Source organism: Cellulomonas sp. P2_B4 (assembly GCF_056404795.1).
In genome coordinates this window covers 167000-223927 of record NZ_JBFUDI010000002.1, presented here as the reverse complement: position 1 = coordinate 223927, position 56928 = coordinate 167000, and the positions used below count along the sequence as shown (strand labels likewise).

The 56928-nt window shown below is 71.2% G+C and carries 52 protein-coding genes and 1 pseudogene (2 of these 53 only partly in view); 36 read left to right on the top strand and 17 right to left on the bottom strand.

Annotated elements, in window-relative coordinates; all coding sequences use genetic code 11:
• A protein-coding gene (locus AC1DZC_RS03640) for an endonuclease/exonuclease/phosphatase family protein (protein ID WP_477042276.1) crosses the window boundary here: on the bottom strand, positions 1–426 show its 5' portion. The gene continues 339 nt to the left of window position 1, outside the view; 426 of the gene's 765 nt are visible here — the first part of the coding sequence; the start codon lies at positions 424–426; the stop codon falls past the left edge of the window.
• 59 nt (positions 427–485) lie between these two features.
• Between AC1DZC_RS03640 and AC1DZC_RS03635 the strand changes: the two genes are divergently transcribed.
• Positions 486–1100, top strand: coding sequence for a nucleotidyltransferase family protein (locus AC1DZC_RS03635; protein ID WP_477039031.1), 615 nt, complete (start codon positions 486–488; stop codon positions 1098–1100).
• On the opposite strand, the gene AC1DZC_RS03630 is transcribed toward AC1DZC_RS03635, so the two are convergent.
• The 4 genes from AC1DZC_RS03630 to AC1DZC_RS03615 are packed head-to-tail and all read right to left on the bottom strand — an operon-like array spanning position 1097 to position 5296.
• Positions 1097–1840, bottom strand: coding sequence for an ABC transporter ATP-binding protein (locus tag AC1DZC_RS03630; protein ID WP_477039273.1), 744 nt, complete (start codon positions 1838–1840; stop codon positions 1097–1099). The two genes, AC1DZC_RS03635 and AC1DZC_RS03630, sit on opposite strands and share 4 nt — an antisense overlap.
• 56 nt (positions 1841–1896) lie before the next feature.
• On the bottom strand, positions 1897–2874 hold the full coding sequence (locus AC1DZC_RS03625; RefSeq protein WP_477042275.1) for an ABC transporter ATP-binding protein: 978 nt from the start codon (positions 2872–2874) through the stop codon (positions 1897–1899).
• Positions 2864–3850, bottom strand: coding sequence for a branched-chain amino acid ABC transporter permease (locus AC1DZC_RS03620; RefSeq protein ID WP_477039029.1), 987 nt, complete (start codon positions 3848–3850; stop codon positions 2864–2866). The genes AC1DZC_RS03625 and AC1DZC_RS03620 overlap by 11 nt, the downstream gene beginning before the upstream one ends.
• Before the next feature lie 9 nt (positions 3851–3859).
• Positions 3860–5296, bottom strand: a complete 1437-nt coding sequence (locus AC1DZC_RS03615; protein WP_477042274.1) for a branched-chain amino acid ABC transporter permease — start codon at positions 5294–5296, stop codon at positions 3860–3862.
• A 439-nt stretch (positions 5297–5735) separates the two neighbouring features.
• Here AC1DZC_RS03615 and AC1DZC_RS03610 point away from each other — a divergent pair, with 439 nt between their 5' ends.
• Positions 5736–6335 (top strand): N-acetyltransferase family protein, encoded by a 600-nt coding sequence (locus AC1DZC_RS03610; RefSeq protein WP_477042273.1) that lies wholly within the window; start codon positions 5736–5738, stop codon positions 6333–6335.
• On the opposite strand, the gene AC1DZC_RS03605 is transcribed toward AC1DZC_RS03610, so the two are convergent.
• Positions 6251–6661, bottom strand: coding sequence for a PaaI family thioesterase (locus AC1DZC_RS03605; protein ID WP_477039026.1), 411 nt, complete (start codon positions 6659–6661; stop codon positions 6251–6253). The genes AC1DZC_RS03610 and AC1DZC_RS03605 overlap by 85 nt on opposite strands.
• Here AC1DZC_RS03605 and polA point away from each other — a divergent pair.
• From polA to AC1DZC_RS03590, 3 genes are all read left to right on the top strand, one after another.
• Positions 6660–9410, top strand: a complete 2751-nt coding sequence (gene polA / locus AC1DZC_RS03600) for a DNA polymerase I (protein ID WP_477042272.1) — start codon at positions 6660–6662, stop codon at positions 9408–9410. The two genes, AC1DZC_RS03605 and polA, sit on opposite strands and share 2 nt — an antisense overlap.
• Positions 9411–9567: 157 nt before the next feature.
• Positions 9568–9918, top strand: coding sequence for a DUF485 domain-containing protein (locus AC1DZC_RS03595; protein WP_477039024.1), 351 nt, complete (start codon positions 9568–9570; stop codon positions 9916–9918).
• Positions 9915–11573: a solute symporter family protein gene (locus tag AC1DZC_RS03590; protein WP_477039023.1), complete on the top strand. Its 1659-nt coding sequence runs from the start codon at positions 9915–9917 to the stop codon at positions 11571–11573. Before AC1DZC_RS03595 ends, AC1DZC_RS03590 begins: the two co-directional genes overlap by 4 nt.
• Positions 11574–11598: 25 nt before the next feature.
• Here the strand turns inward: AC1DZC_RS03590 and AC1DZC_RS03585 are convergent, their stop codons facing one another.
• Positions 11599–12408 (bottom strand): class I SAM-dependent methyltransferase, encoded by an 810-nt coding sequence (locus AC1DZC_RS03585; protein WP_477042271.1) that lies wholly within the window; start codon positions 12406–12408, stop codon positions 11599–11601.
• Between the two features lie 130 nt (positions 12409–12538).
• On the opposite strand from AC1DZC_RS03585, the gene AC1DZC_RS03580 reads away from it, so the two are divergent.
• The 8 genes from AC1DZC_RS03580 (at position 12539) to AC1DZC_RS03545 (ending at position 21585) form a co-directional block, all read left to right on the top strand.
• Positions 12539–13564, top strand: coding sequence for a 6-phosphofructokinase (locus AC1DZC_RS03580; protein ID WP_477039021.1), 1026 nt, complete (start codon positions 12539–12541; stop codon positions 13562–13564).
• A 240-nt stretch (positions 13565–13804) separates the two neighbouring features.
• Positions 13805–15313, top strand: a complete 1509-nt coding sequence (gene rpsA, locus AC1DZC_RS03575; RefSeq protein ID WP_477039020.1) for a 30S ribosomal protein S1 — start codon at positions 13805–13807, stop codon at positions 15311–15313.
• 100 nt (positions 15314–15413) lie between these two features.
• Positions 15414–16043, top strand: coding sequence for a dephospho-CoA kinase (coaE, locus tag AC1DZC_RS03570; RefSeq protein WP_477042270.1), 630 nt, complete (start codon positions 15414–15416; stop codon positions 16041–16043).
• A complete protein-coding gene (locus AC1DZC_RS03565) occupies positions 16040–16642 on the top strand; it encodes a pyroglutamyl-peptidase I (RefSeq protein WP_477042269.1) in 603 nt (200 codons plus the stop codon). Before coaE ends, AC1DZC_RS03565 begins: the two co-directional genes overlap by 4 nt.
• A 45-nt stretch (positions 16643–16687) precedes the next feature.
• Entirely contained in the window at positions 16688–18793 is a 2106-nt protein-coding gene (gene uvrB, locus AC1DZC_RS03560) for an excinuclease ABC subunit UvrB (protein ID WP_477039017.1), read from the top strand.
• A 12-nt stretch (positions 18794–18805) separates the two neighbouring features.
• Entirely contained in the window at positions 18806–19234 is a 429-nt protein-coding gene (locus AC1DZC_RS03555) for a VOC family protein (protein WP_477042268.1), read from the top strand.
• A gap of 187 nt (positions 19235–19421) precedes the next feature.
• Positions 19422–20426 carry a TerC family protein gene (locus AC1DZC_RS03550; RefSeq protein WP_477042267.1) on the top strand — a complete coding sequence of 335 codons (1005 nt, stop codon included), beginning with the start codon at positions 19422–19424 and terminating at the stop codon, positions 20424–20426.
• 10 nt (positions 20427–20436) lie between these two features.
• On the top strand, positions 20437–21585 hold the full coding sequence (locus tag AC1DZC_RS03545; RefSeq protein WP_477042266.1) for a TerC family protein: 1149 nt from the start codon (positions 20437–20439) through the stop codon (positions 21583–21585).
• Here the strand turns inward: AC1DZC_RS03545 and AC1DZC_RS03540 are convergent.
• Positions 21508–21696, bottom strand: a pseudogene (locus AC1DZC_RS03540) (YciI family protein); the annotation flags it as partial. The gene AC1DZC_RS03545 and the pseudogene AC1DZC_RS03540 sit on opposite strands and share 78 nt — an antisense overlap.
• 40 nt (positions 21697–21736) lie before the next feature.
• Between AC1DZC_RS03540 and AC1DZC_RS03535 the strand changes: the two are divergent.
• From AC1DZC_RS03535 to AC1DZC_RS03525, 3 genes are read left to right on the top strand one after another with little or no spacing between them, the layout of a single operon-like run.
• On the top strand, positions 21737–22900 hold the full coding sequence (locus AC1DZC_RS03535) for an acyl-CoA dehydrogenase family protein (RefSeq protein ID WP_477042265.1): 1164 nt from the start codon (positions 21737–21739) through the stop codon (positions 22898–22900).
• A 1-nt stretch (position 22901) separates the two neighbouring features.
• Complete coding sequence (locus tag AC1DZC_RS03530; RefSeq protein WP_477042264.1) at positions 22902–23399, top strand: GNAT family N-acetyltransferase; 498 nt, start codon at positions 22902–22904, stop codon at positions 23397–23399.
• A gap of 29 nt (positions 23400–23428) precedes the next feature.
• Entirely contained in the window at positions 23429–25081 is a 1653-nt protein-coding gene (locus AC1DZC_RS03525; protein WP_477042263.1) for an AMP-binding protein, read from the top strand.
• Position 25082: 1 nt separating this feature from the next.
• Here the strand turns inward: AC1DZC_RS03525 and AC1DZC_RS03520 are convergent, their stop codons facing one another.
• Entirely contained in the window at positions 25083–25721 is a 639-nt protein-coding gene (locus tag AC1DZC_RS03520; RefSeq protein WP_477042262.1) for an MBL fold metallo-hydrolase, read from the bottom strand.
• Entirely contained in the window at positions 25718–27532 is a 1815-nt protein-coding gene (locus AC1DZC_RS03515) for a glycoside hydrolase family 15 protein (protein ID WP_477042261.1), read from the bottom strand. The genes AC1DZC_RS03520 and AC1DZC_RS03515 overlap by 4 nt, the downstream gene beginning before the upstream one ends.
• Before the next feature lie 108 nt (positions 27533–27640).
• Here AC1DZC_RS03515 and uvrA point away from each other — a divergent pair, with 108 nt between their 5' ends.
• On the top strand, positions 27641–30502 hold the full coding sequence (gene uvrA, locus AC1DZC_RS03510) for an excinuclease ABC subunit UvrA (protein ID WP_477042260.1): 2862 nt from the start codon (positions 27641–27643) through the stop codon (positions 30500–30502).
• Positions 30503–30508: 6 nt separating this feature from the next.
• On the opposite strand, the gene AC1DZC_RS03505 is transcribed toward uvrA, so the two are convergent.
• Positions 30509–31021 (bottom strand): OsmC family protein, encoded by a 513-nt coding sequence (locus tag AC1DZC_RS03505; RefSeq protein WP_477039007.1) that lies wholly within the window; start codon positions 31019–31021, stop codon positions 30509–30511.
• Between the two features lie 73 nt (positions 31022–31094).
• Here AC1DZC_RS03505 and uvrC point away from each other — a divergent pair, with 73 nt between their 5' ends.
• The 9 genes from uvrC to AC1DZC_RS03460 all read left to right on the top strand — a co-directional run bounded on the left by uvrC (position 31095) and on the right by AC1DZC_RS03460 (position 40218).
• Positions 31095–33125, top strand: coding sequence for an excinuclease ABC subunit UvrC (gene uvrC / locus AC1DZC_RS03500; protein WP_477042259.1), 2031 nt, complete (start codon positions 31095–31097; stop codon positions 33123–33125).
• Positions 33122–34066, top strand: a complete 945-nt coding sequence (gene rapZ, locus AC1DZC_RS03495; protein ID WP_477039005.1) for an RNase adapter RapZ — start codon at positions 33122–33124, stop codon at positions 34064–34066. The genes uvrC and rapZ overlap by 4 nt, the downstream gene beginning before the upstream one ends.
• A complete protein-coding gene (locus tag AC1DZC_RS03490) occupies positions 34063–35043 on the top strand; it encodes a gluconeogenesis factor YvcK family protein (protein WP_477042258.1) in 981 nt (326 codons plus the stop codon). Before rapZ ends, AC1DZC_RS03490 begins: the two co-directional genes overlap by 4 nt.
• A 48-nt stretch (positions 35044–35091) precedes the next feature.
• The gene (gene whiA / locus AC1DZC_RS03485) at positions 35092–36072 is read left to right on the top strand and encodes a DNA-binding protein WhiA (RefSeq protein WP_477039003.1); all 981 of its coding nucleotides are present in this window, start codon (positions 35092–35094) and stop codon (positions 36070–36072) included.
• Between the two features lie 227 nt (positions 36073–36299).
• Positions 36300–37304 (top strand): type I glyceraldehyde-3-phosphate dehydrogenase, encoded by a 1005-nt coding sequence (gene gap, locus AC1DZC_RS03480; RefSeq protein WP_477039002.1) that lies wholly within the window; start codon positions 36300–36302, stop codon positions 37302–37304.
• A gap of 129 nt (positions 37305–37433) precedes the next feature.
• Positions 37434–38633: a phosphoglycerate kinase gene (locus AC1DZC_RS03475; protein WP_477042257.1), complete on the top strand. Its 1200-nt coding sequence runs from the start codon at positions 37434–37436 to the stop codon at positions 38631–38633.
• 2 nt (positions 38634–38635) lie between these two features.
• The gene (tpiA, locus tag AC1DZC_RS03470) at positions 38636–39430 is read left to right on the top strand and encodes a triose-phosphate isomerase (RefSeq protein ID WP_477039000.1); all 795 of its coding nucleotides are present in this window, start codon (positions 38636–38638) and stop codon (positions 39428–39430) included.
• Positions 39431–39616: 186 nt separating this feature from the next.
• Positions 39617–39859 carry a preprotein translocase subunit SecG gene (gene secG / locus AC1DZC_RS03465; protein WP_477038999.1) on the top strand — a complete coding sequence of 81 codons (243 nt, stop codon included), beginning with the start codon at positions 39617–39619 and terminating at the stop codon, positions 39857–39859.
• 11 nt (positions 39860–39870) lie between these two features.
• Positions 39871–40218 (top strand): RNA polymerase-binding protein RbpA, encoded by a 348-nt coding sequence (locus tag AC1DZC_RS03460; protein WP_034608687.1) that lies wholly within the window; start codon positions 39871–39873, stop codon positions 40216–40218.
• 58 nt (positions 40219–40276) lie between these two features.
• On the opposite strand, the gene AC1DZC_RS03455 is transcribed toward AC1DZC_RS03460, so the two are convergent.
• The 6 genes from AC1DZC_RS03455 to tkt form a co-directional block, all read right to left on the bottom strand.
• Positions 40277–41047, bottom strand: a complete 771-nt coding sequence (locus AC1DZC_RS03455; protein WP_477042256.1) for a DUF899 family protein — start codon at positions 41045–41047, stop codon at positions 40277–40279.
• Positions 41048–41146: 99 nt separating this feature from the next.
• Positions 41147–42592, bottom strand: coding sequence for a 6-phosphogluconolactonase (gene pgl / locus AC1DZC_RS03450; protein WP_477042255.1), 1446 nt, complete (start codon positions 42590–42592; stop codon positions 41147–41149).
• Positions 42589–43506 (bottom strand): glucose-6-phosphate dehydrogenase assembly protein OpcA, encoded by a 918-nt coding sequence (locus tag AC1DZC_RS03445; protein ID WP_477038996.1) that lies wholly within the window; start codon positions 43504–43506, stop codon positions 42589–42591. The genes pgl and AC1DZC_RS03445 overlap by 4 nt, the downstream gene beginning before the upstream one ends.
• A complete protein-coding gene (gene zwf, locus AC1DZC_RS03440; protein WP_477042254.1) occupies positions 43503–45044 on the bottom strand; it encodes a glucose-6-phosphate dehydrogenase in 1542 nt (513 codons plus the stop codon). Before zwf ends, AC1DZC_RS03445 begins: the two co-directional genes overlap by 4 nt.
• The gene (gene tal / locus AC1DZC_RS03435; RefSeq protein WP_477042253.1) at positions 45041–46186 is read right to left on the bottom strand and encodes a transaldolase; all 1146 of its coding nucleotides are present in this window, start codon (positions 46184–46186) and stop codon (positions 45041–45043) included. The genes zwf and tal overlap by 4 nt, the downstream gene beginning before the upstream one ends.
• A gap of 63 nt (positions 46187–46249) precedes the next feature.
• Positions 46250–48415, bottom strand: a complete 2166-nt coding sequence (tkt, locus tag AC1DZC_RS03430) for a transketolase (protein WP_477042252.1) — start codon at positions 48413–48415, stop codon at positions 46250–46252.
• 394 nt (positions 48416–48809) lie between these two features.
• Between tkt and AC1DZC_RS03425 the strand changes: the two genes are divergently transcribed.
• The 10 genes from AC1DZC_RS03425 to AC1DZC_RS03380 form a co-directional block, all read left to right on the top strand.
• Positions 48810–49736, top strand: coding sequence for a heme o synthase (locus tag AC1DZC_RS03425; RefSeq protein WP_477039271.1), 927 nt, complete (start codon positions 48810–48812; stop codon positions 49734–49736).
• A 4-nt stretch (positions 49737–49740) separates the two neighbouring features.
• Positions 49741–50676 carry a site-specific tyrosine recombinase XerD gene (locus tag AC1DZC_RS03420; RefSeq protein ID WP_477042251.1) on the top strand — a complete coding sequence of 312 codons (936 nt, stop codon included), beginning with the start codon at positions 49741–49743 and terminating at the stop codon, positions 50674–50676.
• Between the two features lie 115 nt (positions 50677–50791).
• Entirely contained in the window at positions 50792–51607 is an 816-nt protein-coding gene (locus AC1DZC_RS03415) for a ParA family protein (RefSeq protein WP_477042452.1), read from the top strand.
• Entirely contained in the window at positions 51591–52490 is a 900-nt protein-coding gene (locus tag AC1DZC_RS03410) for a segregation and condensation protein A (RefSeq protein ID WP_477042250.1), read from the top strand. The genes AC1DZC_RS03415 and AC1DZC_RS03410 overlap by 17 nt, the downstream gene beginning before the upstream one ends.
• A complete protein-coding gene (scpB, locus tag AC1DZC_RS03405) occupies positions 52487–53152 on the top strand; it encodes an SMC-Scp complex subunit ScpB (protein WP_477038991.1) in 666 nt (221 codons plus the stop codon). Before AC1DZC_RS03410 ends, scpB begins: the two co-directional genes overlap by 4 nt.
• Entirely contained in the window at positions 53149–54405 is a 1257-nt protein-coding gene (locus AC1DZC_RS03400; protein ID WP_477042249.1) for a pseudouridine synthase, read from the top strand. Before scpB ends, AC1DZC_RS03400 begins: the two co-directional genes overlap by 4 nt.
• Positions 54402–55511: a prephenate dehydrogenase gene (locus AC1DZC_RS03395; RefSeq protein ID WP_477042248.1), complete on the top strand. Its 1110-nt coding sequence runs from the start codon at positions 54402–54404 to the stop codon at positions 55509–55511. The genes AC1DZC_RS03400 and AC1DZC_RS03395 overlap by 4 nt, the downstream gene beginning before the upstream one ends.
• The gene (gene cmk / locus AC1DZC_RS03390; protein WP_477042247.1) at positions 55508–56218 is read left to right on the top strand and encodes a (d)CMP kinase; all 711 of its coding nucleotides are present in this window, start codon (positions 55508–55510) and stop codon (positions 56216–56218) included. The genes AC1DZC_RS03395 and cmk overlap by 4 nt, the downstream gene beginning before the upstream one ends.
• Positions 56215–56901, top strand: coding sequence for a lysophospholipid acyltransferase family protein (locus AC1DZC_RS03385; protein ID WP_477042246.1), 687 nt, complete (start codon positions 56215–56217; stop codon positions 56899–56901). Before cmk ends, AC1DZC_RS03385 begins: the two co-directional genes overlap by 4 nt.
• Before the next feature lie 10 nt (positions 56902–56911).
• Positions 56912–56928, top strand: partial view of a class I SAM-dependent methyltransferase gene (locus tag AC1DZC_RS03380; RefSeq protein WP_477042245.1) — the beginning only. The gene runs 787 nt beyond the window's last position; the window shows 17 of its 804 coding nt (coding positions 1–17); it begins with the start codon at positions 56912–56914; the stop codon falls past the right edge of the window.

Below are 56928 nucleotides of genomic sequence, written 5' to 3'. Positions count from 1 at the left end.
GCGGGCCGCGAGCGCCGCACGGGGCTCGTCGCGCACCAGCGTCGGCCACCGGCTGCCCGGCCACCGCACGGGCGCACGGCGGCGCAGGAGCGGCAGGTCGATCACCTGCCACGTCTCCACGGGGAACCGGCTGAGCAGCGCGATGCCGTAGCTCGCGGCCGCGGGCTGCCGGTCACCCGTGGGAGCGGTCCAGACGCCCGGCTCGCCGTGCAGGACGGCCGCGAACCGGTGCTCCGTCGCTCCCATCGCCTCGGCGGCCACGACGGTCAGGTCGGCGCCGTGGGAGCGGGGCTGGTCCCGGTCGACCTCCTGGAGCGCCAGCACGTCCGCGTCGAGGGCGTGGACCGCCTTCGCGAAGCGGTCCAGGTCCACCTCGCCGTCGTCGAGGGACCTGCCGTGCAGGATGTTGAACGTCGCGATGCGCACCCCGACGATTCAACCCGTCGGCCTGCGGGAGCGCGCGTCGGGGTGTAGACCTGCGTGCCATGACGCAGACGGACGCCATCGACGACCGCTCCGCGCTCCAGGACGGCCTGCGGCTCACCGCGGTCGCCCTCATGGACGCCGAGATCCCGTTCGCCCTCGTCGGCGGCTACGCGGCGTGGGCCCGCGGCGCTCCCGAGCCCAGCCACGACGCCGACTTCGCGATCACCGAGCGTGACATCGACCGGGCCAAGGAGGCGATCGCGGCCAAGGGCCTCGAGGTGTCGGAGCCCGCCGAGAACTGGCTGTTCAAGGCGTTCCACCACGGGCAGCTGGTCGACGTGCTGTTCCGGATGGTCGGGGAGCCCGTCACGGACGAGCTGCTGGCCCGCAGCGACGTCCTGGAGGTCCTGGCGGTGCGGATGCCGGTCCTGGGCGCCACGGACATCGTCTCGGCGAAGCTGCGCGTGCTGGGCGAGCACGCCTGCGACTTCGGGCGCCTACTGGCCATCGTGCGCGCGCTGCGCGAGCAGATCGACTGGGACCAGGTGCGCACGGACGTGGGGGAACACCCCTACGGACGCGCGTTCCTGTTCCTGGCCGACGAGCTGGGCATCACCGACGTCGGCCTCGTCCCGGGTACCGACGTGGAGCCGGGACGGACCACCGGGGACTAGGCCTCCGGCGGCTTGTGCGCGGCCTCGACGTCGGTGGCCAGGGTGCCCAGGTAGAGCTCGATGACCTTCGGGTCGTTCATGAGCTGGCGACCAGGCCCGGAGTACGCGTTGCGCCCCTGGTCGAGCACGTACGCGCGGTCGCAGATCTGCAGCGCCCGGCGCGCGTTCTGCTCGACGATGACGATCGAGACGCCGGCCTTGTTGATCTTGCGCGTCCGGATGAACGTCTCGTCCTGGCGGACGGGGGACAGGCCGGCCGACGGCTCGTCGAGGAGCAGGACCGACGGGTCCATCATGAGCGCCCGCGCCATCGCCACCATCTGCCGCTCGCCGCCCGACAGGGACCCCGCACGCTGCTTGCGGCGGTCGCCGAGGGTCGGGAAGAGGCTGACGATGAACTCGAACCGCTCGGCGTACTTCTTGGGCGCCTGGAACAGGCCCATCTGCAGGTTCTCCTCGATGCTCAGCGAGGGGAACACGTTGTTGGACTGCGGCACGAAGCCGACGCCGCGACGGACGAGAGAGTCCGCGCGCAGGTGCGTGATGTCCTCGCCCTTGAGCGTGACCGAGCCGGTGCGGACCGTCACGAGCCCGAACAGGGCCTTGAGGAGCGTCGACTTGCCGGCGCCGTTGGGCCCGATGATGCCGACGAGCTCGCCGGGGTGCACCACGAGGTTGCAGCCGTTGAGGATGTCGACACCCGGGATGTAGCCCGCGTACACGTCGCGCGCGTCGAGCAGGGGCTCACCGGTGGGAGCGCCGCGGTGGACGGAGGCGGCGTCGGTGGTCTCGGTGGTCACGGGGTCTCCTCGTGCTGGGTGCGAGCCTCTTCCTCGGCCTGGACCTCGGCCTCGAGCTGCTCGGTCGTCTCGTCGTCCAGCAGGCTGTCGTCGCCCAGGTCCGTGTCGTGGTGCTTGCCCAGGTAGGCGTCGACGACGGCCTGGTCCTGCATGACGGTCTCGGGCGGGCCCTCGGCGACGATCCGGCCCTCGGCCATGACGATGACCCAGTCCGAGATGTGCCGGACCATGTGCATGTCGTGCTCGACGAACAGCACCGTGGTGCCCTCGTCGCGCAGGGCCTCGACGTGGCCGAGCAGCGACTGCGTCAGAGCCGGGTTCACCCCGGCCATCGGCTCGTCGAGCATGACCATGGTCGGCTTGCTCATCAGCGCACGGGCCATCTCGAGCAGCTTGCGCTGTCCGCCGGACAGGCTGCCCGCGAAGTCGTCGCGCTTGGTGTCGAGCTTGAACCGCGCGAGCAGCTCCTCGGCCTGCAGGGTGATCTCGGCCTCGCGCTTGCGCCAGAGGGCCGGCACGAGCGCCGTGGCCAGGTTCTCGCCGGGCTGCTTGGTGGCGCCGAGCCGCATGTTCTCGATGACCGTCATGCGGCTGAGCGCCTTGGTCAGCTGGAACGTGCGGACCATGCCGGACTGCGCGACCCGGGCCGCCGAGACGCCCGCCAGGGAGCGCCCCTCGAACGACCACGTCCCTGTGCTCGGCTTGTCGAAGCCGGTCAGGAGGTTGAACAGCGTGGTCTTGCCGGCACCGTTCGGGCCGATCAGCGCGGTGATCGCACCGCGCTGGACCTCGATGTGGTCGACGTCGACGGCCGTCATGCCACCGAAGTGACGGGTGACGTGGTCGGCCACGACGATCGAGTCGGGCTTGGCCGCGCCGGGGACCCGCTCCACGTTCGCCAGCTCGGCAGCGACGGCGGCGCGACGGCTCTCGGCGGCCACCTTGACGTCGCCAGGGGGGAGGTCAGCGGACATTGATCGCCAGCTCCTTCTTGTCGCCCAGGATGCCTTGTGGCCTGAAGATCACCAGCAGCATGAGCGTGATCCCGACGATGATCCAGCCGAACGCCTCGATCTGCTCGCCGCGCATCACGGTCTCCGGCACGCCGTCACGCATCACCGTCTTGATGAACATGAGACCGACCCAGAAGATGATCGAGCCGAGCACCGGTCCGAACACGGTGGCCGCACCGCCGAGCAGCAGGATCGTCCACATGAGGAACGTCATGGTGCGGCCCATGGAGTCGGGCTGCACGGCTCGGGGGAGCACGTAGATGATGCCGGCGATCGCGCCGATGACGCCGCCGAGGATCAGCGACTGCATCTTGTACGAGTAGACGTTCTTGCCCAGCGAGCGGACGGCGTCCTCGTCCTCGCGGATGCCCTTGAGCACGCGGCCCCACGGGGACCGGATGAGCAGCCACACGAGCCAGCAGGCCAGGCCGACGACGACCCAGGCGACGATCCTGATCCACCAGCCGTTGGAGGCGTTCGTCTGGTAGCTGAAGGGTCCGAGGTCCCAGGTCCCGTCCGGCAGCGGAGAGGCTCCCTGGAACGTCTCCTTGTAGTCCTTGCCGCGAAGGCCGGACGACGCGCCCGTCAGCTCGGTGAGCGCCGTCGAACGGCCGACGAGCCGGACGATCTCCGCCGCGGCGATGGTGACGATGGCCAGGTAGTCGCCGCGCAGCTTCAGGGTGGGGATGCCGAGAACGAGCGCGAAGACGGCGGCCGCGGCCATCGCGACGAGCACGGCGGCCCACAGGGGCCAGCCGGCGATCGTCGCGATGGCGAAACCGTAGGCCCCGAGGAGGACGAAGCCCGCCTGGCCCATGTTGAGCAGCCCGGTGAGGCCGAAGTGGATGTTGAGTCCGATGGCGCCGAGAGCGTAGGCGGCGGTGGTGGGTGCGAACGCCTCTGCGACGACGTTGGTGAAGATCCGGGACCAGTCCATGGCTACTCCTTAACCGATCCGCTCGGCGCGGCCCAGAAGTCCCTGGGGGCGTAGCAGAAGCACGAGGATGAGGATGAGGAGCGCCCCGGCGTACCGCATGTCGCTGGGAAGCACGAGGTTGGAGAGCTCGACGACGAGACCGATGACGATCGAGCCGACGAGTGCGCCGAACGGGGCACCGAGCCCGCCGAGCGTGACGGCAGAGAACATGAGGAGCAGCAGTGCGCCGCCCATGTTCCAGCTCGTCGCGTTCAGGTAGAGGCCCATGAGCACGCCGCCGAGCGCGGCGAGCGCGCCACCGATCACCCAGACGAGTCGGATGATCCGCTCGACGGTGATGCCCGAGGCCGCCGCGAGAGCGGGGTTGTCGGACACGGCGCGCGTGGCCCGACCGACGCGGGTCGCGAGCAGGAAGTAGGCGACCGCACCCAGCGCGGCGCACGCGATGATCACCGACCAGATCGACGCGACCGAGATCCGGACGGTGCCGAGGTGGACGATGTTCGGGTTCGCCGTGACGATGCGCAGCGCGCTCGCGCCGAAGAAGAACTGGTACGTGTACTGCAGCGCCATGGCCAGCCCGATCGTGACGATCATCTGCTGGGTCGTGCCGACGCGGCGCTTGCGCAGGGGGTGCCAGATCCCGGCGTCCTGGACGTATCCGGAGAGCGCACCGACCAGCACCGCGATGATGCCGGAGACGAGCAGTGGCAGACCGAAGGTCTGCACGCCGATGTAGGCGATGATCGCGCCGAGCGTGACCTGCTCGCCGTGCGCGAAGTTGCTCAGCCCCGTCGTGCCGTAGATCAGCGAGAGGCCGACGGACGCGAGCGCGAGCAGGACGCCGAAGACGAGGCCGCTGGTGACCTGCTGCGCGAGGCGCTGCCAGCTGAACCCACCCTCTGTCGACGATCCCGTCGGCGCACCGGTCTCACCGTTGTCGCCCGTGCCGCCCGGTGCGCTGGTCGAGCTCGGGTTCGAGCCGCTGCCGCCCCCGGCCGACGGCTCGCCGAGCGGGAACAGCGCGCCGCTCGACGATCCGAGCGTGACGGTGACCGTCCGCGGGTTCGCCTCCGGGTTGCGCAGGCTCTCGCCGGCGGGGAGCGTCGCGGTGTCGAGGGTGACCGTGTAGTCGCCGGCCGTGGTCACGGCGACGGTCCACTTGCCCTCGGCGTCCGTGGTCGCGGTCGTGGTGGTGCCCGGTCCGGCGATGGTGAGCGTGATGCCCGTCGCGGGTTCGCCTGCCGAGGTGCGGATCGTGCCGTTGATGCAGCCGGTCGCGACGTCGGCCACGCACGGTGCCGTGGTGGCGGCGTGCGCAGGAGACGGTGCGAAGAGCAGGACCAATGACGCGAACAGGAGCACGAGAAGCGCTCCGGCGCCTCGTCGTGCGGCGGCCGAACCGTCGGGAGTGCGGGCACGGTCCAGGTTGGCGAGTTCTCGCACCTGGGACCTCCGTCCGTCTGTGTCGTGTGAAGCGATTGTCACGAGGGCCGGGCGTCGTTGCCCGACCCCCGGGTGACGTCCGCCGGGTGGGAGGACGATAGGCAGGGATTGTGTCGCTTTCGTTTCGTGAACGCGAGGTATCGGGCTCCCGAACCTCCGGCGTGTCCCGATCGACACCAAGTATCTGGTCAAATGTCCAAGAATTGCACCCGTACGGGGGACGCCAGGGACCACCTGGGACTAGGCACCGCGGTCCACGGTGGTCCATGATCGACGACGACGCCATCGCGGGCAGGGATGTCGTCACCCCGACCGGATCCCCCTCGTCCCGTCCGGAGGTCTGACTGCCGTGCGAATCGGTGTGCAAGTCCGCGGAGCCCAACCGGGTGACCTCGACAGCCTTGTCGCGCTCGTCCTCACCGCCCGCCAGGAGGCGGGTGTGGGCTCGCAGCTCTGCACGGACGACGCGGCGCGGCTGCACGACCAGCTCGGCACGCTCCTCGGCGTACCCGGCGGACGCATCCTCCTGGCGCAGCTCGACGGCGAGCCCGCCGGTCTGATGCTCGCGCGGATCGTCGGCCCCGGTCCGTTCACCGACGTGGTGGCGATGGACATCGAGGCCGTCTACGTGCAGCCCGACGCGCGTCGGCGCGGTCTGGGCCGCGCCATGCTGATCGCGGCGGTGACGATGGCGGAGGAGGCCGGCGTGACCGAGCTCTACTCGTCGCCGCTCCCGGGCGCCCGTGGCATGCAGCGCTTCCTCGCGCGGATCGGGTTCGCGCCCGCCGCCTCGCACCGCGCCGTCTCGACCGCCGTCCTGCAGCGCCGGCTCGCGCAGGACCACGCGCCGGGCACGACGCGCCGGCTCGAGGACCTCATCGCGCGTCGCCGGCAGGTGCGCGAGGCCCGTCAGACTCCCGACGAGGCACCGACCGCCGCGGCCAAGGCCGCCGATCAGTCGCGCGCGTCGATCACCATGCAGGTCAACCGCGCCGTGCAGAGCAAGCGACCGCCCTCGTCCTCGACGACGACCTGGTAGGTCGCCAGCCGGCCACCGAGGTGGATCGCGGTCGCGGTCCCGGTGACCAGTCCCGAGCGCGCCGACCGGTGGTGCGTCGCGTTGATCTCGATGCCGACCGCCGCCCGTCCGGGACCGGCGTGCACCTGCGCCGCGTAGGAGCCGAGCGTCTCGGCCAGCGCCGCGGACGCGCCTCCGTGCAGGAGCCCGTAGGGCTGCGTGTTGCCCTCCACGGGCATGGTCCCCACGGCGCGACCGGCCGAGAGCTCGATCATCTCGATGCCCAGCCTCTCGATGAGGGTTCCTGCGACGGAGGGGACGGTGGCGAGGGCGTCGGTGTCGGACATGGCAGATAGGTTGGCACCCGTGAACGACGTCCTGCCAGCGGCCACCCCGACCACCCCCGCGAGACTTCTCCTCATCGACGGTCACTCGATGGCCTACCGGGCGTTCTTCGCGCTCCCCGTGGACAAGTTCGCCACGTCGGCCGGAGAGCCGACCAACGCGGTGTTCGGGTTCTTCTCGATGATCGCCAACCTCCTGCGCGACGAGGAGCCGACGCACGTCGCGGTGGCGTTCGACGCGGGCCGGACGACGTTCCGGACCGAGGTCTACGAGGAGTACAAGGGCAACCGCGACGCCACGCCGGCGCCGTTCCGTGGCCAGGTCGAGGTGATCCAGCGCGTGCTGGACACCATGCACATCCCGTACCTGTCCAAGCCCCAGTTCGAGGCCGACGACATCCTGGCCACCCTGTCGGTGCAGGCGCGCGCGCAGGGCATGCAGGTGCTCATCTGCACCGGCGACCGCGACGCGCTCCAGCTGGTCAACGAGGACGTCACGGTGCTGTACCCCGTGAAGGGGGTCTCGGAGCTAGCGCGGATGACGCCCGCCGCGGTCGAGACGAAGTACGGCGTGCCGCCTGAGCGGTACCCCGACCTCGCGGCGCTGGTGGGGGAGTCGAGCGACAACCTGCCGGGCATCCCCGGGGTCGGTCCGAAGACCGCGGCCAAGTGGATCGGCCAGTACGACGGCTTGCCAGGGATCCTCGCGAACGCCGCCGAGGTGCCCGGCAAGGCGGGCGAGTCGCTGCGCGACAACCTCGAGCAGGTCGCCCTGAACCGCCAGCTCAACCGGCTCCTGACGGACGTCGAGCTGCCGCTCGGTCCCGAGGACCTGGCCGCCCGTCCGTGGGACCGTCACGCGCTGCACGCGATCCTCGAGGAGCTCGAGTTCCGCGCCATCCGCGACCGGCTCTTCGCCATGCTCCCCGACGAGGGCGAGAACTCCGCGACCGCCGTCGCGGCCGCCGAGCTGAACATGACGGTGCTCGGTGCCGGGCACCTCGGCGGCTGGCTCGGCGAGCGGGCCGGGCAGCCGCTCGGTCTCGACATCCGCGGGTCCGGTGCGCCCGCCCGCGGGGACGCCTGGGGGATCGCCCTGGCGGACCAGGACGGCGACGCGGCCGCGTTCGACCTGCAGCAGATCGACCCGGTCGACGAGACGGCCCTCGCCGCCTGGCTCGCGGACCCGGACGCGCCGAAGGTCGTGCACGCGTCCAAGGAGGCGTGGCACGCGCTGGCCGGTCGCGGCCTGCCGCTCGCGGGCGTCGTGTTCGACACCGAGCTGGCGGCATACCTGTGCCAGCCGGACCGTCGCGCGTACGACCTTGCCGACCTCGCCATCGGGTACCTGCGGCGTGAGCTCGGTGCCACCGAGGCCGGCGACGGCGGGCAGGGACTCCTTGACCTCGAGATCGACGGGACCGACGAGGGCCGGCGCGCCGCCGTGCGCGCCGCGGCGGTCCGCGACCTGTCGGACGTGCTCGGCGGCGAGATCGCCGACCGCGGCGCCACCGGGCTGCTCAGGGACCTCGAGCTGCCGCTCGTGGACGTGCTCGCGCGCATGGAGAGCACCGGCATCGCGATCGACCAGCCGTACCTGAGCAGCCTCGAGAAGTCGTTCGACGCCCAGGTGCAGGAGGCGGCCGCCGACGCGTACGCGGTGATCGGGCGCGAGGTGAACCTCGGCTCGCCCAAGCAGCTGCAGGAGGTCCTGTTCGACCAGCTCGGCATGCCCAAGACCAAGAAGAACAAGACGGGCTACACCACCGACGCGAACGCGCTGACCGACCTCTTCGCGCGGACGCAGCACCCGTTCCTCGAGCACCTCCTCGCGCACCGCGACGCCATCCGGCTGCGGCAGACCGTCGAGGGCCTGCTCCGGTCGATCGCGCCCGGCGGGCGGATCCACACCACGTTCCAGCAGACGATCGCGGCGACCGGCCGGCTGTCGTCGGCGGACCCGAACCTGCAGAACATCCCGATCCGCACCGAGGCGGGCCGGCAGATCCGCCGCGCGTTCGTCGTCGGCGAGGGGTACGAGACGCTCCTGACCGCGGACTACTCGCAGATCGAGATGCGGATCATGGCGCACCTGTCGGGCGACGAGGGCCTGATCGAGGCGTTCAACTCCGGCGAGGACCTGCACAGCTACGTGGGCTCGCACGTGTTCGACGTCCCCACCGACCAGGTCACGCCCGCCATGCGGTCCAAGATCAAGGCGATGAGCTACGGCCTCGCGTACGGGCTGTCGGCGTACGGGCTGTCGCAGCAGCTGGCCATCGAGGTGTCCGAGGCGTCGTCGCTGATGCGGGACTACTTCGAGCGGTTCGGCGGCGTGCGCGACTACCTCGAGGGCGTCGTGAAGGTCGCCCGGACGACGGGGTACACGGCCACGATCCTCGGCCGACGCCGCTACCTGCCCGACCTGACCAGCGACAACCGGCAGCGCCGCGACATGGCCGAGCGCATGGCCCTCAACGCGCCGATCCAGGGCAGCGCGGCGGACCTCATCAAGGTCGCGATGCTCGGTGTCGACCGGGAGATCACGCGCCGCGGGCTGTCGTCGCGCATGCTGCTCCAGGTGCACGACGAGCTCGTGCTCGAGGTCGCACCGGGCGAGCGCGACGAGGTCGAGGCACTCGTCCGCGAGCAGATGGGGGCGGCGGGCGACGGAGCGACCGACGGGCCGCTGGACGTGCCGCTCGACGTCACGGTCGGCGTCGGCGGGTCCTGGCACGACGCGGGTCACTGAGCCGCAGAACGCGGCAGCGGGCGGGTCAGCGACCGTCCGTTCCTGGTGTTTCGAGCGGGTTTCTGTTTGCGGCTCGCCGTGCGGGGTCGGGTGAACTGCGCCACAGTGTCGGCCACACAGCGGCAAAGGAGCCGCGACTTCCTTCGAGGAGGCGCTCGTGACCGACACGCTCGGACAACCAGAGACCGACTACGAACGAGTACAGAGAAGCGCCGAGTTCCAGGCGCTCAAGCGGCGGTTCCGCCGCTTCGTGTTCCCGATGACGGCCTTCTTCCTGGCCTGGTACTTCCTGTACGTGCTCCTGGCGGACTACGCCCACGACTTCATGTCCCAGAAGGTGTGGGGCAACGTCACGGTCGGCCTGCTGTTCGGGCTCGGGCAGTTCGTGAGCACGTTCGCCATCACGATGATCTACGCCCGCTGGGCGAACAACCGTCAGGACCCGGTGGCCGAACGACTGCGTCGGCACATCGAGGAGGGCGCGTCGCTGGACGGTGAGGGCGCATGATCGACTCGTTGCGTTCGCTCCTGCACTCGGCAACGTCCGAGGACGTCGGCAGCCCCGCGGTCAACATCGCGATCTTCGCCGGCTTCGTGGCCATCACGCTCGTCATCGTGTTCCGGGCGTCGCGCAACAACAAGACCGCGGCCGACTACTACGCCGCGGGCCGATCGTTCACCGGTCCTCAGAACGGCACGGCCATCGCGGGCGACTACCTCTCCGCGGCGTCGTTCCTCGGCATCTGCGGTGCGATCGCGATCAACGGCTACGACGGCTTCCTCTACTCGATCGGCTTCCTGGTCGCCTGGCTCGTGGCACTGCTCCTGGTCGCCGAGCTGCTGCGCAACACCGGCCGGTTCACGATGGCTGACGTCCTGTCGTTCCGCCTCAAGCAGCGTCCGGTCCGCATGGCGGCGGCGCTGGCCACGCTGACGGTCGTCTTCTTCTACCTGCTCGCGCAGATGGCGGGTGCCGGTGGCCTGGTCGCCCTCCTGCTCGGCGTCGAGGGAACGGCCGCGCAGGGCGTCGTGATCGCCGTCGTCGGTGCGCTGATGATCCTGTACGTGCTCATCGGCGGCATGAAGGGCACCACGTGGGTCCAGATCATCAAGGCGGTGCTGCTGATCATCGGCGCGGCCGTGATGACCGTCTGGGTGCTCTCGGAGTACGGCTTCAACTTCTCCGACCTGCTGCAGGGTGCTGTCGACGCGGCCGGCGAGGGCGGGGAGTCGATGCTCGGGCCGGGCAAGCAGTACGGCGCGACGTCGATGAGCCAGCTGAACTTCCTCTCGCTGGCCCTCGCGCTCGTTCTGGGCACCGCCGGCCTGCCGCACGTCCTGATGCGCTTCTACACGGTGCCGACGGCGAAGGAGGCCCGGCGTTCGGTGGTCTGGGCCATCTGGCTCATCGGCATCTTCTACCTGCTGACGCTGGTGCTCGGCTACGGCGCGGCGGCCCTCGTCGGACCCGAGGCCATCAAGGCGGCACCGGGCGGCGTCAACTCCGCCGCACCGCTGCTGGCGTACGAGCTGGGCGGGACGATCCTGCTCGGGCTCATCTCCGCCATCGCGTTCGCGACGATCCTCGCGGTCGTGGCCGGCCTGACGATCACGGCGGCGGCGTCGTTCGCGCACGACATCTACGCGTCGGTGATCAAGCACGGCGAGGTCAAGCCGGACGGTGAGGTGCGGGTCGCGCGGATCACCGTGGTGGTCATCGGGATCCTGGCGATCATCGGCGGCATCTTCGCCAACGGTCAGAACGTCGCGTTCCTCGTGGCGCTGGCGTTCGCGGTCGCGGCGAGCGCCAACCTGCCGACGATCCTGTACTCGCTGTTCTGGAAGCGGTTCAACACCTCCGGCGCCTTGTGGAGCATCTACGGCGGGCTGATCTCCTGCCTCGTGCTCATCACGTTCTCGCCCGTGGTGTCCGGCAAGGTCGACCCCGTGACCGGCGCGAGCCTGTCGATGATCAAGAACACCGACATCGACTTCCACCTGATCCCGCTGGAGAACCCCGGCCTGATCTCGATCCCGCTCGGGTTCCTGCTCGGCATCTTCGGGACCTACGTGAGCAGGGTGAAGGGCGACCCGGCCAAGTACGCCGAGATGGAGGTCCGGTCGCTGACCGGCGCCGGCTCGGAGAAGGCGGTCGTGCACTGAGGCACCGGGGCGGTGACGCCGGTCGTCACCGCCCCAGGTGCGTCACGAAGATCGCGGTGCCCGGCAGCCGCGCGCCGCGGACCGGTCCCCAGCCGCCCCAGGTCCGCTCGTGCCCGGCGGGCCACTCCGGCTCGACGAGCCGGTCGAGCACGAAGCCCGCGGCCGTCAGCTCGGTCACGTGGTCGCCCAGCGTCCGGTGGTACTCGGCGTAGAGGACGGACCCGGACTCGCTGATCTCCGCGTAGGGGGTGCGGTCGAAGTACGAGCGCGTGGCGGTCAGGCCGGCCTCGCCGGGGTCGTCGGGGAACGCCCACCGGACCGGGTGCGTCACGGCGAACACCCAGCGGCCGCCCGGTCGCAGCACCCGCGCGACGGACTCGTGGACACGGCCGGCGTCGGGGACGAACGGCAGCGCACCGAAGGCGGTGAAGGCGACGTCGAAGGACGCGTCGGCGAAGGGCAGCTCCCGCGCGTCCGCCTGTACGAGCGGCGTCGTCCGACCGACGGACTCGTCGTACCCGGCACCGGCCGCCAGCATCCCGGCGGACAGGTCCGTCGCGACCACCGAGACCCCCTGCGCCACGAGCCACCGCGAGCACTGAGCGGCCCCTGCACCCACCTCGAGCACCCGCGCGCCCGACAGGTCGCCGAGGAGCCGGGCGTCCGCCTCGCGCAGGCCCTCAGGGCACCAGCAGAAGTCGGCCGGCCCGAGGAACGAGCCGTGCTCGTCGAGGTACTCGGTCGCGTTGGCGTCCCACCAGCCGCGTCCCGCGGCGCCGCCCGCGGACGGCGGGATGTCGAGATAGCCGGCCTCGGCGAGCGGGTCGTCGGTCATGCAACCAGTGTCGCGCGCTTGATCAGCACGTCTGTCATCTGCGTGACGCACGGGATGGCTATGGTGTGAGCGACGGCAGCCCGACGATGCGCTCCGGCCACCAGTTTCCTGAGGTCGAAGGAGTGCCAACGTGCGTGTCGGACTGCTCACCGGTGGGGGCGACGTCCCCGGGCTGAACGCCGCGATCCGTGCCGTCGTGAAGCGTGGCGAGGGCGAGTACGGCCACTCGATCATCGGGTTCCGCAACGGCTGGCGCGGCGTCGTCGACGGCTTCAGCCTCCCGCTCACCCGGCAGCACATCCGCAACCAGCTGGCCGTCGGCGGCACGCTGCTCGGGACCGCGCGGTACCACCCGCACTCCTCGGACGGCGGACTGGACGCGGTCCTGTCCACCCTCGAGTCGGAGCGCATCGAGGTCCTCATCTGCATCGGCGGCGACGGGACGCTGCACGCGGCCAGCAAGGTGGCCGAGGCGGGCGTGCGCATCGTCGCGATCCCGAAGACGATCGACAACGACGTCTGGGGTACCGACCAGTCGATCGGCTTCGACACCGCCGTCGGCATCGCGACCGAGGCCATCGACCGCATCCACACCACCGCGGAGAGCCACAACCGCGTCATGATCGTCGAGGTCATGGGCCGGCACGCGGGCTGGATCGCCGCGACGTCGGGCATCGCCGGGGGAGCCGAGCTCGTGCTCGCCCCCGAGCAGCCCTTCGACATCGACAAGATCGAGCGCTTCCTCAAGCACCGGCACCGCGCGCACGCGAGCTTCTCGATCATCGTCGTCGCCGAGGGCGCGGTCCCCGCGGAGGGCACCTCGATGCACTACGAGACGCAGCTGGGGAAGTTCGGCGACATCGTCGCGGGAGCCATCGGGGAGCGCCTCAAGATCGAGATCGAGAAGCGCACCGGCTTCGACACCCGGACGGTCGTGCTCGGGCACATCCAGCGCGGCGGCATCCCGTCCCACGTGGACCGGATCCTCGGCTCGCGGTTCGGCGTCGCGGCGATCGACGCGGCCAGCCAGGGCATGTCGAACGTCATGACGGCGCTGCGTGGGGAGACCGTGCAGATGATCTCTCTCGACGAGGTCGCCGGGAAGGTCAAGTACGTGCCGGACGAGCTGCTGGCGGTCGCGCGCGCGCTCGGCTGAGCAGCATGACCGCGCTTTGACCCACCCTCGGTCGCCCAGATAGGGTAGACGGCGGTGCCGCGCGCCTTGTTGCGGCGGCTCATCCCGAACGTGCTGCTCGTACGTGGTCTCACATCGCACTGCTGGATGCGGACCGGGGACGCCCCATCATCACGTGGTCACCAGCGCTTTTCACCGTGCCGTCCGGCACACCATTCGTGTCCGTACAACTTCCCTGTCCGCATCGGAGCCCATCCCTACATGAGCATCACCACCCCCGCGAAGCCCGCCTCCCCGCAGGTCGCGATCAACGACATCGGCTCGGCCGAGGACTTCCTCGCCGCGATCGACGCCACCATCAAGTACTTCAACGATGGCGACATCGTCGAGGGCACCATCGTCAAGGTCGACCGCGACGAGGTCCTTCTCGACATCGGTTACAAGACCGAGGGCGTCATCCCGTCCCGTGAGCTGTCCATCAAGCACGACGTGGACCCCGGAGACGTTGTCAAGGTCGGCGACGCAGTCGAGGCCCTCGTCCTCCAGAAGGAGGACAAGGAAGGCCGGCTGATCCTGTCCAAGAAGCGCGCACAGTACGAGCGCGCCTGGGGCACGATCGAGAAGATCAAGGAAGAGGACGGCGTCGTCACCGGCACCGTCATCGAGGTCGTCAAGGGCGGCCTCATCCTCGACATCGGTCTGCGCGGCTTCCTGCCCGCGTCGCTGGTGGAGATGCGTCGCGTCCGCGACCTCCAGCCGTACGTCGGCAAGGAGATCGAGGCCAAGATCATCGAGCTCGACAAGAACCGCAACAACGTGGTCCTGTCGCGCCGCGCCTGGCTCGAGCAGACGCAGTCCGAGGTGCGCTCCACCTTCCTGCAGACGCTGCAGAAGGGTCAGGTCCGCCCCGGCGTCGTGTCCTCGATCGTCAACTTCGGTGCGTTCGTGGACCTGGGTGGCGTGGACGGGCTCGTGCACGTCTCCGAGCTGTCCTGGAAGCACATCGACCACCCGTCCGAGGTCGTCGAGGTCGGCCAGGAGGTCACCGTCGAGGTTCTCGACGTCGACTTCGACCGCGAGCGTGTCTCCCTGTCGCTGAAGGCGACGCAGGAGGACCCGTGGCAGGCATTCGCCCGCACGCACGCCATCGGCCAGGTCGTCCCGGGCAAGGTCACCAAGCTGGTTCCGTTCGGTGCGTTCGTGCGCGTCGAGGACGGCATCGAGGGCCTCGTGCACATCTCGGAGCTGGCCGTGCGCCACGTCGAGATCCCGGAGCAGGTCGTCCAGGTGGGCGACGACGTCTTCGTCAAGGTCATCGACATCGACCTCGAGCGTCGCCGCATCTCGCTCTCGCTGAAGCAGGCGAACGAGGGCTTCGACCCGACGAGCGACGACTTCGACCCCGCGCTGTACGGCATGGCGGCGGAGTACGACGAGGCCGGCAACTACAAGTACCCGGAGGGCTTCGACCCGGCCACGAACGAGTGGCTCGAGGGCTTCGAGGCACAGCGCGAGGTGTGGGAGGCGCAGTACGCGCAGGCCCACGAGCGCTGGGAGGCGCACCGCAAGCAGGTCGCCGACGCCGCGAAGGCCGACGCCGAGGCTGCTCTCACGGCTGCCGAGGGTGGGGCGACGGCGACGTCCTCCTCGTCCTCGTCCTCCGCGGGTCCGGTTCCCTCCTCGTACTCGTCGAGCACCGAGGAGGCCGCGGGCACGCTGGCTTCCGACGAGGCGCTCGCCGCTCTGCGCGAGAAGCTCACGGGCAACTGATCACAGCAGTCCACGGCGGGCCGGTCACCTTCGGGTGGCCGGCCCGCTGGCTTTTCCCCTGCCCGTGCGCGCGGCTCGACGGGCACGGCAGTATGGACGGATGCAACGCATCGGACTCACAGGCGGGATCGCGGCCGGCAAGTCCGTCGCGGCACGGCGACTGGCGGAGCTCGGAGCGGTGGTGATCGACTCCGACCTCCTGGCGCGGGAGGCCGTCGCGCCGGGCTCGGCCGGCCTGGACGCGGTCGTCGAGGAGTTCGGTACCGGCGTGCAGGCCGCGGACGGCTCCCTGAACCGCAGCGCCCTGGCATCGATCGTCTTCGCCGATCCCGCGGCCCGCGCGCGGCTCGACGCGATCGTGCACCCGATCGTGCGCCGGCTCTCGGCCGAGCGCTCCGCGGCGGCGGCCGCCGTCGACCACGGGGCGGTCGTCGTGCACGACATCCCGCTGCTCGTCGAGACCGGGCAGGCCGACGACTTCCATGTGGTGGTCGTCGTCGACGCACCCGCCCTCCTGCGCGTCGAGCGGCTGGTCCGACTGCGCGGCATGGACCGCGGCGCGGCCGAGGCGCGGGTCGGCGCCCAGGCGACGGACGCCGAGCGGCTCGCGGTCGCGGACGTTGTGCTGGACGGGACCGGCAGCGACGACGACCTGCGCGTCCAGGTGGACGCGCTCTGGGAGCGGCTCGCGGTCGAGCGGGCTGACGAGCTCTCGGCGGAGACCCCGTGATCCTGCTGACCGGGTTCGCGCCGTTCGAGGCGCAGCCGGTCAACGCGTCGTGGCTGGCGGTCCAGGAGGTCGCGGCCCGGTGGACCGGCGACGACCTCGCGGTGCGGGAGCTGCCGGTCTCGTTCCGCGGCGCCCGGCAGGTGCTGCGGACGGCGATCGCCGAGCTGTCCCCGACGCTCGTGGTCGCCGTGGGCGAGGCCGGGCGACGGGAGGCCGTGGGGATCGAGCGGGTCGCGGTGAACCTCATCGACGCGCGGATCCCCGACAACGACGGCTCCGCACCTGTCGACGTCCCCGTGATCGCGGGTGCGCCGGCGGCGTTCTTCACGACGCTGCCGGTCAAGGCGTGCCTCGCTGCGGCGCAGGCGACCGGGACGCCCACCGAGGTCTCGTACTCGGCGGGCACCTACGTCTGCAACGCGACCTTCTACGCGCTCCAGCACCTGCTCGCGTCCCGGCCCGAGGTGCGCAGCGGGTTCGTGCACGTGCCGCGCGCGGGGCTGTCGACGGAGGCCGCGGCGACGGCGCTGCTCGCGATCGTCGAGACCGCGGCCAGCGTCGAGAGCGACCTGCGCGTCACGGCCGGCACGCTCGACTGAGCTCCCGGGCCCGCGGGTGTCGGTGGGGGACCGTACGGTTGTCGTATGCGTCCCGTCACCGATCTGCAGCGGACCGTCGCCCCGTTCGAGGTCATCTCCGAGTACACGCCGTCGGGCGACCAGCCCAAGGCGATCAAGGAGCTCGCGGCGCGCATCACCGCGGGCGAGAAGGACGTCGTGCTGCTGGGCGCCACCGGCACCGGCAAGTCGGCGACGACGGCCTGGCTGATCGAGAAGCTGCAACGGCCCACGCTGGTCATGGCGCCCAACAAGACGCTCGCGGCCCAGCTGGCCACGGAGTTCCGGGAGCTGCTGCCCAACAACGCGGTCGAGTACTTCGTCTCGTACTACGACTACTACCAGCCCGAGGCGTACATCGCGCAGACGGACACCTACATCGAGAAGGACTCGTCGATCAACGACGAGGTGGAGCGCCTGCGGCACTCGGCGACGAGCTCGCTCCTGACCCGCCGGGACGTGATCGTGGTCGCCTCGGTGAGCTGCATCTACGGCCTCGGTACGCCGCAGGAGTACGTGGACCGCATGGTCGCCCTGTCCGTGGGCGACCGGGTGGACCGCGACCAGCTGCTGCGCAAGTTCGTGACCATGCAGTACACCCGCAACGACATGGCGTTCACGCGCGGCACCTTCCGCGTCCGCGGCGACACCGTCGAGATCATCCCGGTGTACGAGGAGCTCGCCATCCGGATCGAGTTCTTCGGCGACGAGATCGAGGCGATCGCCACGCTGCACCCGCTGACCGGCGACGTGGTGCGCGCGGAGCAGCAGATCCACATCTTCCCGGCCACGCACTACGTGGCCGGCCCCGAGCGCATGGAGCGCGCGATCGCGGGCATCGAGGTGGAGCTGGAGGACCGGCTGAGCGAGCTGGAGCGGCAGAACAAGCTGCTCGAGGCCCAGCGGCTGCGCATGCGCACCACGTACGACATCGAGATGATGCGCCAGATCGGCTCGTGCTCCGGCATCGAGAACTACTCGCGGCACATCGACGGCCGGTCGGCGGGGACGGCGCCCAACACGCTGCTCGACTACTTCCCCGAGGACTTCCTGCTGGTCATCGACGAGTCGCACGTGACGGTGCCCCAGATCGGCGCGATGTTCGAGGGCGACATGTCGCGCAAGCGCGCGCTGGTGGACCACGGCTTCCGGCTGCCCAGCGCCACCGACAACCGTCCGCTGCGCTGGGAGGAGTTCGTCGAGCGGATCGGGCAGACGGTCTACCTCTCGGCCACGCCGGGCAACTACGAGCTGTCCATCTCCGACGGCTTCGTCGAGCAGATCATCCGGCCCACCGGACTGGTCGACCCGCAGGTGATCGTCAAGCCGACCACCGGTCAGATCGACGACCTGCTCGGCGAGATCCACGACCGCGTCGAGAAGGACGAGCGCGTGCTCGTCACCACGCTCACCAAGAAGATGGCCGAGGACCTCACGGACTACTTCCTGGAGAAGGGCGTCCGCGTCCGGTACCTGCACTCCGAGGTGGACACGCTGCGGCGCGTCGAGCTGCTGCGCGAGCTGCGGCTCGGCGAGTACGACGTGCTGGTCGGGATCAACCTCCTGCGCGAGGGTCTCGACCTGCCCGAGGTGTCGCTCGTGGCCATCCTCGACGCCGACAAGGAGGGCTTCCTGCGCTCGGGGCGCTCGCTCATCCAGACGATCGGCCGCGCGGCACGCAACGTGTCGGGCGAGGTGCACATGTACGCCGACCGGATCACTGACGGCATGGCGCAGGCGCTCGACGAGACCACCCGACGCCGCGACCGGCAGATCGCCTACAACCTCGAGAACGGCATCGACCCGACGCCCCTGCGCAAGAAGATCGGCGACATCACAGACCTGCTGGCCCGCGAGGACGCCGACACGGCCGAGCTGCTCGGCGGCGGCGGACGGCAGACCAGCCGCGGCAAGGCGCCGGTCCCGGGGTTCGGCTCGAGGGGTGCCCCGCGCGACGAGCGAACGCGCCTGACCGGTGCGGCGGCCGGCGAGCTCGCGGACCTGATCCAGCAGCTGTCCGACCAGATGCACGCGGCGGCCGCGGAGCTGCAGTTCGAGCTCGCGGCGCGGCTGCGCGACGAGATCTCGGGCATGAAGAAGGAGCTGCGCCAGATGCAGGCCGCCACGGCCTAGGAGGAGGACGCGATGGCTGTCGAGGTGCAGGTGACGTTCGACGCCGGTGACGCTGAGGCGCTCGGCCGGTTCTGGATCGAGGTGCTCGGCTACGTCCAGCAGCCACCACCGGACGGGCACGCGACGTGGAGCGACTTCCTGGAGTCCGTCGGCGCGCCCGAGGAGAACATCTTCGCGGCGGTCGACCCCGACGGCGTCGGACCGCGTCTGCTGTTCCAGGGGGTGCCGGAGGGCAAGACCGCCAAGAACCGCGTGCACCTCGACGTGAACGTGGCCGCGAAGATCGCCCCGCCGGAGCGGGCGGCCTTCGTCCGTGCGCGGGCGGCGGAGCTCGAGGCGCTCGGAGCGATCCAGCTCCAGGTGTTCGACGGCCAGGAGGGACCGGACAGCTTCTGGATCGTCATGGCGGACCCGGAGGGCAACGAGTTCTGCCTGCAGTGAGCGTCACATGGGACGCACGGGCGGCGTGGCCTATGCTTGCCGACGTTGAAGGGGAGTACCCCAGTCACGATCACGTCGTCATCACGGACCTGTCCGCACGGGGCCCGGCGCGATCGGTCCGCGACACGCAGCACGCGCGGGCGGGGGAGACCTTCGGTCACGATGTTCTCGTACCGGAGGTGTATCCATGGATGTGTCCGGCTGGGTCTGGGCAGGGACGGCGGTCTTCGTCGTCGGGCTGATCATCTTCGACTTCTACGCCCACGTGCGCACGCCGCACGAGCCGACGTTCTCCGAGTCGGTGAAGTGGTCGATCTTCTACATCGCCATCGCCCTGGTCTTCGGGGTCGCGCTCGGCATGGTCTGGGGCTGGGACTTCGGCACCCAGTACTTCGCCGGGTACATCACCGAGAAGAGCCTGTCGGTCGACAACCTCTTCGTCTTCCTCATCATCATGACGAAGTTCGCGGTGCCCCGGATCTACCAGCAGAAGGTGCTGCTCGTCGGCGTGGTCATCGCGCTGGTGCTCCGCACGATCTTCATCCTGGCCGGCGCCGCCGCGATCGAGCAGTTCTCCTGGGTGTTCTACATCTTCGGCGCGTTCCTCGTGTACACGGCCGTCAAGCTGGCCCGCGAGCACCACGACAAGGAGCACGCGCCGAAGGACCAGCCCGACGGTATCGCGGTGCGGATGCTCAAGATGGTCCTGCCGACCACGGAGGAGTACCACGGCGACAGGCTGAGCGTCCGGATCGATGGCAAGCGGCTGTTCACGCCGATGCTCGTCGTCATGGTCGCGATCGGCTCGACCGACGTGCTCTTCGCGCTCGACTCGATCCCGGCGATCTACGGCCTGACCAACGAGGCGTTCATCGTCTTCACCGCGAACGCGTTCGCCCTGCTCGGCCTGCGCCAGCTGTACTTCCTGATCGGCGGGCTGCTGGACCGCCTGGTGTACCTGTCGCAGGGGCTCGCCGTGATCCTCGGCTTCATCGGCGTCAAGCTCGTCCTGCACGCGCTGCACGTGAACGAGCTGCCCTTCATCAACGGCGGGGAACCCGTGGACTGGGCCCCCGAGATCCCCATCTGGGTGTCGCTGACCTTCATCCTCGGCACGCTCGCCGTCGCGACGGTCGCGAGCCTGATCAAGACCCGGAACGACGTGCGCGTCGTTCCCTCGAACGAGAGCTGACGGCTAGCACGTGGATGTCACACCCCTGATCTGGGCGGTCTCGCTCGGCCTCGTCGGCGCTCTGCTCGTCGTCGACGTCGCGGTGGTCGCCCGTCGGCCCCACATCCCGACGACCGCCGAGTGCGTGCGCTACCTGGCGTTCTACATCGGGCTCGCGGTGCTCTTCGGCATCGGCGTGTGGCTCACCGCCGGCGCCGACTACGCGGGGCAGTTCTACGCCGGCTGGCTCACCGAGTACTCGCTCTCGGTGGACAACCTCTTCGTGTTCCTGCTGATCATGGGCAAGTTCGCGGTTCCACGGCAGTACCAGCAGACCGCGCTCCTGGTCGGCATCATCCTGGCGCTGATCTTCCGCGGCATCTTCATCTGGGCCGGCGCAGCCGTCATCGACGCGTTCAGCTGGGTGTTCTACCTCTTCGGCGCGTTCCTCGTCTGGACCGCGTTCCGGGTGGGGCGCGAGGGGGAGTCCGACGACGACGAGTTCAAGCCGCCGCTGATCCTGCGGCTGGTCCAGCGCTGGTTCCCGGCGACGGACGAGTACCACGGCGTGAAGCTGACGATCGTGGAGAACGGGCGCCGGCTGATCACGCCGATGCTCATCGTGCTCGTCGCCCTCGGTGCCACGGACCTGCTCTTCGCGTTCGACTCGATCCCGGCGATCTTCGGGCTGACGAGCGAGCCGTACCTCGTGCTGATGGCGAACCTGTTCGCGCTCATGGGCCTGCGGCAGCTGTACTTCCTGCTGGGCGACCTGCTGAAGAAGCTCGTCTACCTGAACATCGGCCTCGCGGTGCTGCTCGGCTTCATCGGGCTCAAGCTGATCTTCCACGCGCTGGCCGAGAACGAGGTGCCCTTCATCAACGGCGGCGAGCCGGTGCCGTGGGCTCCCGAGATTCCCACCTGGGCGTCGCTGGTCTCGATCGTCCTCATCCTCGGGGTGACGACGATCGCGAGCCTCTGGAAGGCCCGGCGGGACGCCCGCGCCGAGGCGTCAGGCGCTCCAGGGGCCGAGGACGAGGTCCCACTCGCGGACGTCGGTCTCGCTGATGACGTCGTCGAGGGCGAACKGGTCGKCCGCGAGGATCCTGTCCAGCGACGCCCGGTCGGCGGTCCGGAGGACGAGGAGCGCTCCGGGAGCCCCGTCGACGAGCGGTCCTGAGCCGAGGAGCTCACCGAGGCTGCTCAGGTACGCCCGGTGCACCGGGCGGACCGCGTCGCGCGTGTCGTCCTTGGTCCGGTCGTAGGTGTAGCGGACGGCGTAGGTAGGCATGGAGGACATCCTGCCTGACCGTGGTGGCAGAGTGTTTCGCATGCCACGCACGCTGCGCACCCTGCTCACCGACGACCTCCTGGCCCGCGTCCACGAGCGCGCGCCCGGGCACGACCGCGACAACACGTTCCCGCACGACGATCTGGCCGACCTGGTCGCGGCCGGCTACCTGAGAGCGTTCGTCCCCGAAGCGCTGGGCGGCGCGGGCCTGACCCTCGAGGAGGTCGCGCGCGAGCAGGTGCGCCTCGCGGCGGCGGCGCCGGCGACCGCACTGGCCGTCAACATGCACCTGGTGGTGACCGGGCTGGCTGCACTCCTCGCCGGCCGCGGCGACGACTCGGTCGAGTTCATCCTGCGGGACGCCGCGGCGGGGGAGGTCTTCGCGTTCGGCAACTCGGAGGCGGGCAACGACCTGGTGATGTTCGGCTCCCGGACGCGTGCGGAGCGGCAGGACGACGGCGGGTACCGGTTTTTCGGCACGAAGATCTTCACGTCGCTCTCCCCGGTGTGGACTCGCCTGGCGACCTTCGGCCTGGACGAGTCGGACCTGCAGAACCCGCTGTTGGTGCACGGGGTGGTCTCGCGCGGCGACGGTGAGGTGCAGACCCGCGACGACTGGGACACCCTGGGCATGCGAGCCACCCAGTCCGCCACCACCGTGCTCGACGGTGCCTTCGCTCCCGCTGACCGCGTCTACCGCTCGCTGCCGCCCGGCCCGAGCGCCGACCCGTTCATCTTTGCGCTCTTCGCCGTGTTCGAGGTGCTCCTGGCCGCCGTCTACACGGGGATCGGCCGCCGCGCGATCGAGCTCGGGGTGGCCGCGGCGCAGCGCCGGACGTCGCTCAAGTACGACGGGCGTGCCTACGCGCAGGACCCCGACATCCGCTGGCGGATCGCCGACGCGGTGCTGGCGCAGGACGGAGCCGAGCTGCAGGTCTTCGCGCTGGCGCGGGACGTCGACGAGCAGGCCGACCACGGCGCGCGCTGGTTCGCCCAGCTCGTGGGGCTCAAGGTCCGCGCGACCGAGTCGGCCCGGGTGGTCGTCGACGATGCCATCCGCGTGTCCGGGGGCGGCTCGTACTTCAGCGGCAACGAGCTCGGCCGGCTGTACCGCGACGTGCTCGCGGGGCTCTTCCACCCGTCGGACGACGAGTCCGCCCACTCGACCGTGGCCAACTCCGTGCTCGGGCCGCCGGAGGCCTGACATGGAGATGCCCGACGTACTCGACCTCGACGGCGGCCGGCTGCGCCCGGTGGCGGAAGCGGACTGGCCGCTGGACCACGCCCTCTCGCGGGTCCCCGACGTGACGCGGTGGACGTACTACCCCGCGGACGTGAGCGAGCAGGAGGCGCGTGCTCGGATCATCCGGAACGTGGACCTGCGGCGGGACGGCCGCGGCGGCCGGTTCGTCGTCGAGACCGCAGGGGTGCCCGTCGGGACGATCGGGCTCTCCGTGCGAGTCGACGGCCCGTACCTGTACTACGCGCTGCTTCCCGAGGGGCGCGGACGAGGGCTGGCCACCTCGGCCGTCCTGGCCCTGTCGGCCTGGGCCTTCGCCGCGGGCGCGCCGCAGGTGCACGCCCTGACGATGCTGGACAACACGGCCAGCGAGCGGGTGCTTCAGCGCGCCTCGTTCGCCCGCGTCGGGCTCGAGGTGGAGCCGGACGGGGTGACCGTCACGCGCTGGGTTACTGGCGCGTAACTTACGCAACCGTAGGTTAGGGTGGGCTTATGACGACGGCGCATCCTCCGGACGAGGTCACCATCCCCGACGAGCCCCTGGGTGCGGCGCTGGACCGCGCGGCGCTGCGGTGCCCCGAACGCGTCGCGGTCGACTTCCTCACCGGCCAGACGTCCTACGGCGAGCTGGCGGACCGGGTGGCCCGCGGTGCTCAGGCGCTCCTCGATCTCGGCGTCCAGCCCGGGGACCGCGTCGCGCTGGTGATCCCGAACTGCACCGCGCACGTCGTCGCGTTCTACGCGGTGCTGCGCATCGGTGCCGTCGTCGTGGAGCACAACCCGACCTACACGCCCGGGGAGCTCGCCCACCAGCTCGCCGACTCCGGCGCGGTCGTCGCCCTCGTCTGGGAGAAGGCGGTCCCGGCCGTGCTCTCCTCGCTCACGACGACGCGGTTGCGCGCCGTCGTCGCCGTCGACCTGACCGCCGACCTGCCGCTGACCCGCCGGTGGAAGCTGCGGCTGCCCGTGCCCCGGGCGCGCAAGGTCCGAGCGGCGATGCGCGGTCCCGTCCCGCCCGCGTTCCCGATGTGGCACCGGCTCGTCGCGAAGACCGAGCCGATCGACCCGGCTCATCCCGGTCCGGAGTCGACCGACCTCGCGCTCCTGCAGTACACCGGGGGGACGACGGGGACGCCGAAGGGCGCGATGCTCACGCACCGCAACCTCGTCGCCAACGCCGTCCAGGGCCAGGCGTGGACGGCCGCCGAGCCGGACACGGAGGTCGTCTACGGCTGCCTCCCGTTCTTCCACGCGTTCGGGCTGACGCTCTGCCTCAGCTACGCGATCCGCGTCGGGGCCACGCTCGTCGTGTTCCCGAACTTCGACCCGGCGATGGTCCTGGAGGCCCAGCAGCGACTGCCCGGCACCTTCCTGCCGGCCGTCCCGCCGATGCTCGACCGCCTGGCGGGTGCCGCGAAGCCCGGCGACCTCGGGTCCTTCCGGTACGCGATCTCCGGCGCCATGGCCCTCCCCGCCGAGACGGCCGAGCGGTGGGAGCGCGCCACCGGCGGGCTCGTGATCGAGGGGTACGGGATGACCGAGACCTCGCCCGTGGCCCTCGGCAACCCGCTGACCGACGGTCGTCGGCCCGGAACCCTCGGGCTCCCGTTCCCGAGTACGCAGATCCGGGTCGTCGACCCGACCGACGCCTCGCGCGACGTCCCGCCGGGGGAGCGCGGCGAGCTGCTGATCCGCGGGCCTCAGGTCTTCGCCGGCTACTGGCAGCGGCCCGACGAGACCGCCGAGCAGCTGCTCGACGACGGGTGGCTGCGGACCGGGGACATGGTGACCATCGACGAGACCGGGTGGGTCGTCCTGGTCGACCGCCTCAAGGAGCTCATCGTCAGCGGCGGGTTCAAGGTCTACCCGTCGCAGGTCGAGGACGCCCTGCGACAGATGCCGGGCGTCTCGGACGTCGCCGTCGTGGGCATCCCGGGTGGCGACCTCGGCGAGACCGTCGTGGCCGCCGTCGTGCTCGAGCCCGGTACGACGGGCGTCGACCTCGAGTCGGTCCGCGCATGGTGCGAGCAGCGTGTCGCTCGGTACGCGCTGCCGCGCCGGCTCGAGGTCCTCGACGAGCTGCCCCGCTCGCAGGTCGGCAAGGTGCTGCGCCGGCAGGTGCGCGAGCAGGTGCTCGCGCAGTAGGTCACCAGCCGCGGGCGCGCCACTCGTCGAGGTGCGGGCGCTCGTCGCCGAGCGTGGTGCCGCGGCCGTGGCCCGGGTGCACGACGGTGTCGTCGTCGAACCGGTCGAAGACCCGTTCCGTGAGGTCCGCCATCAGCGACGCGAACGCCTCCGGGGACCTCGTCGCGCCGGGACCGCCCGGGAACAGCGAGTCGCCCGTGAACAGGTGGACCCGTCCCGCAGGCTCGCGGTAGGCGAGCGCGACGGAGCCGGGGGTGTGGCCGCGCAGCGCCATGACCTCGAGGGTCACGTGACCGACCGTGACGACGTCGCCGTGGTGCAGGCGGCGGGTCACCGGGACGTCGGTGGCCTCGTGGATCGCGTCGGCGTCGTCGGCCCCCGTGAAGGACGGTGCGCCGGTGAGCGCGACGACCGAGGCCAGCGCGCGGTGGTGGTCGGGGTGGCGGTGGGTGGTGACGACCGCATCCAGCCGGGCCGACGACGAGCCCTCGCGCAGCAGTTCCAGCAGTCGCTCGGGCTCGTCGGCGGCGTCGACGAGCAGCTGCGCGCCGTCCTTGCGCTCGGTCAGGAGGTAGGCGTTGTTGTCCATCGGGCCGACGGACACGGACCGGATCTCGAGGACCTCGTCGTCGGACGTCATGAACCCCTCCGTTCGACCGCCAGGTCGTGGCTGTGCACCGCGCGTACGAGGGCCAGGTGGGACAGGGCCTGCGGCATGTTCCCGGCCATCCTGCGACCGACGGGGTCGTACTGCTCGGCGAGCAGGCCGACGTCGTTCGCGAGGCCCGTGAGGATGTCGAGCACCTCGGTCGAGGCGTCCACGTCGTCCACCCGCGCGAGGGCGTCCGCCAGCCAGAACGAGCAGGCCAGGAACGCGTGCTCGTCCCCGGGGACGCCGTCGTCGGTGTGCTCGGTGCGGTAGCGGCGCAGCAGCCCCGGCGCCATCTCGAGCTCGGCGCGGATGGCGCGGACGGTGCTCCTGATGCGGGGGTCGTCCGACGGCAGGAACCCGACCTGGGCGAGCTGGAGCAGTGCGGCGTCGGTGTGCGACGAGCCGTACGACTGCACGAAGGTCTCCCGCTCCGCGTCCCACCCGTTCTCGAGCACGTCCGCGTGGATCGCGTCGCGCTCCGTGCGCCACCGGTCCGTCGGAGCGTCGAGCCCGTAGCGCTCGGCGGCCCTCACGGCCCGGTCGACCGCCGCCCACGCCATGACCTTCGAGTGCGTGAAGTGCTGCGGGTCGCCGCGGACCTCCCAGATCCCGCGGTCCGGCTCACGCCAGTGGCCCAGCAGATGGTCGACGAGGTGCCGCTGCAGGGCCCAGGAGTCGTCGGTCTCCGCGACCCCGGCCTCCCGAGCCTGCTCGAGGGCGCACATGACCTCGCCGAGCACGTCGTTCTGCATCTGCCCGACGGCCGCGTTCCCTACCCGGACGGGTCGGCTCCCCGCATAGCCCGCGAGGTGGTCGAGCTCGCGCTCGGGCAGCTCCCGGCCCCCGTCGACCCGGTACATGATCTGCAGGTCCGCCGAGCTGCCCGCCACCGCCCGCAGCAGCCAGCCGCGCCAGTCCGAGGCCTCGTCCTCGTACCCGTGCTCGAGGAGGGCCTCGAGCGTCATGGCCGCGTCGCGCAGCCAGCAGTACCGGTAGTCCCAGTTGCGGCTGCCGCCGAAGTCCTCGGGCAGGGACGTCGTCGCGGCGGCGACGATGCCCCCGGTCTCCTGGTCGGTCAGCATGCGAAGGACGAGGAGCGAGCGGACGACGACCTCGCGGTACGAGCCCTGATAGGCGCAGCTGCGCGCCCAGAGCCCCCAGTCGATCCGGGTCTCGTCGAGCCGGTCCGGGATGGTGAGCCGCGGCGGGACGGAGTCCCACGAGCGCGTCCACGTCAGCGCCAGCTCGACGGCCTCACCCTCCTGCAGCGTGAACCGGTCGGAGTGGCGGTGGTCGTGGGCCTTGGGGAGCCGGTCGCCCCGCAGAAGCAGCGAGTCCGGACCGGCGATGGCCCGGATCGTGTCGGCACCGTCGGGGTCCGTGACGTGGTGCACCCAGGGCTCGATCGCGCCGTAGCCGAACCTGACGATCCACTCGTGCTCGACCTCGACCTGCCCGCGCGTGCACTCCAGACGGCGCACGATGTCCGACCGGCCGTCGTTGAGCGGCATCGCCTCCAGCGCGACCGCCGACCCGGTCGGTGTCTCGTACGTCGTCTCCAGGACGAACGAGTCGTCGAGGTAGCGGCGCGTCACGGACGTCGCTCCGCGGACCGTCAGCAGCCAGCGCCCGTTGTCCGGCGTGCCCAGCAGGCGCGCGAAGCACGCGGCCGAGTCGAAGGCCGGCAGGCACATCCAGTCGATCGACCCGCGTCGGCTCACGAGGGCCGCCGTCGCGCCGTCGCCGAGCACGGCGTACTCCTCGATCGGCACCGGTGCCGGGTCGTCGTCACGGTCCATGGCGTGAGCATGGCCCGGAGGTTGTCGGCCAGCACGTCGAGCGCGATGTGCGTTCGCTCACGTCGAACAGATGTGCGATTGTCGGTGGCGCGACGTAGACTCCCGGGCGTGAACGAACGTCTGGTGGTGCAGGGCGCCCGCGAGCACAACCTCCGCAACGTCGACCTCGATCTCCCGCGCGACAAGCTCATCGTGTTCACCGGGCTGTCGGGGTCGGGCAAGTCGTCGTTGGCGTTCGACACCATCTTCGCGGAGGGGCAGCGGCGCTACGTCGAGTCGCTGTCGGCGTACGCGCGCCAGTTCCTCGGGCAGATGGACAAGCCCGACGTCGACTTCATCGAGGGGCTGTCGCCCGCGGTGTCGATCGACCAGAAGTCGACCAACCGGAACCCGCGGTCGACGGTCGGCACGATCACCGAGGTGTACGACTACCTGCGCCTCCTGTTCGCCCGCGCCGGCACGCAGTTCTGCCCGATCTGCGGCGAGCGCGTCACCGCGCAGACGCCGCAGCAGATCGTGGACCGGCTGCTCGAGCTTCCCGAGGGCACGCGCTACCAGGTGCTCGCGCCGGTCGTCCGTGGCCGCAAGGGCGAGTACGCCGACCTGTTCAAGGAGCTGCAGAGCAAGGGCTTCGCCCGCGCGCGCGTCGACGGCGAGGTCGTCCAGCTCACCGAGCCGCCGACGCTCGAGAAGAAGCTCAAGCACGACATCGAGGTGGTCATCGACCGTCTCGTGGCTCGCGAGGGCGTCCAGCGGCGGCTCACCGACTCGGTCGAGACCGCGCTCGGCCTGGCCGGCGGCCTGCTCGTCGTCGAGCTGGTGGACGCCGACATCGACGACCTGAATCGCGAGCGGCGATTCTCTGAGCACCGCGCCTGCCCGAACGACCACGTGCTGGCGCTCGACGAGATCGAGCCGCGCACGTTCTCGTTCAACGCGCCCTACGGCGCCTGCCCCGAGTGCACGGGCCTCGGCTCGAAGCTCGAGGTGGACCCGGACCTGGTCGTCCCCGACGAGGACCTGTCGCTCGACGAGGGCGCGGTCGCGCCCTGGGCGCAGATCTCTAGCGAGTACTTCGGCCGGGTGCTGACGGCGCTGGCGGCGGACATGGGCTTCTCGACGAGCGTGCCGTGGCGCGCGCTGCCGCAGCGTGCCCGGGATGCGGTCCTGCACGGCCAGAACCACGAGGTGAAGGTCCGCTACAAGAACCGCTGGGGCCGTGAGCGGCAGTACTCGACGGGCTTCGAGGGTGTCATCACGTTCCTCGAGCGCCGCCACAACGAGACGGACTCGGACTGGAGCAAGGAGAAGTACGAGGCGTACATGCGGGAGGTCCCGTGCCCCGTGTGCGGCGGCGCCCGGCTCAAGCCCGAGGTGCTCGCGGTGCGGGTGGGCGGTCGGTCGATCGCCGAGGTCTGCGCCCTGCCCATCCGTGAGGCGCGCGAGTTCCTCGACACCCTCGAGCTCGGCGAGCGCGAGCGCGCGATCGCGACGCAGGTGCTCAAGGAGATCCAGGCACGGCTCGGGTTCCTGCTGGACGTCGGCCTCGACTACCTCTCGCTCATGCGTCCGGCCGGCACGCTCTCCGGCGGCGAGGCGCAGCGGATCCGGCTCGCGACGCAGATCGGCTCCGGCCTGGTCGGCGTGCTCTACGTCCTGGACGAGCCGTCGATCGGCCTGCACCAGCGCGACAACCGGCGCCTCATCGAGACCCTCACGCGCCTGCGCGACCTGGGCAACACCCTGATCGTCGTCGAGCACGACGAGGACACCATCCGCACCGCCGACTGGATCGTCGACATCGGCCCGGGTGCGGGGGAGCACGGCGGTCGCGTCGTGCACTCCGGCGACCTGGACGGGCTCCTCGCGTCGGCCGAGTCGGTGACGGGGGCGTACCTCTCGGGCCGCAGGACCATCCCGATGCCTCAGGTCAGGCGCCTGATCGACAAGAAGCGCCAGGTCACCGTCGTCGGCGCGCGCGAGCACAACCTGCAGGGCATCGACGTGTCGTTCCCGCTCGGCACCCTCACCGCGGTGACGGGGGTGTCCGGCTCGGGCAAGTCGACGCTCGTGAACCACATCCTCTACACGGTGATGGCGAACGAGCTCAACGGTGCGCGCCAGGTGGCCGGACGGCACAAGCGCGTCACCGGTCTGGAGCACCTCGACAAGGTCGTGCACGTGGACCAGGGACCGATCGGGCGCACGCCGCGGTCCAACCCGGCCACCTACACGGGCGTGTGGGACCACGTGCGCCGGCTGTTCGCCGAGACGACCGAGGCGAAGGTCCGCGGCTACACGCCCGGCCGGTTCTCGTTCAACGTCAAGGGAGGCCGCTGCGAGGCGTGCTCGGGCGACGGCACGCTCAAGATCGAGATGAACTTCCTGCCCGACGTCTACGTGCCGTGCGAGGTCTGCCACGGCGACCGTTACAACCGCGAGACGCTCGAGGTGCACTTCAAGGGCAAGACGGTGGCCGACGTGCTCTCGATGCCGATCGAGGAGGCCGCCGACTTCTTCGCCGCGGTCCCGGCGATCTCGCGACACCTGCGGACGCTGGTCGACGTCGGGCTCGGGTACGTACGGCTCGGTCAGCCGGCGCCGACGCTCTCGGGCGGCGAGGCGCAGCGCGTCAAGCTCGCCGCGGAGCTCCAGCGACGCTCGACCGGTCGCACGATCTACGTGCTCGACGAGCCGACGACCGGTCTGCACTTCGAGGACATCCGCAAGCTGCTCGGCGTGCTCCAGTCGCTGGTCGACAAGGGGAACTCGGTCATCGTGATCGAGCACAACCTCGACGTGATCAAGAACGCCGACTGGGTCATCGACATGGGGCCCGAAGGCGGCAGCGGCGGCGGCCTGGTGATCGCCGAGGGGACGCCGGAGCAGATCGCGATGTCGCCGGACTCGCACACCGGCCGCTTCCTCGCCGAGGTGCTGGAGCCGGTCGCGGAGCGCGTCTCGGCGTGACCGGCGTCAGCGCGGGACGGCCTGCGCCATCCGCACGGGTACGGGCTCGTGCCGGACGGGGAAGTTCACCGAACGCGAGATGAAGCAGTGCTCGTGCGCCTTGTGGTGGATCCCGCCGAGGACGGCGTCGGTCACCGCGCCGCCCTCGGGAAGGTGCGCGCCGGGCGCCACGGTGACGCGCGGTCGGAGCACGACCTCGCGGAACTGGCCTTGCCCGGCGGCCTCGATGCGCATGGTGCCGACGGCGCTGTCCTCATACCCCACGACCACGACACCGGCGGCCGACGCGAGGTGCAGGAACCAGAGCATGTGGCACTGCGCGAGCGCGCTGACGAGCAGCTCCTCGGGATTGAACCGAGACGGGTCGCCTCGGAACGCGGGGTCCGACGAGCCCAGCAGCGGCGGCTTGGAGCCGATCCGCACCTCGTGGTCGCGGCTGTAGGCGGTGTAGCTCGACGTCCCGGTGGCGCCGGCGCCGGTCCACGTGACGTCGACCGAGTACGTGTGCAGGGGGCCCATCGCCCCACGGTAGCCGCGCCCGGGGTGTCCCGTCCGGTCACCGACGTCAGTAGTCCGAACTAGGCTCGAACGCATGGCTGATCCCGCCACCTACCGTCCCGCGCCGGGGGAGATCCCCGACGAGCCCGGGGTCTACCGCTTCCGCGACGAGCACGGCCGCGTCATCTACGTCGGCAAGGCCAAGAGCCTGCGGCAGCGCCTGTCCAGCTACTTCCAGGACCTGTCCGGCCTGCACTCGCGCACCCAGCAGATGGTGACGACGGCGGCGTCGGTGCAGTGGACGGTCGTCGGCACCGAGGTCGAGGCGCTGGCCCTCGAGTACTCGTGGATCAAGGAGTTCGACCCGCGGTTCAACGTCAAGTACCGCGACGACAAGTCGTACCCGTACCTGGCGGTGACGATGGCCGACGATTTCCCGAGGGTGCAGGTCATGCGCGGCGCCAAGCGCAAGGGCACCCGCTACTTCGGGCCGTACGCGCACGCGTGGGCGATCCGCGAGACGGTCGACCTGCTGCTGCGTGTCTTCCCGGTACGCACGTGCTCGGCGGGCGTGTTCCGGCGCGCCAAGCAGCAGGGGCGGCCGTGCCTGCTCGGGTACATCGACAAGTGCTCGGCGCCGTGCGTCGGGCGGATCTCGCCGGACGACCACCATGCTCTGGCGCAGGACTTCTGCGACTTCATGGCGGGGGACACGGCCAAGTTCACGCGTCGCCTGACCACGCGAATGAAGGAGGCGGCCAACGAGCTCGACTACGAGCAGGCCGCGCGGCTGCGGGACGACATCCAGACGCTCGAGAAGGCGACCGAGAAGAACGCGGTCGTCCTCGCCGACGGCACCGACGCGGACATCTTCGCCCTCTCCGGCGACGAGCTCGAGGCCGCGGTGCAGGTGTTCCACGTCCGCGACGGCCGCATCCGCGGTCAGCGGGGCTGGGTGGTCGAGAAGGTCGAGGACGTCACGGACGCCGAGCTGGTGGAGCACCTGCTGCAGCAGATCTACGGCAGCGAGGCGTCTGGCGACGGTGGGGCCGGCTCGTCGGCGGTCCCGCGCGAGGTGCTCGTGCCCGTGCTGCCTCCGGACGTCGAGCAGGTGCAGGCGTGGCTCGCGGGGCTGCGCGGCAGCAGGGTCTCGGTCCGCGTGCCCCAGCGGGGAGACAAGCGCGAGCTCGCTGCGACGGTCCTGCGCAACGCGGAGCACTCCCTCGTGCTGCACCGCACCCGTCGGGCTGGGGACCTGACCACGCGGAGCCAGGCGCTGCAGGAGATCCAGGAGGCGCTGGACCTCTCGTCGGCACCGCTGCGCATCGAGTGCTACGACGTCTCGCACAACCAGGGGACGTTCCAGTCGGCGTCGATGGTGGTGTTCGAGGACGGCCTGGCGCGCAAGAGCGAGTACCGGATGTTCAACATCCGTGGCCCCGAGGGTCAGGGTGCCCGCGACGACACCGCGGCGATGCACGAGGTGATCACCCGCCGGTTCAAGCGCTACCTCGCCGACCGCGCGGACTCCCGCGACGTCGAGCTCGACACGGGCGACGAGGACGACGACCACCTGGTGCGCTCGGGCCCGATCGACGAGGTCACGGGCAGGCCGGTCCGGTTCGCCTACCCGCCCAACCTCGTCGTGGTCGACGGCGGTCCGCCGCAGGTGGCGGCCGCCGCGGCGGCGATGGCGGAGCTCGGGATCGACGACGTGGCCCTCTGCGGGCTGGCCAAGCGGCTCGAGGAGGTCTGGCTGCCCGGCGAGGAGTACCCGGTGATCCTGCAGCGCTCCTCGGAGGGCCTGTACCTGCTCCAGCGGCTGCGCGACGAGGCTCACCGGTTCGCGATCACGACGCACCGCAAGCGGCGGAGCAAGGGCATGACGACGTCGGTGCTCGACGACGTGCCCGGTCTGGGTCCCGCCCGGCAGGCCGCGCTGCTGCGGCAGTTCGGCTCGGTCAAGCGGCTGCGGGCGGCGTCGGTCGAGGAGATCGCCTCGGTGCAGGGGATGGGGGAGCGGACGGCCGCCGCCGTCGTCGCGGCCCTCAACCCGACACAGGGCGCGCCCCAGCCGGGCGCGTCGGACCAGGTGAGCGCGCCGGCTGGCATGCTGGACGCATGAGCGACGAGCCTTCGCCGATCACGGTGCCTGCAGGGATACCCGCGCTCGAGGCGGCGACCGAGGCACCGCACCTGGTCCAGCCGCAGGTCCTGATCATCACCGGCATGTCCGGCGCGGGACGTTCGCGCGCGGCCGCGGTGCTGGAGGACCTCGACTGGTACGTGATCGACAACCTGCCGGCGCAGATGCTCACGCACCTCGTCGGCATGCTCACCAGCGGGGCCGCGGCCGGCCGTGCGCAGCGGCTCGCCGCGGTGATCGACGTCCGCGGCCGCGAGTTCTTCCGCGACCTCGCCCCGGTGCTCGAGGGCCTGCGCGAGTCGGGCGTCGACTACCGGATCCTCTTCCTGGACGCGTCCGACGAGGTCCTCGTCCGCCGGTTCGAGCAGGTGCGCCGGCCGCACCCGCTCCAGGGCTCGGGACGGATCCTCGACGGCATCGCCGCGGAGCGTGCGGCCCTGGTCGACCTGCGGGAGCGCGCGGACACGCTCATCGACACGTCCGAGCTCAACGTGCACGACCTGGCCCGCGAGGTCCGCACGGTCGTCACCACCGCCGGCGAGGACGTCCTGCAGGTGTCGGTCCTGTCGTTCGGCTTCAAGTACGGCCTGCCGCTGGACGCCGACCACGTGGTCGACGTGCGCTTCCTGGCCAACCCGTACTGGATCACCGAGCTGCGGCACCTGACCGGCCGCGACGCGCCGGTCCGCGACTACGTGCTCGGGCTGCCCGGAGCGGTGACGTTCATCGACCGCTACGTCGACGCTCTCGAGCCGGTGCTCGCCGGGTACCTGAACGAGGAGAAGCGGTACGTGACCATCGCCGTCGGGTGCACGGGAGGCAAGCACCGCTCCGTAGCCATCAGCGAGGCGATCGCCGCCCGGCTGCGGGACCAGGGGCACCACGTCGCCGTCTCGGCCCGCGACCTCGGCAAGGAATGAGGGCCTCGAGAGGCAGCTCGTCACCCGCGGTCGTCGCGCTCGGCGGGGGCCACGGCCTGTCCGCGTCGCTGTCCGCGCTGCGCCTGATGACCGACCGAATCACCGCGGTGGTCACGGTCGCCGACGACGGTGGCTCCTCGGGCCGGCTGCGCGAGGAGCTCGGCGTGCTCCCGCCCGGCGACCTGCGCATGGCTCTGGCCGCCTTGTGCGACGACTCCGAGTGGGGTCGCACGTGGCGTGACCTGCTGCAGCACCGGTTCCGCTCGTCGGGCGACCTCGACCAGCACGCCGTCGGGAACCTCCTGATCGTCGCCCTGTGGGAGCAGCTCGGCGACACCGTCGAGGGTCTGGACTGGGTGGGCAGGCTGCTCGGCGCCCGCGGCCGGGTCCTCCCGATGACGTCGGTGCCGCTGCGGATCGAGGCCGACGTCGTCGACGCGGCCGGCAACCGCTCGCTCGTCGTCGGCCAGAGCGCGGTCGCCGTCACCAGCGGGACCATCGAGAGCCTCCGGCTGGACCCGGCCGACCCGCCCGCCTGCCCGGAGGCCGTCGACGCGATCGGCGCGGCCGACTGGATCGTGCTGGGACCCGGCTCCTGGTACACCTCCGTGCTCCCGCACCTGCTCGTGCCCGGTCTGCGCGAGGCGCTGGGCCGAACGAGGGCACGCACGATCCTGACGCTCAACCTCGCGTCGGGTGAATCGGGGGAGACGGCGGGCATGCGCGCCGAGGACTACCTGGAGGTCCTGCGCACGCACGCCCCCGAGCTGTCGGTCGACGCGGTCGTCGCCGATCCGACGGCCGTCGAGGACGTCTCCGCGCTGTCGGCCCGCGCCGCCGACCTGGGAGCACGTCTGCTGCTCCGTCAGGTCAGCCGGGGGGACGGGACCGCTCGCCACGACCCGCTGCGACTGGCCGGCGCGTACTCCGACGTGGTCGAAGGATTCCTCGGGGACGTCGGAACCCCGTCGGACTAGCTGCCCCGAGCGGTCCCGGACGGCTGTCCCGGATGGCAGGATGCAGCCATGGCGTTGACGGCACAGGTGAAGGACGAGCTCGCCCGTCTGAAGGTGGACAAGACGTCCTCACGGAAGGCCGAGGTCTCGGCCACCCTGAGGTTCGCGGGCGGCTTGCACATCATCTCGGGGCGGATCGTCATCGAGGCGGAGCTGGACACGGGCATCGCTGCCCGCCGGCTCCGGCAGGCGATCTCGGAGGTCTACGGGCACGAGAGCGAGATCATCGTCGTCTCCGGCGGCGGACTGCGCCGCGGCAGCCGGTACGTCGTGCGCGTCGTCAAGGACGGCGAGTCGCTGGCCCGGCAGACGGGTCTGCTCGACAACCGCGGACGCCCGGTGCGTGGTCTGCCGCCGCAGGTGGTGTCCGCGGGCGTCGCCGAGGCGGAGTCCGCCTGGCGTGGCGCGTTCCTCGCGCACGGCTCGCTCACCGAGCCCGGACGCTCGTCGGCCCTCGAGGTCACGTGCCCGGGACCGGAGGCCGCCCTCGCGCTCGTCGGCGCCGCCCGCCGGCTCGGCATCGCCGCCAAGGCTCGCGAGGTGCGCGGTGTGGACCGCGTGGTCATCCGCGACGGTGACGCGATCAGCGCGATGCTGGCGCGGCTCGGTGCGCACGAGACCATGCTGCTCTGGGAGGAGCGCCGCGTCCGTCGCGAGGTGCGCGGCACCGCCAACCGGCTGGCCAACTTCGACGACGCGAACCTGCGCCGGTCGGCCCGGGCGGCGGTTGCCGCCGGAGCCCGCGTCGAGCGCGCGTTCGAGATCCTCGGCGACGAGCTGCCGGAGCACCTGCGCGAGGCGGGCGAGCTGCGCCTCGCGCACAAGGAGGCCTCCCTGGAGGAGCTGGGCAAGCTCGCCGTCCCGCCGCTCACCAAGGACGCGGTGGCCGGCCGGATCCGTCGCCTCCTGGCGACCGCCGACAAGCGGGCGTCCGACCTGGGCATCCCCGACACCGAGGCCGGTCTGAGCCCGGACCTGCTCGATCTCTAGGGCCCCGAGAAAGGGTCTTTGGTCCCGGCGGACGGTGTCCGCGTGACCGTCGTCACGGGTATAGGGTCGTCTTATCCGATCGCCACACGTGCGTTCGTGCTGTGCTCAGGCCACGTGCCAGGCACGGTCCGGGTGGGCGGGGTAGCGGTCGGAACGCACAGCGGCGTGCGGAACCCATCGTCAACATGTGTGCGCCGGCCCCCCGTCGGCGCTGCCGAGGAGGGCAAGTGACCATCAAGGTCGGCATCAACGGCTTCGGCCGTATCGGTCGCAACTTCTACCGGGCCATCGTGGCGTCCGGTGCGGACATCGAGATCGTCGGAGTCAACGACCTGACGGACAACAAGACGCTCGCGCACCTGCTGAAGTACGACACGGTGCTCGGTCGTTTCCCGCTGAGCGTGAGCTACGACGACGACAACATCATCGTCGACGGCAAGAAGATCCGTGCCCTCGAGGAGCGCGACCCCGCGAACCTTCCCTGGGCCGAGCTCGGCGCGGACATCGTCATCGAGTCGACCGGCTTCTTCACCAACGCCGAGAAGGCCAAGGCGCACCTCGCCGCCGGCGCCAAGAAGGTCATCATCTCGGCCCCCGCGTCCAACGAGGACGCGACGTTCGTCGTCGGTGTGAACCACACGGACTACGACCCGGCCGCGCACAACATCATCTCGAACGCGTCGTGCACCACGAACTGCCTGGCGCCCGTCGCCAAGGCGCTCAACGACTCGATCGGCATCGAGCGTGGTCTCATGACCACGATCCACGCCTACACGGGCGACCAGAACCTCCAGGACGGTCCGCACAAGGACCTGCGTCGTGCCCGTGCGGCCGCGCAGAACATCGTCCCCACGTCGACCGGCGCGGCCAAGGCCGTGGCGCTCGTCCTCCCGGAGCTCAAGGGCAAGCTCGACGGCTTCGCGCTGCGCGTGCCGGTCATCACCGGCTCCGCCACGGACCTGACCTTCACCGCCTCGCGCGAGGTCACGGTCGACGAGGTCAACGCGGCTGTCAAGGCCGCCGCCGACGGCCCGCTCAAGGGCATCCTCGAGTACGTCGAGGACGAGATCGTCTCGAGCGACATCGTCACCAACCCGCACCAGAGCATCTTCGACTCGAAGCTCACCAAGGTGAGCGGCGACCTGGTCAAGATCATCGCCTGGTACGACAACGAGTGGGGCTACTCCAACAGCCTCGTGGCCCTCACCACGTACGTCGGCGAGCGTCTCTGACCTCGTCCATGCCTGACGACGAGCTTCACGACTGACGTCCAGCGTCCGCGTGCGCCCCGGCCCACCGGCCCCGGCGCACGCGGACGCTGTCGTGTCTGGGCCGCCCCACCGCTCGAGCTAGGAGAACAGATGAAGACCATCGAGGACCTCGGAGACCTGCGCGGCAAGCGCGTACTGGTCCGTTCCGACTTCAACGTGCCGCTCGACGGCACGACGATCACCGACGACGGCCGCGTGCGCGCCGCCCTCCCGACGCTCCAGGCACTGCTGTCCGCCGGCGCCCGCGTCGTCGTCACCGCCCACCTGGGCCGCCCCAAGGGCGCGCCCGAGGACAAGTACTCGCTCAAGCCCGTCGCCGACCGCCTCTCCGAGCTGCTCGGCCAGCCGGTCGCGCTGGCCAGCGACGTCGTCGGAGACTCCGCCAAGGCGACGGTCGCCGCGCTGCAGGACGGCGAGATCGCCCTGCTCGAGAACATCCGGTTCGACCCTCGCGAGACGTCGAAGGTCGACGAGGAGCGCGCCTCCCTGGCCGCCGAGCTCGCCGAGCTGGCCGACGTGTACGTCTCCGACGGCTTCGGTGTTGTACACCGCAAGCAGGCCTCGGTGTACGACGTCGCGCTCGTGCTCCCGCACGCGGTCGGCTCGCTCGTGCTCAAGGAGGTCGCGTCGCTGCGCAAGGCGACCGACGACCCGGCGCGCCCGTACGTCGTGGTCCTGGGCGGCTCGAAGGTCTCCGACAAGCTCGGTGTCATCGCGAACCTGCTGACCAAGGCGGACCGCCTGCTCATCGGCGGCGGCATGCTGTTCACGTTCCTCGCGGCCAAGGGCTACCCGGTGGGCAACTCGCTCCTCGAGGAGGACCAGATCGAGACCGTCAAGGGCTACCTGGCGCAGGCCGAGGCGGCCGGTGTCGAGATCGTCCTGCCCACGGACATCGTCGTCGCCGACGAGTTCAAGGCGGACTCCCCGGCCCTCGTCGTGGCCGCCGACGCGATCCCCGACGGCAAGATCGGCCTGGACATCGGCCCCGACTCGAGCAAGCTGTTCGCGAGCAAGATCGTGGACGCCAAGACGGTCGTCTGGAACGGTCCTGCCGGCGTGTTCGAGTTCGAGGCGTTCTCCGGCGGCACCCGTGCCGTGGCGCAGGCCCTGATCGACGCCGGCGCCAACGGCGGCTTCACCATCGTCGGCGGTGGCGACTCCGCCGCTGCCGTGCGGACGCTCGGCTTCGACGAGGCCGGGTTCGGACACATCTCGACCGGTGGTGGCGCGAGCCTCGAGTTCCTCGAGGGCAAGACGCTCCCCGGCATCGCGGTTCTGGAGGACTGATCGTGGCGACTCGCATCCCGCTGATGGCGGGCAACTGGAAGATGAACCTGGACCACCACCAGGCCACGCACACCGTGCAGAAGCTCGCGTGGGCGCTGCGGGACGGGAAGCACGACTTCTCCAAGGTCGAGGTGGCGGTGCTGCCGCCGTTCACCGACCTGCGCAGCGTGCAGACGCTGGTCGACGCCGACAAGCTCGAGCTCGTCTACGGCGCGCAGGACTGCTCGGCGTACCAGTCGGGCGCCTACACCGGTGAGATCTCGCCGGTGTTCCTGGCCAAGCTCGGCGTCACCTACGTCGCGGTCGGCCACTCGGAGCGTCGGCAGTACCACGACGAGTCCGACGAGCTCATCAACAAGAAGGTCCTCAACGCGCTGAGCTCGGGCATCGTCCCGATCCTGTGCGTCGGTGAGCCGCTCGAGGTCCGCAAGGCGGGCGAGCACGTCCCGCACACGCTCGCGCAGCTGGACGGCGCCCTGGCCGGTCTGACGGCCGAGCAGGTCAAGACGATCGTCGTCGCCTACGAGCCCGTCTGGGCCATCGGCACGGGCGAGACGGCGACGCCCGAGGACGCGCAGGAGCTGTGCGAGGCGATCCGCACGCGGATCTCCGAGCTGTACGACGCCGAGACGGCCGACGCGGTCCGCGTGCTCTACGGCGGTTCGGTGAAGTCGTCGAACGTCGCGTCGATCATGGCGAAGCCCGACGTCGACGGTGCGCTGGTCGGGGGCGCGAGCCTCGACCCCGACGAGTTCGCCGCGATCGCGCGCTACCAGTCGCACGCGGTCGGTCTCTGATCCGAGCGCGCGGCGTGGCCCCCGCTCGTTCCGGACCGTGACGGTCCGATTCGTCCGGGCGGGGGCCGTGCCGGTGGCATGGTGGCTTTGCGGCCGCTCGTCGCCTACCCTGTACCGCGGTCAACCGCAGCGTCGCAGGCCAGTCAGCCCGTGACGTGCCCTCCCCAGTAAGGAACCGACACCGACGTGGACGCCTTGCGTATCTCACTCCAGGTGCTGCTGGTGCTCACCAGCCTCCTGCTCATCCCGCTCGTCCTGCTGCACAAGGGCAAGGGCGGTGGCCTGTCCGACATGTTCGGCGGCGGCATCTCCAGCAGCGCCGGCAGCTCCGGCGTCGCGGAGCGGAACCTCAACCGCATCACGGTCGGGACGGCGCTCCTCTGGACGGTCATCATCATCCTGCTCGGTCTTCTCGAGCGCACGGTCTGAGGCGGTCGGCAATGGCGAGCGGAAGTGCGATCAGGGGGTCGCGAGTCGGAGCCGGACCGATGGGCGAGGCGGAGCGTGGCGACACCGCTCCCCGGATCTGGGTGTCCTACTGGTGTGCCAACGGGCACGAGACGCGTCCTAGCTTCGCTGAGGAGGCCGCGCTCGAGGCACCGCTGACGTGGGACTGCCCGCGCTGCGGGTTCCCCGCCGGCCAGGACCAGGCGAACCCGCCGTCCCCCAGCAAGAACGAGCCGTACAAGACGCACCTGGCCTACGTGAAGGAGCGGCGTTCCGACGAGGACGGCGCGGCGATCCTCGACGAGGCCCTGGCGGCACTGCGCGCCAAGCGCGGGGGCTGACCGACGGACCACGAAGGGCCCGGCAATGGCGCCGGGCCCTTCGTCATGTCCGGCGTCGTCAGTGGTGGTGCCCGTTCCGGCCGAGCGTGGTCTCGGGCGTCGCGCCGGGTCGCGTCCACTGCGGCGCAGGTCGACCCGTCCCGCCCCACGTTCCGTTGCCATCCACGTCGATGCGCCAGTACCAGCAGGGGCCGTCGCCCTCGGGCCAGCCGTCGGGGGTGTCCTGCCACGCCTCGCCGCGGCCGTAGGGCGTCATGTCGAGCAGGGCGAACGACCCGCTGGCCGGCTCGGTGCCGCGGCCCGTGGTGTCGTACGTCATGAAGACGCGGTCGCCGACGCGCAGGAAGCAGCTGAACATCCCCATGTCACCGCCGACGGGCGCGTCCAGCCCGCGCACGGAGAACCACGGCTGGGTGTAGCCCATGAAGGCCAGGTAGGGCTCGACCTCGTTCCACGGGCCCTCGGTGAGGATGGCGAACGAGACGCCCCGGGCGTTGAGGTAGACGGCGTCCCGCAGGTGCCAGGCCGACACCGTGCACCCCTCGCACTGCCCCTGGTGCGGCGCACCGTCGTGCCACATGTGCTTGTAGACGAGGAGCTCGTCGCGGCCCTGGAAGAGATCGAGGAACGGCACCGGACCATCCGGCCCCACGACCTGGGCCGTGCCGTCGAGCTCGACCATGGGCAGCCCGCGGCGAGCGGCGGCGATCGCGTCGCCCTCGTGGGTGTGCGCCTTCTCGCGGACGAGGAGCTCGTCGCGGGCGGCCTGCCAGGTGGCGAGGTCGACGACGGGCGGGCGGGCACTCGGCTGGGTGGGCGTGGTCGTCATGGTTGTCCTCCGGTGTCGCGGTACGAGTGGCGTCGTTCTACGACGTCCACCCGTACCGACTTTCGACACGGTCGGACCACATCGCAACAGGAAGGGCGGTCAGAGGACGCGCAGCAGGGCGAACCCGTCGTAGCCCTTGGCGCCCACCGTCTGGATCACGGTCGAGTCGACGCTGGGGTTGTCCGTGAGCAGGTCGACCATCGTGCGCACGCCTTGGACCCGCCCGTCCGGGTGGTCGGGGTCGAGGACCCCGCCGCCGCGCACGACGTTGTCGACGATGATCAGCGACCCGGGGTGCGTCAGCTCGAGCGACTGCCCGAGATACCGCGGGATCGACTCCTTGTCGGCGTCGATGAAGACCAGGTCGAACGCCTCGGTGCCGTCGGCGATCAGCCGGTCGAGCGTCTCGATGGCCGGTCCGACGAGCACCTGCGTGACATCGCCGAGCCCGGCGCGCTCCAGGGAGTCCGCGGCGACCGCGGCGTGCTCCGGGGAGATCTCGAGCGTCGTCAGCGACCCGTCCGCCGGCAGGGCGCGGGCGAGCCAGACGGTGCTGTACCCGCCGAGCGTGCCGATCTCGAGGATCCGGCGCGCGCCGACGGCCTGGGCCACGAGGTGAAGGAGCTTGCCCTGGTTGGGGGCGACGGCGATGTCCGGCAGCCCGGCGGAGACGGCGCTCGCGCGCGTGTCCACGAGCGCGACGTCCTCGGGCACGAGGACGCCGAAGTAGTCGTCGACGGCCGTCCAGAGGTCCTTGGCCAGCCCGGCGGGCGGGGCCTCGGCCGTGGCGAGCGCGGCCGTCGCTGCGGCGTCGACCAGCCAGAGGGTGCGCTCGGTGCCCACGGCGCCCGCCGCGGGCATCACGGTCACCGACGCACCGCCGAGGGCGGACGCGACCGCGTCGGCCTTCTCGGCGCCTGCGGCCACGACCCACACCTCACGGGCGGCCCGGATCGCGTCGAACGTCAACGAGACCCGCAGCGGCGGCGGCTTGGGGGAGCCGTGCACGCCGACGGTCGTGGAGTACTGGGCACCGAGCGCCTCGTGACCCGGGAACAGCGACGCCACGTGCCCGTCGGGTCCCATGCCGAGCAGCAGGACGTCGAACGCGGGGTCGCCGGCCGCCGCCAGCTCCGAGGCGTACAGGGACGCCGACACCTCGGGCGTCGGGACCTCGTCGCTGAGCGCGGGCATCGGGTGCACGTTCTCGGCGGGCAGGGCGTCGCCGAGCGCGTCGATGAGCGCCTCGCGCGCCTGGGTCTCGTTGCGGTCGGCGTGGCCGTCCGGCACGAACCGCTCGTCGCCCCACCACAGGTGCACGCCCGACCAGTCGACGGCGTCGCGCACCGGACTCGCCGCGACGGCACGCAGCGAGGCGATGCCGACGGTGCCGCCGGTCAGGACGACGTGCAGCGGCGACCGGTGCGACTGGAGGTCGACCAGGCGCGTGAGCAGACGTGCGGCCACCGCCTCCGCGAGGACCTCGGCGGAGGGGTGGACCACGACGTCGCGGGGAGCGTGCGCGGGGAAGCGCGGGCCGGTCACGCCTGGAGCCTCGCAAGCCCCTTCTGCAGCACCTCGCCGTAGACCTCGTCGGCGTCGAGGCGCCGCAGCTCCTCCGCCAGGCACTCGCGCAGCTGGCGGATGGGCAGGGCGATGCGGTGCTCCGGCTGGTCGGGCTGGTGCAGCGCGGCCGTCTTGCCGTCGGGCCGGTCCAGGACGATGTCACCGGAGGTCCGCTCGAGCCGGACCTGCGTGATGGCGAGCGCCTCGCTGACGCGCTCGATCTCCACCGGGCAGCGCAGCGACTGCGCCAGCCAGGCGGCCATGAGGTCGACCGACGGGTGGTTCGACTGCCCGACCACCACGGCCTTGTGCACCGGCTCGAACGGCGGCTGGTCGAGCGTCGCCGCGATGAGGCCGCGCCAGAGGGTTGCGCGGGTCCAGGCGAGGTCGGTGTCTCCCGCGACGTAGGTCTCTGCCAGCTGCTTGAGCGTGGCCGACGGGTGCAGCACCTGCGTCGAGTCGGTGATCCGTCGGGTCGCCATGCGACCGATCGGGTCCTCGGCCACGTTGGCGGGCACCTCGTACGGCCACCAGGCCACGATCGGGGCGTCGGGCAGCAGCAGAGGGATCAGGAGCGTGTCGAGGTGCCGCTCGAGCGCGCCGGACGGGCGCAGGACGAGCACCTCGCTGGCACCCGCGTCGCCGCCGAGCCGGATCTGCACGTCGAGGTTCGACTCCTTGTCGGCCACGTCGTTCGCGATGACGATGACCCGGCACGGGTGCTCGCGGCTGGCGTCGTTCGCGGCCTCGATCGCCTCCTCCGGGTCGTGGTCGCCGACGGACACGACGAGCGTCAGGACCCGGCCGAGAGCGATCGCCCCGCCTTCGTCACGCTCCTTGAGCAGCCGCTTGTTGACGTCACGGGTGGTCGTCGCTGGCATCTCGATGATCATGGCCGTCTCCAGGCTCGTCCGTCGCGCGCCATCATCTTGTCCGCCGACTCGGGTCCCCAGGTGCCCGAGCGGTACTGGTCGGGCTTGCCGTGCGCCGCCCAGTAGGCGGTGATCGGGTCGAGCACCTTCCAGGAGAGCTCGACCTCCTCGTGCCGCGGGAACAGGGGAGGGTCGCCGAGCAGGACGTCGAGGATCAGCCGCTCGTAGGCCTCGGGGGAGGACTCGGTGAACGCGTGGCCGTACCCGAAGTCCATCGTGACGTCGCGGACCTCCATCGCGGTCCCCGGCACCTTGGCGCCGAACCGGAGGGTGACACCCTCGTCGGGCTGCACGCGGATGACCAGCGCGTTCTTGCCGAGCTCCTCGGTCGCCGTGGACTCGAAGGGCAGGTGCGGGGCGCGCTTGAAGACGACGGCGATCTCGGTGACGCGTCGGCCCAGGCGCTTGCCGGTGCGCAGGTAGAACGGCACCCCGGCCCAGCGGCGGTTGTCGATGTCGACGCGGATCGCGGCGAACGTCTCGGTGGTGGACTCCTTGTCGAAGCCCTCCTCCTCGAGGTAGCCGACGACCTTCTCGCCACCCTGCCAGCCGGCCGCGTACTGCCCTCGCGAGGTGTGCTTGCCGATGTCGCGGGGGACCTTGACCGCCGAGAGGACCTTGATCTTCTCGGCGCGCAGGCCGTCCGCCTCGAACGACGCGGGCTCCTCCATCGCCGTGAGCGCGAGCAGCTGCATGAGGTGGTTCTGGATGACGTCGCGCGCCGCGCCGATGCCGTCGTAGTACGACGCCCGCCCGCCGATGCCGATGTCCTCGGCCATCGTGATCTGGACGTGGTCGACGTAGTTGGCGTTCCAGATCGGCTCGAACAGCTGGTTGGCGAAGCGCAGCGCCAGCAGGTTCTGCACCGTCTCCTTGCCCAGGTAGTGGTCGATCCGGAAGATGTCGTCGGGGTTGAAGACGTCCGAGACGATGTCGTTCAGCTCGCGCGCGCTGGCCAGGTCGTGACCGAACGGCTTCTCGATGACGACGCGGCGCCACGTGCCCTCGGCCGGCTGCGACAGGCCCGACCGGGCGAGCTGCTTGCACACCACGGGGAACGAGCTCGGCGGGACCGAGAGGTAGAACGCGTGGTTGCCACCGGTGCCGCGGTTCACGTCGAGCTCCTCGACGGTCTCCCGCAGCCGGTCGAACGCGTCGTCGTCGTCGAACGTGCCCTGCACGAACCGGATGCCCTCGGCCATCTGACGCCACGTCGCCTCGCGGAACGGCGTGCGGGCGTGCTCGCGGACGGAGTCGTGCACGATCTTCGCGAAGTCCTGCGTCGCCCAGTCACGCCGGGCGAAGCCCGTGAGCGCGAACCCGGGCGGGAGCAGCCCGCGGTTGGTCAGGTCGTACACGGCCGGCATGAGCTTCTTGCGCGCGAGGTCACCGGTGACCCCGAAGATCACGAGGCCGCAGGGCCCCGCGATCCGCGGGAGTCGTCGGTCCCGTGCGTCGCGGAGCGGGTTGTTCCCGGCGCTGACCTTGCTGGGGCTCACCTGGCGTCTCCCGACTCGATCTGCTTCGCGGCGGCCGCGAGGCCGTCGGACACCGTCGAGAGCAGCTGTCCCCACGCGGTGGTGAACTTCTCGACGCCCTCGTCCTCCAGCTGCTGGGTGACCTGGTCGATGTCGATGCCCAGGCCGCCGAGCCGGTCGATGACCGACTGCGCGGCCTCCTGTGTCCCGGTGACCGTGTCGCTGCCGTCGCCGCCGTGGTCGGCCACGGCCTTGAGCGTGGCCTCCGGCATGGTGTTCACGACGCCCGCGACGACCAGCTCGTCCACGTAGAGCGTGTCGGGGTAGGCCTTGTCCTTGACGCCGGTGGACGCCCACAGCGGGCGCTGCGGATGGGCGCCGGCCGCGGCGAGCGCGCGCCAGCGGTCCGAGGCGACGACCTCCTCGAAGACGCCGTAGGCGAGCCGGGCGTTCGCGATCGCCGCGGTCCCGCGCAGGCCCGCGGCCTCGGGGGTGCCGAGCTCGTCGAGGAGCGGGTCGATCGCGGTGTCGACGCGGGAGACGAAGAACGAGGCCACGGACGCGATCGGCGCGAGGTCGTGCCCGGCGGCCGCTGCGCGCTCTAGGCCGGTCTCGAACGCGTTGAGGACCGCGCGGTACCGGTCGAGCGAGAAGATCAGCGTGACGTTGACGCTGATCCCCTCGGCGAGCACGGCGGTGATGGCCGGGAGACCCTCGACCGTCGCGGGGATCTTGATGAAGACGTTGGGCCGGTCGACGGTCGCCCACAGCGACTTCGCCGACGCGATGGTGGCATCGGTGTCCTTGGCGAGCCGCGGGTCCACCTCGATGGAGACGCGCCCGTCGACGCCGTCGGTGCGGTCGTACACCGGGCGCAGGACGTCGGCCGCCTGCCGCACGTCGTCGGTCGTGATGGTGAAGACCGCGTCGTCCACGTCGCTGACGCCTGCGGCCACGAGCTCACGCAGCTGGGCGTCGTAGGCGTCGCCCTTGGACAGGGCGGCGGCGAAGATCGACGGGTTGGTGGTCACACCGACCACGCCGCTGTCCGAGACGAGCTCGGCGAGGTTCCCGGTGCGCAGTCGCTCGCGCGACAGGTCGTCCAGCCAGATCGCGACTCCCGCGTCCGCCAGCCGTGCCAGAGGGGTGCTGTTCCGTGCCATGGTCGATCCCCTTCATCCGAGCGCCGGCCCCGGTCGACCCGGGGCCGGCGCGTCCGGTCAGACTCAGACCTGCTGGTCGCCCGTGCCGCTCGCGAGCGGCAGCCCGGGTGTGTTGGCGGGGCCGCTGTTCGCCGCCGCGATGGACTCGTGCGCGGCCGCGACGACGTGCTCGGCCGTGAAACCGAACTCCTCGAACAGCTTCTCCGCCGCGGCCGAGGCGCCGTAGTGCTCGATGGACACCGACCGGCCGGCGTCGCCGACGATCTTGTGCCACGAGAGCGCGATGCCGGCCTCGACGGAGACGCGGGCGCGCACCGTGGACGGCAGGACCGATTCGCGGTACGCGTTGTCCTGCTCGGCGAACCACTCGAGCGACGGCGCGGACACGACGCGCGTGGCCACACCGGCGGCCTCGAGGATCGTGCGGGCCTCGACGGCGAGCTGGACCTCGGAACCCGTGGCGATGAGGATCACCGACGGCGTGGGCTTGCTCGCCTCGAGGAGCACGTACGCACCGCGCGCGACGCCGTCCGCGGACGCGAAGCCGTCCTCGCCGCGGGGGAACGTCGGGACGTTCTGCCGGGTGAGGATCAGGGCGACGGGGCCGGTGGTGTGCTCGAGCGTGGCCTTCCAGGCCGCGGACGTCTCGTTGGCGTCGGCGGGCCGGACGACCGTGAGGCCGGGGATCGCACGGACCGCGGCGAGGTGCTCGATCGGCTGGTGCGTCGGGCCGTCCTCGCCGAGACCGATCGAGTCGTGCGTCCACACGTAGACGGCCGGCACACCCATGAGCGAGGCGAGCCGAACGGCCCCGCGCATGTAGTCGCTGAACGTGAAGAACGTGCCGCCGTACGGCCGGGTCAGGCCGTGCAGCCGGATGCCCGACAGGATCGAGCCCATCGCGTGCTCGCGGATGCCGAAGTGCAGCGTGCGGCCGAACTGGTCGCCGGCGAACTCGGTGGTGGAGCGCTTGGCCGGGAGGAAGGACGGCTCGCCCTTCATGGTCGTGTTGTTCGAGCCGGCGAGGTCGGCCGAGCCGCCCCACAGCTCGGGCAGCACCGAGGCGAGCGCCGAGAGGACCTCGCCCGAAGCCGCACGGGTGGCCACCGACTTGCCGGCGGGGAACACGGGAAGCGCGTCGGTCCAGCCGTCGGGCAGCCCGCCCGCGACGAGCCGGTCGAGCAGGGCGGCGCTGTCCGGGTTGGCGGCGCGCCAGGCGTCGAACGACTCCTGCCACGCGGCCTTGACCGGCGCGGTGCGCTCGCTCAGCCCACGCGTGTGCGCGAGCACCTCGGGGTCCACGTCGAAGGACCGGTCGGGGTCGAACCCGAGGACCTCCTTCAGGCCGCGCACGGCGTCGCCGCCGAGCTTGGAGCCGTGCGCCGAGTGCTCGTTCGTCTTGCCGGGCGTCGGCCACGCGATCAGCGTGCGCAGGCCGATGAACGACGGGCGGTCCGTCACGGCCTTGGCGGCCTCGATCGCGGCGTGCAGCGAGTCGACGTCCTCGACATAGCCGTCGGGCCCGGCGGTCCAGTCGACGAACTGCGTGTGCCAGCCGTAGGCCTCGTAGCGCGCGACGACGTCCTCGGTGAACGCGATCTCGGTGTCGCCCTCGATCGAGATGTGGTTGTCGTCCCACAGCACGATGAGGTTGCCCAGCTCCTGGGTGCCGGCGATCGACGACGCCTCGCTGGTGACGCCCTCCTGCAGGTCGCCGTCGGAGGCGATGACGAACACGAAGTGGTCGAACGGGCTGGTGCCCGGTGCCGCCTCGGGGTCGAGCAGGCCGCGCTCACGGCGGGCGGCCATCGCGAAGCCGACCGCGGACGCGAGGCCCTGACCGAGCGGGCCGGTCGTGATCTCGACGCCGGTCGTGTGCTTGTACTCGGGGTGGCCGGGGGTCTTGGAGCCCCACGTACGCAGGGCCTCAAGGTCGGACAGCTCGAGCCCGAAGCCCGCCAGGTAGAGCTGGATGTACTGCGTGAGGCTGGAGTGGCCCGCCGACAGGATGAAGCGGTCCCGTCCTAGCCAGTGGGGGTCGGCAGGGTCGTGCCGCAGCACGTTCTGGTAGAGCAGGTAGGCGGCGGGGGCCAGGCTGATCGCCGTCCCCGGGTGGCCGTTGCCGACCTTCTCGACGGCGTCTGCGGCCAGGACACGGACCGTGTCCACCGCCTTCACGTCAAGATCGGTCCAACCGACCGTCTGCGCCAGGGGAGCCTTCGCGTTCACCGCACCTCATTCCCACCCTGACCGAGGCGGCCGGGTGACGTGTCGGACGAGATCAAGCAGCCACAACGGGCTGCCGGGCAGGGTCGGCGTCGCGCCTTCGCGGCGGTCGTCGGACCGTGCATCTCGACCTTATAGCGCACGTGACCATGCTCGCCGGGCGTGACCAGGACCGCGCATGTGCCGGTGGTCACGTACCCGCCCGAGCGACCGATCTCACACGTGGTCCGCGACGAATCGGGCGGGCCTGTCGCACCGGCGCCAGGTGCAGGCCGTAGCATGGCTGCGCGACATAACCCCCGCCGGACACGAACGGAAACCGCAGCGCGTGCGCCTCAGCAGCCCTCTGTCAGTCGAAGACGCCGGAGCGTCGGACGACCAGGCCGCTGTCGGCCCGCTGCACGGCTCGCCGGCGGTCACCACGTCCGTCCCGACGAACCGGGTCCGCCGTGTCGTCGGCCCCTACGTCGCGCTGACCAAGCCGCGCGTGATCGAGCTGCTGCTGGTCACGACCGTCCCGACGATGATCCTCGCGGCCGGTGGCTGGCCGGGGCTCGGGCTCGTGCTCGCGACGCTCGTCGGCGGTGCCGCGGCTGCCGGGTCGGCCAACGTCCTGAACTGCTACCTCGACCGCGACATCGACAAGATCATGAACCGCACCAAGCGGCGTCCGCTGGTCACCGGCGAGGTCAGCCCGCGGGCGGCGCTGATCTTCGGGACCGCGCTCGGCGTGTTCTCGCTCGCCTGGCTGTGGCTCGTCGTCAATCCCGCGTCGGCCTGGCTGACCGCGGCCGCGATCCTGATCTACGTCGTCGGCTACACCATGATCCTCAAGCGTCGTACCCCGCAGAACATCGTGTGGGGCGGCGCCGCGGGGTGCATGCCGGTGCTGATCGGCTGGTCCGCGGTGACCGGTGGCCTCTCGTGGACGGCCGTGCTGCTGTTCGGCGTCATCTTCTTCTGGACGCCGCCGCACTACTGGCCGCTGTCGATGAAGTTCAAGAAGGACTACGCCGCCGCGGGCGTCCCGATGCTCCCGGTCGTCGCCAAGGACACCAAGGTCGCGCGGGAGATGATCGGCTACACGCTGGCGATGATCGCCTGCTCCCTGCTGATCTGGCCGGTGCAGGGCATGACCTGGGTCTACGGGGTCGTCGCGACCGGGCTCGGCATCTGGTTCCTGTGGACCAACATCAGCCTGCTGCGCCGCGCCGAGGACCCCACCCGCGGCAAGCTCAAGGCGATGACCGTCTTCCACGCGTCGATCACCTACCTCACGCTGCTGTCGATCGCGCTGGCAGTGGACGTGTTCCTGCCGCTCTGACGCCGTGACGACCATCGAGGTCTCCCTCGAGACCTATCTGGCCCACCTCACCGTCGAGCGGGGCCTGTCCACCAACACGCTGCTCGCCTATCGGCGCGACCTCTCCCGGTACGTCGCGTTCCTCGCCTCCCGCGGCTGCGACGACCCGGGGCTGATCCGTGAGCGCGACGTCGAGGACTACCTCCTGGCCGTCCGGACGGGAACCGATGGACGGACCGCATTGTCGGCGTCGTCGGCTGCTCGGTCGGTCGTGGCCGTGCGGGGGTGGCACCGGTTCCTGCTGCTGGACGGCGTGACCGGCACGGATGCCGCCAGCGCGGTCCGTCCGCCGGCGCAGCCCAAGCGCCTGCCCAAGGCGATCTCCGTCGACGACGTCGAGCGGCTGCTGGACGCGGCCGGGCTGGGCGACGGACCCGTCCCGCTGCGCGACCGGGCGCTGCTCGAGCTCGTCTACGGCACCGGCGCCCGCATCTCGGAGGCTGTCGGCCTCGACGTCGACGACCTCGACCGGACGCCCGGGTTCGCGTCGGTCAGGCTGTTCGGCAAGGGCCGCAAGGAGCGGGTCGTGCCCGTCGGCACGTTCGCGCTGGAGGCCGTGGACGCGTACCTGGTCCGCGGTCGGCCGGGGCTGGCGACCGGCAGCAAGGGCGGGTCGCCGGGGCTGTTCCTGAACACGCGCGGTGCGCGGCTGAGCCGGCAGAGCGCCTGGGCGGTGCTGCGGTCCGCCGCCGAGAGGGCCGGGCTCGCCGGTGCGGAGCACGTGTCCCCGCACACGCTGCGGCACTCGTTCGCGACGCACCTGCTGGCCGGCGGCGCGGACGTGCGGGTGGTCCAGGAGCTGCTCGGGCACGCGTCCGTGACGACCACGCAGATCTACACGCTCGTGACGCCGGACACGTTGCGCGAGGTGTACGCCGCGTCCCACCCCCGCGCCCGATGAGCGTTGTGGCGCCCACGGTCTGTCGCGCGGCGCCGGGGGCATCGGCTCCGGTAGGTTGTGCGGCGTGGTGAGCCAGCAGACGACCGACCCCCAGCTCGACGCCGTCGGGCGGCCGATGCCTGAGTTCCCGGACCCCGCTCCGCTCGCCTCGCACGGTCCCGCCCGTGTGATCGCCCTGTGCAACCAGAAGGGTGGCGTCGGCAAGACGACCACCACGATCAACCTGGGTGCCGCGCTCGCCGAGTACGGGCGCAAGGTGCTGATCGTCGACTTCGACCCGCAGGGCGCCGCGTCGGTCGGCCTGGGGATCAGCCCGCACGAGCTGGACCGAACGGTCTACAACCTGCTCATGGAGCGGGACGCGGACATCCACACGCTGATCCAGCAGACCGCCACGCCGAACCTGGACCTGCTGCCCGCGAACATCGACCTGTCCGCCGCCGAGGTGCAGCTGGTGGGGGAGGTGGCCCGGGAGACGGTGCTGGCGCGCGCGCTGCGACCGGTCCTCGACGACTACGACGTCATCTTCATCGACTGCCAGCCGTCGCTGGGCCTGCTCGCGGTGAACGCCCTGACCGCCGCGCACGGCGTCCTCATCCCGCTCGAGTGCGAGTTCTTCGCGCTGCGCGGCGTCGCGCTCCTGGTCGAGACGATCGACAAGATCCGCGACCGGCTCAACCCTCGTCTCGAGCTCGACGGCATCCTGGCGACGATGTACGACCCCCGCACGCTGCACGCCCGCGAGGTCGTCGCGCGGGTGCACGAGGCGTTCGGGGACGCGCTCCTGCACACGGTCATCAGCCGCACGGTGAAGTTCCCCGACGCGACGGTGGCCGCCGAGCCCATCACCACGTACGCCCCGACGCACTCCGGTGCGGCGGCCTACCGGCAGCTGGCACGTGAGCTCGTCGCCCGTGGCGACGCCGCCTGACGAGCGCGCGGCCCCGCTCTCCGAGTCGACCCCGGGTGCGAGCGCGCCCGCGGGGACCCAAGCCTTCAACGTCCACCTGAGCAACTTCAGCGGGCCGTTCGACCTGCTGCTGGGCCTGATCGCCAAGCACAAGCTCGACATCACCGAGGTCGCGCTCGCGCAGGTCACCGACGAGTTCATCGGGTACCTGCGCGCCGCCGAGAAGGAGTGGGACCTCGGCCAGGCGAGCGAGTTCCTGGTCATCGCCGCGACGCTGCTCGACCTCAAGGCGGCCCGCCTGCTGCCGTCGGCCGACGTCGAGGACCAGGAGGACATCGAGCTCCTCGAGGCCCGCGACCTGCTGTTCGCCCGACTGCTGCAGTACCGCGCCTACAAGCTCGTCGCGGCCGACCTGGCCGAGCGGTTCTCCACCGAGGGTCGCCGGTTCCCGCGCCTGGTGACGCTCGAGCCGCACCTCGCCGCCCTGCTGCCCGAGCTCGTCTGGCAGATCGGTCCCGAGGAGCTCGCCGCGCTCGCCGCGAAGGCGGAGCAGCCGCGGGCAGCCGCGCCCGGCGTCGACATCAGCCACCTGCACGCACCGGCCGTCAGCGTGCGCGAGCAGGCCGCGGTGCTCGTCGACCGGCTGCGGCACGGCGGCGCGATGTCGTTCCGTGCCCTGACTGCGGATGCCGACGCGACGATCGTCGTCGTGGCCCGCTTCCTCGCGCTGCTGGAGCTGTTCCGTGAGGGTGCCGTCGCGTTCGACCAGGTCACGCCCCTGGGCGAGCTGACCGTGCGCTGGACGGGTTCGGCCGAGGGGGACATCGAGGTGTCCGACGACTTCGACCAGCTCGACACCACCATCGAGACCGTGCCCGACGAGGCGCCGCAGGAGGACGCATGACAGAGCCGACCACCGACGAGGCCGTCGTGGCCGCTGCAGACCCCGGGGTCGACGCCGCTGCCGCCGACGAGCTCGCCTTCGACGTCGACGACCTGCCCGGCGGCGCCCTGTCCGCCCTCGAGGCCGTCCTCATGGTGGCCGACGAGCCGATCCCGGCCATCCGCCTCGCCACCGTCCTCGCGCTCCCGACGGACCGCGTCGAGCAGCTGCTCCAGACGCTCGCCGCCGAGTACCGCGGCGAGCACGGTGGCCGTCCCCGTGGCTTCGAGGTGCGGCGGGCCGGCGACGGGTGGCGGATCTACTCGGCACCGGTCTACGCGGACGTGGTCGGCCGGTTCGTGCTCGACGGCCAGACCGCGCGGCTCACGCAGGCCGCGCTGGAGACCCTCGCGGTGATCGCGTACCGACAGCCCGTCACGCGCGGGCAGGTCTCGGCGGTGCGTGGCGTGAACGTCGACGGCGTCGTGCGCACCCTCACCACCCGCGGGCTGGTGGCCGAGGTCGGCACCGACCCGTCGAGCGGTGCGGTCCTGTACTCGACCACGGGATACTTCTTGGAGCGGATGGGGCTGTCCAGCCTGGACGAGATGCCTCCGCTCGCGCCCTACCTGCCGGACATCGATGCCTTCGACGGCGTCGACCAGGCGATCGGAGACAGATGATGACCCCGCAGGCACCACGCTCGGGAGGTACCGGGTCGACCGGCGGACGGTCCGGAGGCTCGAGCTCTGGTCAGGGCCGCAGCGGCGGGTCGGGCGCGAGCCGCAGCGGCGGCTCGAAGCCCAGCTCCGGCGGCTCGCGCAGCTCCGGCTCCGGCAGCAGCGGCGGCGGCTCGCGCGGCGGAAGCTCCGGCGGCTACCGCGGCTCGGGCGGCGGCGAGGGCTACCGGGGGAGCACGGGCGGCGGCGACGGCTACCGCAGCAGCGGTGGGTCGGGCGGCGGCTCGTCGCGCGGTTCTACCGGCGGCGGCGCCTCGCGGGGCGCGGCCGGGACCGGAGGTTCGTCGCGTGGTGGGGCGAGCACCGGTGGCTCGTCGCGCGGTGGTGCTCCGAGCTCGTCGCGCGGTGGTGCTCCGCGCGCGAAGTCGGGCTACCCGCGCAGCAGCGCTCCGGCCGGCGCCAGCCGGTCCCGCACCCCGGCACGACCGCCGCGCCAGCGCGTCCCCGAGGTCACGATCGACGTCCACGACCCCGACGGCGTGCGCCTGCAGAAGGTGCTCGCCGCGGCCGGCCTCGGCTCGCGCCGCGCCTGCGAGGACCTCATCTCGGCCGGTCGCGTGACCGTCGACAACAACGTCGTCCGCGAGCTCGGCGTGCGAGTCGACCCCCTGAGCGCCGTCATCCACGTCGACGGCCTGCGCGTGCAGCTGGACACCTCGATCGTCACGATTGCGCTGAACAAGCCCAAGGGCGTCGTCTCGACGATGCACGACCCGGAGGGCCGCCCGTCGATCGGCCAGTACGTCCAGGACCGCACCGAGCGCCTGTTCCACGTCGGCCGGCTCGACGCCGAGACCGAGGGCCTGATCCTGCTGACCAACGACGGCGAGCTGGCCAACCGGCTGGCGCACCCGGCCCACGCGGTGCCCAAGGTCTACCTGGTCCAGCTCGAGGGTCGCGTCACCAACTCCCTGGGCGGCCGCCTTCTCAAGGGCATCGAGCTCGAGGACGGGCCGGCCAAGCTGGACAAGTTCCAGATCGTGCAGACGACCCCGCAGGCCAGCCTGGTCGAGGTCGAGCTGCACGAGGGGCGCAACCGCATCGTCCGGCGCATCTTCGAGGAGGCCGGGTACCCGGTCACCGGCCTGGTCCGCACGCAGATCGGCCCGATCCGGCTCGGCGACCTGAAGACCGGCCGCACGCGCGTCCTGTCGAAGACCGAGGTGGGCTCCCTGATGGTTCGGGTGGGCATGTGACCCTGGCGACCCGTGGGCCGGTGCGCATCGTCGGCACCGGGCTGCTCGGCACGTCGGTCGGGCTCGCCCTGACCACCCAGGGCGTCGACGTCGTCCTGCACGACCCGTCCCGCACGGCGCTGGCGCTCGCCCGCGACGTCGGTGCGGGACGCCCCGCGTCTGCCGGCGACCTGCCGCCCGCGATCATCGTCGTCGCCGCCCCGCCGGACGTCACCGCCGACGTGGTGCGCGCCGAGCTCGAGGCGTATCCCGACGCGGTCGTGACCGACGTCGCCAGCGTGAAGGGCTACGTGCTTGCCGAGCTGCGCGCCGCCGGGGCCGACCTGACCCGGTACGTCGGCTCGCACCCGATGGCCGGCCGTGAGCGGTCCGGTCCGAGCGCCGCGGTGCCCGACCTGTTCCTCGGACGACCGTGGGTGATCGCCGACTCGGGTTCGTCGCGACCCGACGCCGTGCTGGCGGTCCGCTCGCTCGCCGTCGACCTCGGCGCGGTGCCGGTGGCGATGGACGCGGACGCCCACGACGCCGCCGTCGCGGCCGTCTCGCACGTGCCTCAGGTCGCCGCGAGCCTGGTGGCCGCACGCCTGCGCGACGCGGACGACGAGGCGCTCGGCCTGGCCGGGCAGGGCCTGCGGGACGTCACGCGCCTCGCCGCCTCGGACCCCGCGCTGTGGACCTCGATCCTGGCGGCGAACGCGGCCGCGGTGCACGAGGTTCTCGTCGGGCTGCGCACGGACCTCGACGCCGTGATCGACGCCCTCTCGCACGCCGCGAAGGCGGACGGACCCGAGACGGTCGAGCTCGGAGCGCTCTCCGCGATCGCGCGGGCCATCAGCGAGGGCAACGCCGGCGTCGCGCGGATCCCCGGCAAGCACGGTGGGGCGCAGCGCACGTACGCCGTGGTCACCGTGCTCGTGCCGGACGCCCCGGGCGAGCTGGCACGGCTGCTCACCGACGTGGGCGTTGCAGGGGTCAACCTCGAGGACCTGCACCTCGAGCACGCGGCCGGACGACCGGTCGGCATGGCGGAGATCTCGGTGCTGCCCGGCAGCGTCGAGCACCTGGAGGCGGAGCTCACGGCCCGCGGTTGGAGACTGGTGAGTTGAGCACGACCGTTGTCGTGGCGATCGACGGGCCCTCGGGTTCCGGCAAGTCCAGCGTGTCCCGGGCCGTGGCGAGCGCCCTCGAGCTGGCCTATCTGGACACCGGCGCGATGTACCGCGCGGCCACCTGGTGGTGCGTGGAGCAGGGGCTGGACCTGACGGACCACGCCGCGGTCGCCGCCGCGGTGGACGGGTTTCCTCTGGTCATGGGCCTGGACCCCGCGCACCCGACGGTGCACGTGGGCGGCGTCGACGTCCACGAGGCGATTCGGACGACCGAGATCACCGCCGTCGTCAGCGCGATCGCGACGAACCTCGAGGTGCGCGCGCTCCTGGCCCGGCTGCAGCGCGACGCCATCGCGGCCTCGAAAGAGCCCGACTCGTTCTCGCAGGGGCGGGGGATCGTCGCGGAAGGTCGCGACATCACCACCGTGATCGCGCCCGACGCCGACGTGCGGGTGCTGCTGACCGCGAGCGAGGAGGCCCGGCTGGCCCGCCGCGCTCGCGACGTCCACGGCACGGCCGATGCCGCGGCGGTCGAGGCCACCAAGGACCAGGTGCTGCGCCGCGATCGCGACGACTCGACGGTCGTGCAGTTCCACGTCGCCGCCGACGGCGTGGTGACGGTCGACTCGTCGCACCTGAACTTCGAGGAGACGGTGCAGGCGGTGCTGGAGGTCGTCGAGACCGAAGTCGGCCCTCGGCCGTGAGCGCCCCGTCGGTGTGGGGGCCGCGCTGGTCCCGGTGGATCGGCAGGTTCCTCGCGCGCGTCGTCTGGAACACGACGGTCACGGGTGCCTCGAAGGTGCCCACGACCGGGCCCGTGCTCATGGCCGCGAACCACACCGGCATCCTCGACGGCCCGCTGCTGCACGGAGTCGCGCCGCGGCCGTCGCACGTGCTCGTCAAGGAAGAGATGTTCTGGGGACCGATCGGGTGGATCCTGCACGCCGCCGGCCAGATCCCCGTGGACCGCGAGGGTGGCCGGACCGCCCTGACGGAGGCGCTGGGCGTGCTGAAGCGCGGCGGACTCGTGGGCGTCTTCCCCGAGGGCAACCGCGGCCGCGGTGACGCGACGAGCGCGCGGGCCGGCATCGCGTGGCTCGCGCTGAACGGGCACGCACCGGTCGTGCCGGTCGCGGTGCTCGGCACGCGACGGACGGGGGAGTCCGTGAACAAGATCCCGGGGTTGCGACGACGCCTCGCGATCGAGTTCGGCGAGCCGCTGGTCATCGAGCGCGCGCCCGGGATGTCCGGCAAGGTCGCCATCGAGGCGGCGAACGAGGCGATCCGGATCGCGCTGGCGGAGGTCGTCGCGGCCGCCGTGGCGCGCTCGGGCATCCCGCTGCCCACCGACGACCCTCAGCGCGAGCGGAGCGGCACGCCCGAGTAGGGTGCCCGGCATGGACGACTCCCTGTA

Excerpts from the sequence above, each read along its gene's own strand:
- AC1DZC_RS03635 (WP_477039031.1), top strand. The coding sequence starts at position 486 with ATGACGCAGACGGACGCCATCGACGACCGCTCCGCGCTCCAGGACGGC.
- AC1DZC_RS03625 (WP_477042275.1), bottom strand. The coding sequence starts at position 2,874 with ATGTCCGCTGACCTCCCCCCTGGCGACGTCAAGGTGGCCGCCGAGAGC.
- AC1DZC_RS03620 (WP_477039029.1), bottom strand. The coding sequence starts at position 3,850 with ATGGACTGGTCCCGGATCTTCACCAACGTCGTCGCAGAGGCGTTCGCA.
- polA (WP_477042272.1), top strand. The coding sequence starts at position 6,660 with ATGGCAGATAGGTTGGCACCCGTGAACGACGTCCTGCCAGCGGCCACC.
- AC1DZC_RS03605 (WP_477039026.1), bottom strand. The coding sequence starts at position 6,661 with ATGTCCGACACCGACGCCCTCGCCACCGTCCCCTCCGTCGCAGGAACC.
- AC1DZC_RS03590 (WP_477039023.1), top strand. The coding sequence starts at position 9,915 with ATGATCGACTCGTTGCGTTCGCTCCTGCACTCGGCAACGTCCGAGGAC.
- AC1DZC_RS03585 (WP_477042271.1), bottom strand. The coding sequence starts at position 12,408 with ATGACCGACGACCCGCTCGCCGAGGCCGGCTATCTCGACATCCCGCCG.
- rpsA (WP_477039020.1), top strand. The coding sequence starts at position 13,805 with ATGAGCATCACCACCCCCGCGAAGCCCGCCTCCCCGCAGGTCGCGATC.
- coaE (WP_477042270.1), top strand. The coding sequence starts at position 15,414 with ATGCAACGCATCGGACTCACAGGCGGGATCGCGGCCGGCAAGTCCGTC.
- uvrB (WP_477039017.1), top strand. The coding sequence starts at position 16,688 with ATGCGTCCCGTCACCGATCTGCAGCGGACCGTCGCCCCGTTCGAGGTC.
- AC1DZC_RS03555 (WP_477042268.1), top strand. The coding sequence starts at position 18,806 with ATGGCTGTCGAGGTGCAGGTGACGTTCGACGCCGGTGACGCTGAGGCG.
- AC1DZC_RS03550 (WP_477042267.1), top strand. The coding sequence starts at position 19,422 with ATGGATGTGTCCGGCTGGGTCTGGGCAGGGACGGCGGTCTTCGTCGTC.
- AC1DZC_RS03535 (WP_477042265.1), top strand. The coding sequence starts at position 21,737 with ATGCCACGCACGCTGCGCACCCTGCTCACCGACGACCTCCTGGCCCGC.
- AC1DZC_RS03530 (WP_477042264.1), top strand. The coding sequence starts at position 22,902 with ATGGAGATGCCCGACGTACTCGACCTCGACGGCGGCCGGCTGCGCCCG.
- AC1DZC_RS03525 (WP_477042263.1), top strand. The coding sequence starts at position 23,429 with ATGACGACGGCGCATCCTCCGGACGAGGTCACCATCCCCGACGAGCCC.
- AC1DZC_RS03520 (WP_477042262.1), bottom strand. The coding sequence starts at position 25,721 with ATGACGTCCGACGACGAGGTCCTCGAGATCCGGTCCGTGTCCGTCGGC.
- AC1DZC_RS03515 (WP_477042261.1), bottom strand. The coding sequence starts at position 27,532 with ATGGACCGTGACGACGACCCGGCACCGGTGCCGATCGAGGAGTACGCC.
- AC1DZC_RS03505 (WP_477039007.1), bottom strand. The coding sequence starts at position 31,021 with ATGGGCCCCCTGCACACGTACTCGGTCGACGTCACGTGGACCGGCGCC.
- uvrC (WP_477042259.1), top strand. The coding sequence starts at position 31,095 with ATGGCTGATCCCGCCACCTACCGTCCCGCGCCGGGGGAGATCCCCGAC.
- rapZ (WP_477039005.1), top strand. The coding sequence starts at position 33,122 with ATGAGCGACGAGCCTTCGCCGATCACGGTGCCTGCAGGGATACCCGCG.
- AC1DZC_RS03490 (WP_477042258.1), top strand. The coding sequence starts at position 34,063 with ATGAGGGCCTCGAGAGGCAGCTCGTCACCCGCGGTCGTCGCGCTCGGC.
- whiA (WP_477039003.1), top strand. The coding sequence starts at position 35,092 with ATGGCGTTGACGGCACAGGTGAAGGACGAGCTCGCCCGTCTGAAGGTG.
- AC1DZC_RS03475 (WP_477042257.1), top strand. The coding sequence starts at position 37,434 with ATGAAGACCATCGAGGACCTCGGAGACCTGCGCGGCAAGCGCGTACTG.
- AC1DZC_RS03460 (WP_034608687.1), top strand. The coding sequence starts at position 39,871 with ATGGCGAGCGGAAGTGCGATCAGGGGGTCGCGAGTCGGAGCCGGACCG.
- AC1DZC_RS03455 (WP_477042256.1), bottom strand. The coding sequence starts at position 41,047 with ATGACGACCACGCCCACCCAGCCGAGTGCCCGCCCGCCCGTCGTCGAC.
- AC1DZC_RS03445 (WP_477038996.1), bottom strand. The coding sequence starts at position 43,506 with ATGATCATCGAGATGCCAGCGACGACCACCCGTGACGTCAACAAGCGG.
- tal (WP_477042253.1), bottom strand. The coding sequence starts at position 46,186 with ATGGCACGGAACAGCACCCCTCTGGCACGGCTGGCGGACGCGGGAGTC.
- AC1DZC_RS03415 (WP_477042452.1), top strand. The coding sequence starts at position 50,792 with ATGCCTGAGTTCCCGGACCCCGCTCCGCTCGCCTCGCACGGTCCCGCC.
- scpB (WP_477038991.1), top strand. The coding sequence starts at position 52,487 with ATGACAGAGCCGACCACCGACGAGGCCGTCGTGGCCGCTGCAGACCCC.
- AC1DZC_RS03400 (WP_477042249.1), top strand. The coding sequence starts at position 53,149 with ATGATGACCCCGCAGGCACCACGCTCGGGAGGTACCGGGTCGACCGGC.